55 protein-coding genes and 2 tRNA genes (1 of these 57 running past the window's edge) are annotated in these 57,113 nt (G+C 56.2%); 31 read left to right on the top strand and 26 right to left on the bottom strand.

Annotation, left to right across the window (positions count from 1 at the left end; genetic code table 11):
* Positions 1-197: 197 nt before the first annotated feature.
* Positions 198-273, bottom strand: a tRNA-Phe gene (locus tag INF77_RS00610).
* Between the two features lie 168 nt (positions 274-441).
* Between INF77_RS00610 and INF77_RS00615 the strand changes: the two genes are divergently transcribed.
* Together INF77_RS00615 and INF77_RS00620 are read left to right on the top strand one after the other, a co-directional pair.
* Positions 442-1,287: an AraC family transcriptional regulator gene (locus tag INF77_RS00615; protein ID WP_041911503.1), complete on the top strand. Its 846-nt coding sequence runs from the start codon at positions 442-444 to the stop codon at positions 1,285-1,287.
* Positions 1,288-1,324: 37 nt separating this feature from the next.
* Positions 1,325-1,915, top strand: a complete 591-nt coding sequence (locus INF77_RS00620) for a LysE family translocator (RefSeq protein WP_045631278.1) — start codon at positions 1,325-1,327, stop codon at positions 1,913-1,915.
* Here the strand turns inward: INF77_RS00620 and INF77_RS00625 are convergent.
* From INF77_RS00625 to aspA, 5 genes are all read right to left on the bottom strand, one after another.
* On the bottom strand, positions 1,912-2,487 hold the full coding sequence (locus tag INF77_RS00625) for a transcriptional regulator (RefSeq protein ID WP_028015225.1): 576 nt from the start codon (positions 2,485-2,487) through the stop codon (positions 1,912-1,914). The two genes, INF77_RS00620 and INF77_RS00625, sit on opposite strands and share 4 nt — an antisense overlap.
* 49 nt (positions 2,488-2,536) lie before the next feature.
* On the bottom strand, positions 2,537-4,246 hold the full coding sequence (locus INF77_RS00630) for a protein-disulfide reductase DsbD (RefSeq protein WP_193532122.1): 1,710 nt from the start codon (positions 4,244-4,246) through the stop codon (positions 2,537-2,539).
* Positions 4,222-4,545 carry a divalent cation tolerance protein CutA gene (gene cutA, locus INF77_RS00635; RefSeq protein ID WP_028015227.1) on the bottom strand — a complete coding sequence of 108 codons (324 nt, stop codon included), beginning with the start codon at positions 4,543-4,545 and terminating at the stop codon, positions 4,222-4,224. The genes INF77_RS00630 and cutA overlap by 25 nt, the downstream gene beginning before the upstream one ends.
* A gap of 112 nt (positions 4,546-4,657) precedes the next feature.
* Positions 4,658-5,959, bottom strand: a complete 1,302-nt coding sequence (locus INF77_RS00640; RefSeq protein WP_008502949.1) for an anaerobic C4-dicarboxylate transporter — start codon at positions 5,957-5,959, stop codon at positions 4,658-4,660.
* Positions 5,960-6,075: 116 nt separating this feature from the next.
* On the bottom strand, positions 6,076-7,512 hold the full coding sequence (gene aspA / locus INF77_RS00645; protein ID WP_003855923.1) for an aspartate ammonia-lyase: 1,437 nt from the start codon (positions 7,510-7,512) through the stop codon (positions 6,076-6,078).
* Positions 7,513-7,847: 335 nt separating this feature from the next.
* Between aspA and INF77_RS00650 the strand changes: the two genes are divergently transcribed.
* Complete coding sequence (locus INF77_RS00650; protein WP_028015228.1) at positions 7,848-8,312, top strand: FxsA family protein; 465 nt, start codon at positions 7,848-7,850, stop codon at positions 8,310-8,312.
* A 31-nt stretch (positions 8,313-8,343) separates the two neighbouring features.
* On the opposite strand, the gene yjeH is transcribed toward INF77_RS00650, so the two are convergent.
* Entirely contained in the window at positions 8,344-9,582 is a 1,239-nt protein-coding gene (gene yjeH, locus INF77_RS00655; RefSeq protein ID WP_193532123.1) for an L-methionine/branched-chain amino acid transporter, read from the bottom strand.
* A gap of 178 nt (positions 9,583-9,760) precedes the next feature.
* Here yjeH and INF77_RS00660 point away from each other — a divergent pair, with 178 nt between their 5' ends.
* Positions 9,761-10,054: a co-chaperone GroES gene (locus INF77_RS00660; protein ID WP_003855929.1), complete on the top strand. Its 294-nt coding sequence runs from the start codon at positions 9,761-9,763 to the stop codon at positions 10,052-10,054.
* Between the two features lie 31 nt (positions 10,055-10,085).
* Positions 10,086-11,729: a chaperonin GroEL gene (groL, locus tag INF77_RS00665; protein ID WP_023310114.1), complete on the top strand. Its 1,644-nt coding sequence runs from the start codon at positions 10,086-10,088 to the stop codon at positions 11,727-11,729.
* 64 nt (positions 11,730-11,793) lie between these two features.
* On the opposite strand, the gene iadA is transcribed toward groL, so the two are convergent.
* Genes iadA through INF77_RS00680 form a run of 3 tightly spaced genes read right to left on the bottom strand, consistent with a single transcriptional unit; the run spans position 11,794 to position 14,075 of the window.
* Entirely contained in the window at positions 11,794-12,957 is a 1,164-nt protein-coding gene (gene iadA, locus INF77_RS00670) for a beta-aspartyl-peptidase (protein ID WP_193532124.1), read from the bottom strand.
* Positions 12,958-12,967: 10 nt separating this feature from the next.
* On the bottom strand, positions 12,968-13,429 hold the full coding sequence (locus tag INF77_RS00675; RefSeq protein WP_028015231.1) for a YjiG family protein: 462 nt from the start codon (positions 13,427-13,429) through the stop codon (positions 12,968-12,970).
* Positions 13,410-14,075, bottom strand: a complete 666-nt coding sequence (locus tag INF77_RS00680; protein WP_088204405.1) for a nucleoside recognition domain-containing protein — start codon at positions 14,073-14,075, stop codon at positions 13,410-13,412. The genes INF77_RS00675 and INF77_RS00680 overlap by 20 nt, the downstream gene beginning before the upstream one ends.
* A 234-nt stretch (positions 14,076-14,309) precedes the next feature.
* Between INF77_RS00680 and INF77_RS00685 the strand changes: the two genes are divergently transcribed.
* The gene (locus INF77_RS00685; protein WP_014882205.1) at positions 14,310-14,663 is read left to right on the top strand and encodes a DUF4156 domain-containing protein; all 354 of its coding nucleotides are present in this window, start codon (positions 14,310-14,312) and stop codon (positions 14,661-14,663) included.
* A 64-nt stretch (positions 14,664-14,727) separates the two neighbouring features.
* Here INF77_RS00685 and epmB read toward each other — a convergent pair whose 3' ends face one another.
* Positions 14,728-15,756: an EF-P beta-lysylation protein EpmB gene (epmB, locus tag INF77_RS00690; protein ID WP_063154929.1), complete on the bottom strand. Its 1,029-nt coding sequence runs from the start codon at positions 15,754-15,756 to the stop codon at positions 14,728-14,730.
* A gap of 40 nt (positions 15,757-15,796) precedes the next feature.
* On the opposite strand from epmB, the gene efp reads away from it, so the two are divergent.
* From efp to ecnB, 3 genes are all read left to right on the top strand, one after another.
* On the top strand, positions 15,797-16,363 hold the full coding sequence (gene efp, locus INF77_RS00695) for an elongation factor P (protein ID WP_003855940.1): 567 nt from the start codon (positions 15,797-15,799) through the stop codon (positions 16,361-16,363).
* 58 nt (positions 16,364-16,421) lie between these two features.
* On the top strand, positions 16,422-16,553 hold the full coding sequence (locus INF77_RS00700; RefSeq protein WP_028015234.1) for an entericidin A/B family lipoprotein: 132 nt from the start codon (positions 16,422-16,424) through the stop codon (positions 16,551-16,553).
* Positions 16,554-16,661: 108 nt separating this feature from the next.
* Positions 16,662-16,808, top strand: a complete 147-nt coding sequence (ecnB, locus tag INF77_RS00705) for a lipoprotein toxin entericidin B (protein WP_003855942.1) — start codon at positions 16,662-16,664, stop codon at positions 16,806-16,808.
* 40 nt (positions 16,809-16,848) lie between these two features.
* On the opposite strand, the gene INF77_RS00710 is transcribed toward ecnB, so the two are convergent.
* On the bottom strand, positions 16,849-17,448 hold the full coding sequence (locus INF77_RS00710; RefSeq protein ID WP_041911497.1) for a LuxR C-terminal-related transcriptional regulator: 600 nt from the start codon (positions 17,446-17,448) through the stop codon (positions 16,849-16,851).
* A gap of 259 nt (positions 17,449-17,707) precedes the next feature.
* Here INF77_RS00710 and sugE point away from each other — a divergent pair, with 259 nt between their 5' ends.
* Positions 17,708-18,025 carry a quaternary ammonium compound efflux SMR transporter SugE gene (gene sugE, locus INF77_RS00715; protein WP_006178944.1) on the top strand — a complete coding sequence of 106 codons (318 nt, stop codon included), beginning with the start codon at positions 17,708-17,710 and terminating at the stop codon, positions 18,023-18,025.
* Here sugE and INF77_RS00720 read toward each other — a convergent pair.
* Positions 18,022-18,552, bottom strand: coding sequence for a lipocalin family protein (locus tag INF77_RS00720; protein ID WP_028015236.1), 531 nt, complete (start codon positions 18,550-18,552; stop codon positions 18,022-18,024). The genes sugE and INF77_RS00720 overlap by 4 nt on opposite strands.
* A gap of 106 nt (positions 18,553-18,658) precedes the next feature.
* Positions 18,659-19,804, bottom strand: a complete 1,146-nt coding sequence (gene blaACT, locus INF77_RS00725; protein WP_150144618.1) for an ACT family cephalosporin-hydrolyzing class C beta-lactamase — start codon at positions 19,802-19,804, stop codon at positions 18,659-18,661.
* A gap of 132 nt (positions 19,805-19,936) precedes the next feature.
* Here blaACT and ampR point away from each other — a divergent pair, with 132 nt between their 5' ends.
* Entirely contained in the window at positions 19,937-20,812 is an 876-nt protein-coding gene (gene ampR, locus INF77_RS00730) for a LysR family transcriptional regulator AmpR (RefSeq protein ID WP_048957161.1), read from the top strand.
* A gap of 29 nt (positions 20,813-20,841) precedes the next feature.
* On the opposite strand, the gene frdD is transcribed toward ampR, so the two are convergent.
* Genes frdD through frdA form a run of 4 tightly spaced genes read right to left on the bottom strand, consistent with a single transcriptional unit; the run spans position 20,842 to position 24,135 of the window.
* Positions 20,842-21,201 carry a fumarate reductase subunit FrdD gene (frdD, locus tag INF77_RS00735; RefSeq protein WP_000609653.1) on the bottom strand — a complete coding sequence of 120 codons (360 nt, stop codon included), beginning with the start codon at positions 21,199-21,201 and terminating at the stop codon, positions 20,842-20,844.
* 10 nt (positions 21,202-21,211) lie between these two features.
* Positions 21,212-21,607 (bottom strand): fumarate reductase subunit FrdC, encoded by a 396-nt coding sequence (gene frdC / locus INF77_RS00740; protein WP_028015239.1) that lies wholly within the window; start codon positions 21,605-21,607, stop codon positions 21,212-21,214.
* A gap of 10 nt (positions 21,608-21,617) precedes the next feature.
* A complete protein-coding gene (locus INF77_RS00745) occupies positions 21,618-22,352 on the bottom strand; it encodes a succinate dehydrogenase/fumarate reductase iron-sulfur subunit (protein ID WP_041911494.1) in 735 nt (244 codons plus the stop codon).
* Positions 22,345-24,135 carry a fumarate reductase (quinol) flavoprotein subunit gene (frdA, locus tag INF77_RS00750; protein ID WP_028015241.1) on the bottom strand — a complete coding sequence of 597 codons (1,791 nt, stop codon included), beginning with the start codon at positions 24,133-24,135 and terminating at the stop codon, positions 22,345-22,347. Before frdA ends, INF77_RS00745 begins: the two co-directional genes overlap by 8 nt.
* A 310-nt stretch (positions 24,136-24,445) precedes the next feature.
* Between frdA and epmA the strand changes: the two genes are divergently transcribed.
* Positions 24,446-25,423 (top strand): elongation factor P--(R)-beta-lysine ligase, encoded by a 978-nt coding sequence (epmA, locus tag INF77_RS00755; RefSeq protein WP_193532125.1) that lies wholly within the window; start codon positions 24,446-24,448, stop codon positions 25,421-25,423.
* A gap of 198 nt (positions 25,424-25,621) precedes the next feature.
* A complete protein-coding gene (gene yjeM / locus INF77_RS00760; RefSeq protein ID WP_045261278.1) occupies positions 25,622-27,121 on the top strand; it encodes a glutamate/gamma-aminobutyrate family transporter YjeM in 1,500 nt (499 codons plus the stop codon).
* Between the two features lie 37 nt (positions 27,122-27,158).
* Here yjeM and mscM read toward each other — a convergent pair whose 3' ends face one another.
* The 3 genes from mscM to rsgA form a co-directional block, all read right to left on the bottom strand.
* Positions 27,159-30,482 (bottom strand): miniconductance mechanosensitive channel MscM, encoded by a 3,324-nt coding sequence (gene mscM / locus INF77_RS00765; RefSeq protein WP_028015244.1) that lies wholly within the window; start codon positions 30,480-30,482, stop codon positions 27,159-27,161.
* A gap of 19 nt (positions 30,483-30,501) precedes the next feature.
* On the bottom strand, positions 30,502-31,470 hold the full coding sequence (gene asd, locus INF77_RS00770; RefSeq protein WP_028015245.1) for an archaetidylserine decarboxylase: 969 nt from the start codon (positions 31,468-31,470) through the stop codon (positions 30,502-30,504).
* Positions 31,471-31,567: 97 nt separating this feature from the next.
* A complete protein-coding gene (rsgA, locus tag INF77_RS00775; protein ID WP_032644955.1) occupies positions 31,568-32,620 on the bottom strand; it encodes a small ribosomal subunit biogenesis GTPase RsgA in 1,053 nt (350 codons plus the stop codon).
* A gap of 107 nt (positions 32,621-32,727) precedes the next feature.
* Between rsgA and orn the strand changes: the two genes are divergently transcribed.
* Entirely contained in the window at positions 32,728-33,273 is a 546-nt protein-coding gene (gene orn, locus INF77_RS00780; protein WP_028015247.1) for an oligoribonuclease, read from the top strand.
* 196 nt (positions 33,274-33,469) lie between these two features.
* Positions 33,470-33,545 (top strand) — tRNA-Gly (locus tag INF77_RS00785).
* A 269-nt stretch (positions 33,546-33,814) separates the two neighbouring features.
* On the opposite strand, the gene queG is transcribed toward INF77_RS00785, so the two are convergent.
* A complete protein-coding gene (gene queG, locus INF77_RS00790) occupies positions 33,815-34,954 on the bottom strand; it encodes a tRNA epoxyqueuosine(34) reductase QueG (protein WP_028015248.1) in 1,140 nt (379 codons plus the stop codon).
* Between queG and nnr the strand changes: the two genes are divergently transcribed.
* The 14 genes from nnr to rlmB all read left to right on the top strand — a co-directional run bounded on the left by nnr (position 34,953) and on the right by rlmB (position 50,722).
* Entirely contained in the window at positions 34,953-36,476 is a 1,524-nt protein-coding gene (gene nnr / locus INF77_RS00795; RefSeq protein WP_048961000.1) for a bifunctional ADP-dependent NAD(P)H-hydrate dehydratase/NAD(P)H-hydrate epimerase, read from the top strand. The genes queG and nnr overlap by 2 nt on opposite strands.
* Positions 36,469-36,930: a tRNA (adenosine(37)-N6)-threonylcarbamoyltransferase complex ATPase subunit type 1 TsaE gene (gene tsaE, locus INF77_RS00800; RefSeq protein ID WP_028015250.1), complete on the top strand. Its 462-nt coding sequence runs from the start codon at positions 36,469-36,471 to the stop codon at positions 36,928-36,930. Before nnr ends, tsaE begins: the two co-directional genes overlap by 8 nt.
* Positions 36,931-36,946: 16 nt before the next feature.
* On the top strand, positions 36,947-38,281 hold the full coding sequence (gene amiB / locus INF77_RS00805; RefSeq protein ID WP_028015251.1) for an N-acetylmuramoyl-L-alanine amidase AmiB: 1,335 nt from the start codon (positions 36,947-36,949) through the stop codon (positions 38,279-38,281).
* Between the two features lie 9 nt (positions 38,282-38,290).
* Positions 38,291-40,135, top strand: coding sequence for a DNA mismatch repair endonuclease MutL (mutL, locus tag INF77_RS00810; RefSeq protein WP_136343862.1), 1,845 nt, complete (start codon positions 38,291-38,293; stop codon positions 40,133-40,135).
* The gene (miaA, locus tag INF77_RS00815; protein ID WP_028015253.1) at positions 40,128-41,078 is read left to right on the top strand and encodes a tRNA (adenosine(37)-N6)-dimethylallyltransferase MiaA; all 951 of its coding nucleotides are present in this window, start codon (positions 40,128-40,130) and stop codon (positions 41,076-41,078) included. The genes mutL and miaA overlap by 8 nt, the downstream gene beginning before the upstream one ends.
* A gap of 85 nt (positions 41,079-41,163) precedes the next feature.
* Positions 41,164-41,475 (top strand): RNA chaperone Hfq, encoded by a 312-nt coding sequence (gene hfq, locus INF77_RS00820; protein WP_013095287.1) that lies wholly within the window; start codon positions 41,164-41,166, stop codon positions 41,473-41,475.
* A gap of 73 nt (positions 41,476-41,548) precedes the next feature.
* Positions 41,549-42,829, top strand: coding sequence for a ribosome rescue GTPase HflX (hflX, locus tag INF77_RS00825; RefSeq protein ID WP_023331851.1), 1,281 nt, complete (start codon positions 41,549-41,551; stop codon positions 42,827-42,829).
* 56 nt (positions 42,830-42,885) lie between these two features.
* Positions 42,886-44,145: an FtsH protease activity modulator HflK gene (gene hflK, locus INF77_RS00830; RefSeq protein WP_028015254.1), complete on the top strand. Its 1,260-nt coding sequence runs from the start codon at positions 42,886-42,888 to the stop codon at positions 44,143-44,145.
* A 2-nt stretch (positions 44,146-44,147) separates the two neighbouring features.
* A complete protein-coding gene (gene hflC, locus INF77_RS00835; protein WP_028015255.1) occupies positions 44,148-45,152 on the top strand; it encodes a protease modulator HflC in 1,005 nt (334 codons plus the stop codon).
* Between the two features lie 71 nt (positions 45,153-45,223).
* Positions 45,224-45,421 carry a DUF2065 domain-containing protein gene (locus tag INF77_RS00840; protein ID WP_003855996.1) on the top strand — a complete coding sequence of 66 codons (198 nt, stop codon included), beginning with the start codon at positions 45,224-45,226 and terminating at the stop codon, positions 45,419-45,421.
* A gap of 104 nt (positions 45,422-45,525) precedes the next feature.
* Positions 45,526-46,824, top strand: coding sequence for an adenylosuccinate synthase (locus INF77_RS00845; RefSeq protein WP_006178975.1), 1,299 nt, complete (start codon positions 45,526-45,528; stop codon positions 46,822-46,824).
* A gap of 192 nt (positions 46,825-47,016) precedes the next feature.
* Positions 47,017-47,442 (top strand): nitric oxide-sensing transcriptional repressor NsrR, encoded by a 426-nt coding sequence (gene nsrR / locus INF77_RS00850; protein WP_028015256.1) that lies wholly within the window; start codon positions 47,017-47,019, stop codon positions 47,440-47,442.
* Positions 47,443-47,480: 38 nt separating this feature from the next.
* Positions 47,481-49,922, top strand: a complete 2,442-nt coding sequence (rnr, locus tag INF77_RS00855; RefSeq protein WP_100170965.1) for a ribonuclease R — start codon at positions 47,481-47,483, stop codon at positions 49,920-49,922.
* A gap of 65 nt (positions 49,923-49,987) precedes the next feature.
* Positions 49,988-50,722: a 23S rRNA (guanosine(2251)-2'-O)-methyltransferase RlmB gene (gene rlmB / locus INF77_RS00860; protein ID WP_028015258.1), complete on the top strand. Its 735-nt coding sequence runs from the start codon at positions 49,988-49,990 to the stop codon at positions 50,720-50,722.
* A gap of 90 nt (positions 50,723-50,812) precedes the next feature.
* Here rlmB and INF77_RS00865 read toward each other — a convergent pair whose 3' ends face one another.
* The gene (locus INF77_RS00865) at positions 50,813-52,087 is read right to left on the bottom strand and encodes an MFS transporter (protein WP_028015259.1); all 1,275 of its coding nucleotides are present in this window, start codon (positions 52,085-52,087) and stop codon (positions 50,813-50,815) included.
* Positions 52,088-52,281: 194 nt separating this feature from the next.
* Between INF77_RS00865 and INF77_RS00870 the strand changes: the two genes are divergently transcribed.
* Complete coding sequence (locus INF77_RS00870) at positions 52,282-53,904, top strand: isovaleryl-CoA dehydrogenase (protein ID WP_048998725.1); 1,623 nt, start codon at positions 52,282-52,284, stop codon at positions 53,902-53,904.
* On the opposite strand, the gene INF77_RS00875 is transcribed toward INF77_RS00870, so the two are convergent.
* The 3 genes from INF77_RS00875 to bsmA form a co-directional block, all read right to left on the bottom strand.
* The gene (locus tag INF77_RS00875; protein ID WP_193532126.1) at positions 53,901-55,832 is read right to left on the bottom strand and encodes a methyl-accepting chemotaxis protein; all 1,932 of its coding nucleotides are present in this window, start codon (positions 55,830-55,832) and stop codon (positions 53,901-53,903) included. The genes INF77_RS00870 and INF77_RS00875 overlap by 4 nt on opposite strands.
* Positions 55,833-56,003: 171 nt before the next feature.
* On the bottom strand, positions 56,004-56,291 hold the full coding sequence (gene yjfN, locus INF77_RS00880) for a DUF1471 family protease activator YjfN (RefSeq protein ID WP_032644956.1): 288 nt from the start codon (positions 56,289-56,291) through the stop codon (positions 56,004-56,006).
* Between the two features lie 136 nt (positions 56,292-56,427).
* Complete coding sequence (gene bsmA / locus INF77_RS00885) at positions 56,428-56,757, bottom strand: biofilm peroxide resistance protein BsmA (protein WP_028015263.1); 330 nt, start codon at positions 56,755-56,757, stop codon at positions 56,428-56,430.
* A 137-nt stretch (positions 56,758-56,894) separates the two neighbouring features.
* On the opposite strand from bsmA, the gene yjfP reads away from it, so the two are divergent.
* Positions 56,895-57,113, top strand: partial view of an esterase gene (gene yjfP / locus INF77_RS00890; RefSeq protein WP_150144638.1) — the beginning only. Its footprint extends 504 nt past the window's final position; the window shows 219 of its 723 coding nt (coding positions 1-219); its start codon is at positions 56,895-56,897; its stop codon lies off the right edge, out of view.

The following is a 57,113-nucleotide window of genomic DNA, read 5'->3' on the forward strand; positions in this document are numbered from 1 at the left end:
TTTGTGCGCCGGAAAATGCCGAATGGCGGCTTCGCCTTATCCGGCCTACAAAACCTGTAGGCCCGGTAAGCGCAGCGCCACCGGGAAATGCTAACCGCACGATCTTACCGGGAAGAGATACAGGAGTATAAATAAGGTAAGGTTTTGATAAACGCAGAAAAGCAAAAACCCAGCCATAGGCTGGGTTCTTTAAATAGTGGTGCCCGGACTCGGAATCGAACCAAGGACACGGGGATTTTCAATCCCCTGCTCTACCGACTGAGCTATCCGGGCAACGGAGCGCATTAAACCGCAATCGCGCCTTATCGTCAACATTATTTCAGGAAAAGCTGTTCAACTGCTTAAGTTTGCGGCAATCTGTACGTTTTCACCGTGAAAATGCACAAATCTTCCAGACAATACCGGGCCGTGCGGCAATGCTGATGACAACAGGAGGGCAGTATGGCAAACGACTGGCTTGAGCTCCGTCAGCATGCGGATACCGGCATTGAAACGATTAAAGCGCACTTCGAAGGCCATGCCTTCGATCCCCACTGGCACGATAGTTATCTGGTCGGGATTACCCTTTCAGGCACCCAGCAGTTCCACTGTCGTCGCGAACGCCACCGCAGCCATCCTGGTGATGCGTTCTTACTGGAGCCGGGTGAAATTCACGACGGCGACGCGCCTGTGGAAGGAGGCTTTACCTATCTCACCTTCTATCTTGACGAGCAGTGGCTGACGCGTACCCTCCGTGGATTATATGAAGCCACGCCGGATCGCTACTCGCTTCACTTTGCTCAAACGCTAACGCGAGAACCTCAGCTGGTCCGTTCTATCGGCGAGACGTTTAACGCGTTGCATAGCGATGAGATGAAAATTGTTCAGCAGAGCACAATGGATAAGCTGCTCTCTCAGATCACCTCCCATTGCCACTGGCGTAAGAAACTCCCGTCGCAGCTACAGAGCGCTGCCGTGGCGCACCGCGCACGCGACTATCTTTATGCGCATATCGGCGAGAACGTGGGGTTGTCAGACCTTGCGCGCGAGACGGGCACGGATCGCTTTACGCTGACGCGCTGCTTTAAGCGCGAGTTCAACCTGGCACCGCACGCCTGGCTTATTCAGCTGCGTCTGGCAAAGGCGCGACAGCTGCTGGCGCACGGCGAACAGCCTGTTAATGTGGCTACAGCGCTCGGTTTTGCCGACCAAAGCCATCTGGGACGCTGGTTCCAGCGTGCATACCGCATTTCCCCTGCCCACTACCGCCGGTTGTGCACAAACCTTCCAGACGTTTCCAGAAAATAGCGGCACAGTAATGGCTCTAACAAAAAAGGAGCCATCTGTGAGTCTGATGCCTTATCTGCTGTTTGCCTTTGTCGCGTCGATAACGCCCGGCCCGACGAATATCCTCGTTCTCACTAACAGCCAGTACTTTGGTGTGAAAAATACCATTCCCGCCATTTTGGGGGGATGTATTACGGCGAGTCTGATTGTGCTGATATCGGGTGCCGGTGCAGGGGAGGTGCTGCGTCAGTTTCCTCTGATACGCCAGGCAATGAGCTGGGCGGGCGTGCTGTGGCTAACCTGGATGAGCTGGCAACTGTATCGGGCGCCTGCGGCGAATCTTTCTGAGAAGGCGCCTCATCGCTTTACCGCGCAAGCCGCAGCGCTGCTGCAGATGGTGAATCCGAAAACGTGGATGATGGCGCTGGCAGTAGTGAGTCTTTTTGCTCCCGCGAGCATTCATCCGTTAAGAGATATTGCGCTGATGGCGCTATGGTTCTTACTGATTTCTGTGATGTGCCTGATGTGCTGGGCGTGGCTGGGGAAGGCGGTAAACCGGGTGTTTCGCACCACCGTGGCGATGGTGCGGTTTCAGCGCCTGATGGCGCTATGTCTGCTCGTCTCCGCCTGGGCGGGCATGCTGGTCTAGGTTAACGCCCCGCCCATACGACACTGGGCAAAGCGCAGAATGTCTTCCGCCAGGCGGTGCGCCGTATCCACATCGGCCTGGCTACGGTTCACCAGCATGCGGCTCAGACAACCCTCCAGTACGAGCTCCATCTGCTTAGCGACCATTGCCGGGTCATCCACTTCAAGCGTTGTCAGCAGTTCGTGGGTGAAGTCATGCGCCGCACGTTTTTGCTGATCCGCCAGCTGGTGTATTGGATGGCCAGGATCGGGATAAAACGTACAGGCAGCAATAAACAGGCAGCCTGGATAACGATTGTTGCTGACGCACTCTGTCAGGGCGGTGTAGCGCGCTAACAGTTTTTGCTCAGCGGTCAGCTCTTCATTCAACATTAGCTGCCTGCGCCAGATATCCACCTGCTGGCTAAGATAGCGTAGGGCATCATAAAGCAGCGCCTCTTTATCCGGCCAGAAGCGCTTAAGCTCATCCAGAGGGTAATCGATACGGTCGGCTACCATCTCAAGCGTGGTGCTGGCGATCCCTTGAATCTCAAGTAGTTGCAGGGCTTGTCCCAGTACGTCTTCGCGTTGCACGGTTATCTCCTCCGCTATTCCCAACGGTATGTCCCGTCTAAAGTGTTGTTTACGGTTGGCGATTGCGCAAATGCGCGCTGAATGCCGTTGCGTCCATAAACCCGGTTACACGCTGTTCTGGCAGCTCTTCCCCCTGCTCATTGAAGAACAGAATGGTTGGCAGCCCGAGTACGGTAAGGTGTTTAAGCAGGGCCTTATCCTGCGCATTGTTGGCTGTGACGTTTGCCTGAAGGAGTACCGTCTCTTTCAGGGCATTTTGCACCTGAGGATCGCTAAAGGTGTATTTTTCAAACTCTTTGCAGGCAACACACCAGTCGGCATAGAGGTCGAGCATCACCGGTTTGCCTTTTGCCTGCGCCAGCGCGCTGTTGAGCTCATCGACGTTCTTAACGTGTATAAAGTTTAAATGTGCCTGCGTCTGGCCCACAGGCGAGCCGAACGCCCAATCCTGAAGCGGGCGCACGCTCACCAACGTGGCGGCGAGCAGGAGAATTTGCACCAGACGCATCCACGCTTTTTTTGCCCCCAGGCTGATGATAAACGCCCAGGAAAAGAACGCCACGCCGAGCATGGCCCATAGGCGCAAACCCCACGCGTCACCCATGATGCGCTCCAGCAGGAACACCGGGAGCGCCAGGATGACAAAGCCGAACGCGGTTTTCACCGTCTCCATCCACGGGCCGCTCTTCGGCAGCAGGCGGTTGCCAAACACCGTCACCAGAATCAGCGGCAGGCCCATCCCCAGCGCGTAAAGATACAGCGTACCCCCGCCGAGCCACATATTACCGCTCTGGGCGATGTACAGCAGGATAGCGCTCAGCGGTGCTGTAGTGCAGGGGGAACAAATCAACCCGGCGATGGCGCCCATTGCGAACACGCCGCCCGCAGAGCCACCCTGCTGGCGATTGCTCATCAGCGTTAAGCGGGTTTGCAGCGAAGAGGGCAGCTGAAGCGTGAACAGGCCAAACATTGACAGCGCCAGCAGAATAAATACGGCTGACAGGCCGATTAGCACGTAAGGGTGCTGAAGCGCTGCCTGGAACTGTAGTCCGGCCGCGGCGACCACGAGGCCGAGCGCGGTATAGGTAAGCGCCATGCCCTGCACATAAATAAAGGCCAGGAGCAGCGCCCGGGCGGTAGAAAGACGCTGTTTGCCGCCCAGTACAATCCCGGAGATAAGCGGGTACATCGGCAGGACACAAGGGGTAAAGGCAATGCCGATACCAATCAGTAAGGCCCAAAGTGCTGAGAACGGCAGAGCAGAAGCAGCTTCGGCTTCGCCTTTATCCCTCACCTTGCCCCTCTCGTCTGAGGGGAGAGGGGAGGCAGCCGCTTTAACTTCAGTAAGCGGAACGACCTTCGTTTCAGGGGGGTAGCAGAAGCCCGCGTCGGCACAGCCCTGATACGTAACCGTCAGCGTGGCATCTTTATCCGCCTGATTCACCGTAACGGGCACGCTTAAGCGCTGGCGATAAATTTCACTTTTACCGTAGAACTCGTCCTCATGCCATTCGCCAGCGGGCATCTGCAATGCGCCAACGTTGGCCTTTGCCGGCGTGATGCTGACCTGCTTGCGGTAGAGGTAGTAACCCTCTTTCACCTGCCAGGTCAGATTGAGATCGTGCTGGTTTTGCTGAAAGTCGAAAATGAACGCCTGGTCGGCGGGAATAAAGTTCGAACGGCCGGGCGCGTCAAACAACCCGGCAAATACTGACGTGCTGCACAGCAGCAGGATCAGCGTAAAGAAGCGTTGAGCCATGAGAGATAGTCGTTATCGCCGTGGACCACTGGCAGCACCAGCAGCTCCGGGGTTTGATAAGGATGATGAGACTTGAGGCAGTCAAGGAGCGCCTGCTGATTCGCCAGATTGGTTTTGAGCAACATCTGGACTTCATACTCCTGCTCCAGCTTGCCTTCCCAGTAATAAAGGGAGGTCGCGCCGGGGAGCAGCGTGACGCAGGCTGCCAGTTTTTCGGCCAGCGCTTTGGCGGCGAGATCCTGGGCAGAGGCTTCATCAGGGGCGGTACAAAGTACGACAACAGCATCAGGCGTGTTCACAGTCGACCTCCTCATCACGAAAGTCTTCACTATATCACGCCATGCGATTGGTCATTAATGAAACGGGCCGCAGAGCGGCCCGATTTTAACTATTTTTACAACGGCTAACCGTTTACAGCACAATGCCACCGATGATAAAGCCGAGGACGACGCAAAGCGTAATCGCCACCACGCCCGGGATCAGGAACGCGTGGTTAAACACGTACTTACCGATGCGGGTTGAGCCGGTGTCATCCATCTCAACCGCGGCCAGCAGGGTTGGGTAGGTTGGTAGCACGAACAGGGCGGAAACGGCCGCAAAAGAGGCAATCGCCGTCAGCGGCGTCACGCCCAGCATCAGTGCCGCAGGCATCAGCGCTTTGGTGGTGGCAGCCTGAGAGTAAAGCAGCGTCGCGGCAAAGAACAGTACCACCGCCAGCAGCCACGGGTAGTTGTGCAGCAGGTCGCCGGCAACGGTCTGGATGTCGCTGATGTGCGCTTTCACGAAGGTGTCTCCGAGCCACGCCACGCCCAGTACGCACACGCAGGCGCTCATACCGGATTTGAAGGTGCTGGCGTTCAGCACTTCGCTGGTGTCGATTTTACAGGTGATGCTAATCAGCGTGGCGATGGTCAGCATGAATACCACAATCGCTTCGTTACGCGGCAGCACCGGGTTCTGGATCAGCCCCACGGTGTCGCTGATGGCGGTCGCGTAGAACATCACGGCGACGATACCGATCAGGAACAGCAGCACGGAGCGTTTCGCGTGTGGCTTCAGCTCGAAGACCTGGCTACCGCGCAGGCTCACTTCACCTTTTGCCAGACGCTCCTGGTAAACCGGATCGTCTTTCAGCTCGGCACCCAGGAAGTTACACAGCACGGCGGTAATCATCACCGCAATCAGCGTGACCGGAATACAGATCGCCAGCAGCGTCAGGTAGCTCACGCCCATCGGCTCAAGGATACCCGCGAAGAAGACTACGGCGGCTGAGATTGGCGACGCGGTGATCGCAATCTGCGACGCAACCACGGCAATAGAAAGCGGACGAGACGGGCGAATCCCCTGTTCTTTTGCCACCTCGGTGATCACCGGCAGCGTGGAGAACGCCGTGTGGCCGGTTCCCGCGAGAATGGTCATAAACCAGGTCACCAGCGGGGCAAGGAAGGTGATGTATTTCGGATGGCGGCGCAGCATGCGCTCCGCCAGGCTCACCAGGTAGTCCATACCGCCTGCCACCTGCATGGCCGCAATAGCGGCAATAACCGCCATGATGATTTCGATAACGTCAAAAGGGATTGCGCCGGGTTTAATCTGAAAGATAAGGGTAAGTACGAGCACCCCGAGACCGCCGGCAAAACCAATGCCGATACCCCCGAGCCGCGCGCCCAAATAAATCGCCAACAGGACGATGACGAGTTCTGCTCCAAACATAAAGACCTGCCTTGCTTATTAACAAGTTGATATTGAATTGTTGTATTTAGGTAACGCCTAAAAAGAAAAAAGGCACGTCACAAGTGACGTGCCTTTCGGAAGCCTAGCCTGAACTGTTACTGTTCGCTTTCATCGGTATATCGTTTCGCTTTATATGCCGGATGCATCAGGTTCTGGGCCGAGAAGATATCGTCCAGCTCGGCTTCGGTCAACAGTCCACGCTCCAGCACGACTTCACGCACGCTCTTACCGGTTTCGGCGCAAATCTTACCAACGATGTCACCGTTGTGGTGGCCGATAAACGGGTTGAGGTAAGTAACGATCCCGATGGAGTTATAAACATAGCCTTCACAGACTTCTTTATTCGCGGTGATGCCGTTAATGCATTTTTCCAGCAGGTTGTAGCAGGCATTAGTCAGGATGTGAATGGATTCAAACATCGCCTGGCCAATCACCGGCTCCATCACGTTCAGCTGCAGCTGACCGGCTTCGGAAGCCATGGTCACGGTGGTGTCGTTACCAATCACCTTGAAGCAAACCTGGTTCACCACTTCTGGCACTACCGGGTTAACTTTGGCTGGCATAATGGAAGAACCCGCCTGCAACTCTGGCAGGTTGATTTCGTTCAGGCCAGCGCGTGGGCCGGAGGAGAGCAGGCGCAGGTCATTACAGATTTTGGACAGTTTCACCGCCAGACGTTTCAGGGCGCTGTGTACCATTACGTACGCGCCGCAGTCGGATGTGGCTTCAATCAGGTCTTCCGCAGGCACCACCGGCAGGTTAGACACTTCCGCCAGCTTCTGAACCGCCAGCTGCTGATAGCCATCCGGGGTGTTCAGACGCGTACCGATGGCGGTGGCGCCCAGGTTCACTTCCAGCAGCAGCTCGGAGGTGCGCAGCAGGTTTTTGGTCTCTTCGTTCAGCAGCACGTTAAACGCGTGGAATTCCTGACCGAGGGTCATTGGCACCGCGTCCTGCAGCTGGGTACGGCCCATTTTCAGAATGTCCTGGAACTCAACGGCCTTACGCTGGAAGCCATCGCCCAGCTGGTTGATCGCGTCGACCAGTTTGACCACGGAGGCATACACCGCGATACGGAAGCCGGTTGGGTAGGCGTCGTTGGTGGACTGGCATTTGTTAACGTGGTCGTTCGGGTTGAGGTACTGGTATTCACCTTTCTGGTGGCCCATCAGCTCAAGGCCGATGTTTGCCAGTACTTCGTTGGTATTCATGTTGACGGAGGTACCCGCGCCGCCCTGATAGACGTCAACCGGGAACTGGTCCATGCATTTGCCGTTGTTCAGCACTTCATCGCAGGCAGCGATAATCGCATTTGCCGCGCTTTTAGGAATGGTTTGCAGCTCTTTGTTCGCCAGCGCTGCGGCTTTCTTCACCATCACCATGCCACGGACAAACTCAGGGATATCGCTGATTTTGCTGTTGCTGATGTAGAAGTTTTCAATCGCTCTCAGAGTGTGAACACCATAGTAGGCATCCGCTGGAACTTCCCTGGTACCCAACAAGTCTTCTTCGATACGAATGTTGTTTAACATGTGAACCTTCTTTTCAAGCTGCCGATGGATTGTACTAAACACACAACATATATGTGGTTTTGAATATTTTCTGACCGACGATTATTCCCTCAATCGGCCAGATGTTCGAGATCATATGCTGATGATAGCGAATTGCCGTAAGCTGGATCACTTATTATCGACCCGATTCCATGATAATTATTAATCTGTGAAATGTGTCACCGCTTTAATATTTCCGAAAAAAATATCCGTGCAAACCGATTGAATTTTGGCTAACCGTCTCCATCTCTTACAGACGCGTGACGCGAACACATTCAGACAGGGGCCAGATGGCACCTGCCACACAGGAGATGCCAGTGCGCTGGATACCGTTTATTGCTTTCTTTCTCTATGTTTACATTGAGATTTCTATTTTCATTCAGGTAGCTCACGTGCTGGGCGTCCTGCTGACGCTGATTCTTGTGATCTTCACCTCCGTCATCGGCATGTCGCTGGTGCGTAATCAGGGTTTCAAAAATTTCCTGATAATGCAGCAGAAGATGGCCGCAGGCGAAAGCCCGGCAGAAGAGATGATCAAAAGCGTGTCGCTGATTATTGCTGGCCTGCTGCTGATCCTGCCGGGGTTCTTCACCGACTTCCTCGGCCTGCTGTTGCTGTTGCCGCCGGTGCAGAAGCACCTGACCATGAAGCTGCTGCCGCACCTGCGCTTCAGCCGCATGCCGGGCGGCGGGTTCAGCACAGGGCCAGGCGATACCTTCGAAGGGGAGTATCAGCGCAAGGATGAACAGCGCGACCGTTTAGACCATAAAGACGATCGATAATTTTTTTGCCCGGTGGCTTCGCTTACCGGGCCTACGGATTTTTCCGCTTCGGTAAAAACGCCCACAGCCCCGCCAGCATGACGATGGCGTACACACTCTTCCATCCCACCATCGCCAGCAACAGCAGGCACAGCACGCCCCCGACGACCGCCAGTGCTTTATAGCGACCTTTCAGCAGACGACAGCCCGCCAGCATGCACAGCAGGTAGATCATGATGAAAATACCGTTGGCGTAGATAATTAGAGCATCAAGGTTGATGTCGAGAAGATAAATACCCAGCGAGCTCAGGACGCAGCAGCCCAGCACGGCATTCAGCGCATTCATCGGGAGTTGACGTTTAGACAACCGCGCGAGGCGGCTCTCAGGTTTGTAGCGCGCCTGTGACCACACCAGACGGGCGAAGCTCTGGATATAAATGTTGAGGCTGGCAAAGCATGCGAGATAGCCAATCACACAGGCCACACATAGCGCCTTCACGCCGAAAAGTTTAACCACGATACCCGGTAGCGATGCGGCGGCGGCTTTATCTTCGCCGAACGCGTTGAAGTGCAGCACCAGTACGGTACAGGCCCAATATACGGTGCCCGCCAGCAGTAAACCAATCATCAGAGCGCGGGGAAAATCACGCTCGGGCTGTTTAAACTCGGATGCCAGGTGAGCGAACGCTTCAAGGCCAACAAAACACCAGAACATGACGGATAACGCAGCGAAAAGCTGTGAATGGTCGATATCGTTTATCGCAGGGAAGGGGATATCCGCTACGGTAATGTTACCCGCAAACCAGATGGCGACGATCAGCACGACGATCAACGCTGCAACCAGCGTTTGCAGATTCGCGCTTGAACTGGCCCCGCGCGAGCCCACCCACCAGACAATCGCCAGCGTACCCAGCTCAGCCAGCAGCAGTTGTTCGTCGTGCCAGCCAAACAGCGCCTGTCCAAAGCCGGTGGCGATATGCAGGGCTGCCGGAAGGCCAACGGGTATTACCGACAAAAACAGCCAGCCGGTTACGCGCTCCATGCGCGGACCAAACGCCATGCCGACAAAATGCGCTACGCCGCCCGCGCTGGGGAAGTGCCGCCCGAGTATGGCAAACACAATCGCCACCGGGAACACCAGCAGGATCAGCACCGGCCATGCCCAAAGACTGTTATTTCCGGCGACCAGCGCCGCCAGTGCCGGTACGGCAAACACGCCGGTACCTAACAAGGAGGTTGAAAGCAGGCCAACGCCCTGCGCCAGCCCCAGCTCCTGCCTGAGTCCACTCATTTACCTTGCCCTGCCACCATCAAAAGAGAGTGGATGGTAACACTTTCGCAAATTTTTTTTCGATTCCCCCTTGAAGGGGTAAAAAGCTATCCCCATCTCTCAGGGCACTAGTCGGAAAACCGCATGCGGGCCGGCGTCATCCATAACTGATAATGACTTTCTCAAAGGAGAGCTATCAATGAGTATTCGTCCGTTACATGATCGTGTGATCGTCAAACGTAAAGAAGTTGAAACCAAGTCTGCTGGCGGCATCGTTCTGACCGGTTCTGCAGCAGCCAAATCAACGCGTGGCGAAATCATCGCTGTCGGTAAGGGCCGCATCCTGGAAAACGGAACTGTGCAGCCGCTGGACGTTAAAGTTGGTGACATCGTAATTTTCAACGATGGCTACGGCGTGAAATCCGAGAAGATCGACAATGAAGAAGTGTTGATCATGTCCGAGAGCGACATTCTGGCAATTGTTGAAGCGTAATTTACGCACGAGAATTTGAGGAAATAAGAACATGGCAGCTAAAGACGTAAAATTCGGTAACGACGCTCGTGTAAAAATGCTCCGCGGCGTAAACGTACTGGCAGATGCAGTTAAAGTGACCCTGGGCCCGAAAGGCCGTAACGTAGTGCTGGATAAATCCTTCGGCGCGCCAACCATCACCAAAGATGGTGTTTCCGTTGCACGTGAAATCGAACTGGAAGACAAGTTCGAAAACATGGGCGCGCAGATGGTGAAAGAAGTTGCCTCTAAAGCGAACGACGCTGCAGGCGACGGTACCACCACCGCGACCGTACTGGCGCAGGCTATCATCACTGAAGGCCTGAAAGCCGTTGCTGCGGGCATGAACCCAATGGATCTGAAACGTGGTATCGACAAAGCTGTCGCATCCGCTGTTGAAGAACTGAAAGCGCTGTCCGTACCGTGCTCTGACTCTAAAGCCATTGCTCAGGTTGGTACTATCTCCGCTAACTCCGACGAAACCGTAGGTAAACTGATCGCTGAAGCGATGGATAAAGTCGGTAAAGAAGGCGTGATCACCGTTGAAGACGGTACCGGTCTGGAAGACGAACTGGACGTGGTTGAAGGTATGCAGTTCGACCGCGGTTACCTGTCCCCATACTTCATCAACAAGCCAGAAACTGGCGCTGTTGAGCTGGAAAGCCCGTTCATCCTGCTGGCTGACAAGAAAATCTCCAACATCCGCGAAATGCTGCCAGTGCTGGAAGCCGTTGCGAAAGCAGGCAAGCCGCTGGTTATCATCGCTGAAGATGTTGAAGGCGAAGCGCTGGCGACCCTGGTGGTTAACACCATGCGCGGCATCGTGAAAGTGGCTGCGGTTAAAGCACCTGGCTTCGGCGATCGCCGTAAAGCAATGCTGCAGGATATCGCTACCCTGACCGGTGGTACCGTGATCTCCGAAGAGATCGGTATGGAGCTGGAAAAAGCGACCCTGGAAGACCTGGGCCAGGCGAAACGCGTTGTGATCAACAAAGACACCACCACCATCATCGACGGTGTGGGTGAAGAAGCCGCTATTCAGGGCCGTGTTGGTCAGATCCGTAAGCAGATCGAAGAAGCCACTTCCGATTACGACCGTGAAAAACTGCAGGAGCGCGTAGCGAAACTGGCTGGCGGCGTTGCGGTAATCAAAGTTGGTGCGGCGACCGAAGTTGAAATGAAAGAGAAGAAAGCACGCGTTGACGATGCCCTGCACGCGACCCGTGCTGCGGTAGAAGAAGGCGTAGTTGCTGGTGGTGGTGTCGCGCTGGTACGTGTAGCCGCTAAGCTGGCTGGCCTGACCGCTCAGAACGAAGACCAGAACGTGGGTATCAAAGTTGCGCTGCGCGCAATGGAAGCTCCTCTGCGTCAGATCGTTTCCAACGCCGGTGAAGAGCCATCTGTGGTTGCGAACAACGTGAAAGCGGGTGAAGGTAACTACGGTTACAACGCGGCAACTGAAGAATACGGCAACATGATCGACTTCGGTATCCTGGACCCAACTAAAGTGACCCGTTCTGCTCTGCAGTACGCGGCATCTGTAGCTGGCCTGATGATCACGACCGAGTGCATGGTAACCGACCTGCCAAAAGGCGACGCACCTGACTTAGGTGCTGCTGGTATGGGCGGCATGGGTGGAATGGGCGGCATGATGTAATCATGTTGTTCTGAACCTCTCAGAACGAACCCCGGGCAGAAATGTCCGGGGTTTTTTATTGCCACTACTCAAATGTTCCCTTCACGCATGCTGCGCCTTCGCGCACCATCTGGCGGCCTTTCGCCCAGACCTCGCGGATCTTCAGGTCATCCGTCAGCACCAGGAAATCGGCATCGCATCCGGGCGCGAGCCGCCCCTTATGCTCCAGCCCGAGAAACTCCGCTACGTTACGCGTAAACGGCAGAAGCGCCTCCTCCAGCGGCAGGTGATACCGGCTGACCAGTTGCTGCAGCGTCTGAGGCAGAGATTCGAACCCGGCTACGCCAATGCCCACCAGATTACCGTTCGCGTCAAAATTCGGTTGGCTGCCGTTACCATCCGAGCTGAGCGTAAGCCGGTTAAACGGCACCTGCGCTTCACGGGCCGTCGCGATGGCGGTGGCGGCATCAATGGGCTCACTGATGCTGGTGGTGATGTCGATATAGCCCCCGTCGCGGGCATAATCCAGCGCGGCGAGGAACAGCGCCTGGTCGCGGTTAACGTGGGTTGGCAGCAGCTTCGTGCGGGGCACGTCGGCATTATTCAGGATGTTAAGCAGCGGCTCCAGCAGCTTCGGGCTGTTGCCGAGGTGAAACACGGATATGCCCGCTTTAGCGCCCAGCAGCCCGCCGACGCGCGACTGGGCGGCCATATTCGCGAGCTGGTCATTCGCTGGTGCGGAAGAGCGGTGGTCGGAAATCGCGCATTTCACGCCGATGATTTTATCAATCAGCGCCACATCCTTTTCGATGCTGCCGGTAATCGTCGGAGAAGGCAGCCCGTATGCGCCTGTCAGCATCCACGCGCTGATCCCTTCATGCTCAAGCGCCCGCGTTTTTGCCAGCAGAGATTCGGGATGGCGGGTCACGCCGTCGGTACCCAGCAGGCCAACAACGGAGGTGATGCCCGCCGCCACCAGCGCGGACAACCGTACCTCCGGCGTCCGGGTGTGCGGACCGGCTTCACCGCCGCCGCCGATCAGGTGTACGTGCTGATCGATAAAGCCTGGACAAACCACCGCCCCGGCGAGATCGGTTTCAGGACAGTTAAGCCGCATTGCTGCGCGATCCGTTTTTTCAATAGCGACGATTTTTCCCCCGGCGATTAGCAGATCGCAACGTCCCCGATCCTCCGGCGCGTAAAGGTGCACATTGCGGAAAAGATGGGGTTCCAGCACTGAAAAATCCATTTTTATCTCCTCAGAAGAGTAGCTGCATTACCCACATTGAGAGCAGGGCGTTAATGACGCAGACGGTAATGATGTGTGGATAATACTTCGGGTTAACGCCTGCGGTGCCCAGGCAGCGGCCGGTGTTTTGCACCGGATTGCCCATCAGATAGATGGCGGGCAGCAGAACGGTGGCATCGTGGCCGTTGAGCGTGCCGGCAGCCACCAGGCTGGCGCAAACCCCCACGCCGCCGCCCATACTCATCACCGAGGCCAGCAGGACCGTTGCCGCCGCGCCCGGAAGCCCCCACAGGGCCATAATTGGCTCGCAAATATTGCCAACAATATCCAGCAGGCCGGTCACCTTGAGCGCCTGAATGATGACAAACGCCATAACCACGTTCGGCAGCAGGCTGGTGGTGGCGATGGTAAAGCCTCGGCGGGCGCCATCGATAAACATGTCCATGATATTTTTACGCGGCTGGGCGATCATTTTTTTCCTCCTGAATACGACGATCTTCCATGCGAGCGATCCACAGACGCAGGAGGTTCGCGCCAACAAATTTAAACATCAGTATGACGGCCAGCGGCGTGATTACCGGGACGGTAATAAACGTGAAGAGTGCGGCGCCGGAAGAAAAATAGTTGGTAATGATGGCGCTACCGCTGGTCTGGAAAGTGGCGAAAATGGCGCGCTCGCGATCGGTAATAGCCCCTTCGTCGGTCAACTCTTTGGTCATCCCTGCTGCGGCATCGGTATTTTGCAGGTTGGCGATGAGGGCCAGAGAGCAGACGCCCGGTACGCCAAGCAGTGGGCGCAAAATGGGCGTCATCAGCTGTTGCGCGGCACGCAGCCCGCCCAGCCCCTCGGTGACGGCAATGATCCCGAGCGATAAAATGACCGAAGGCGCCAGTTCAAGGGCAAATAAGAAACCGTCTTTCGCCCCCGTGCCGCCCTCACCGCGAAACGTGAGCGCGCCGTTCACCGGACCGAAGCTGCCGTTTAGGACGGTAAAATCCAGCACGCGCCACCATTCGGTACTTTTGGCGAAAAAGCCTGAGAAAAATACGATGGTGAGCACAAACGCCAGATAGCCCACCCATGTTACCTTTTCCTCTCCTGAGGATGATGCACTCATGAAACCCCCTGTTTTAATCGCGTACAAAAGTTGTACGTCGCAACACTAAAAACGATCGAGGGCTAAAACACGATATCCCAAAGGGCATTATCAGAATTCATTTAAGATGTCGGAGGAGTGATGTACGGAATCCGGCTCGCAGAAATGCGCGGGGATTTTTCTTTTAGTCATCTTTTAGGTATAAGATTTACACACGGACAATTACTGTCCAGCTTATTGAAAACGAGGAATAACATGCGCGTAAAAGTCTGTGCAGGGATCGTAGGAGCAGCATTGCTGCTGGCGGGTTGTAGCTCCAGCAATGAACTGTCGGCAGCGGGCCAGGGCGTTCGCTTTGTGGAAGATAAGCCAGGCAGCGAATGCCAGCTGTTAGGCACGGCCACCGGTGAACAAAGTAACTGGATGTCGGGTCAGCACGGTGAAGAAGGTGGCTCTATGCGCGGCGCGGCGAATGCCCTGCGTAACCAGGCTGCTGCAATGGGGGGGAACGTGATTTACGGCGTGAGCAGCCCGACGCAAGGAATGCTCTCCAGCTTCGTGCCAACGGCCAGCCAGATGAGCGGCCAGGTCTATAAGTGCCCGAACTGAGTTTACTTGCTGATGGCGCTGCGCCCCACCTCGTAGGGCAGGTAAGCGTAGCGCCACCTGCCTTTTAGCGCTGCCGCAGTTGCAAATCCAGCGGTGTCTTACTCGGCTCTCCGCCAATCTCGCGTGCCAGCTTCGGCACCATATAACCTGAAACCAGCGTTAACAGCTCGCGCATAATTTGTCGGGCTTCCTCATCCGTCACCATGAAATGCGCCGCGCCCTGCACGCGATCCAGCACGTGCAGGTAATAGGGCATCACGCCTGCGTCAAACAAGGCATTGCTGAGATCGGCCAGCACCCGGGCGCTGTCGTTCACGCCGCGTAACAATACGCTCTGGTTGAGCAGCGTCACGCCCGCCTTACGCAGACGCGCCATCGCCGCGCGAAAGTCCGCGTCAATTTCATTCGCGTGGTTGATATGGTTTACCAGCAGCACCTGTAGACGTGACTGCTCCAGGCGCGTGACCAGGGCGTCGGTAATACGCGCCGGGATGACGATCGGTAAACGGCTGTGAATGCGCAGACGCTTAATGTGCGGGATGGCTTCAAGCTGCGTCAAAAGCCAGTCCAGTTCATGATCTTTTGCCATCAGCGGGTCACCGCCGGAAAAAATAATCTCATCCAGCTCTGGATGGGCGGCGATATAGTCCAGCGCAACCTGCCAGTTGCGCTTATTTCCCTGGTTTTCGGCATACGGGAAGTGCCGACGGAAGCAGTAACGACAATTTACCGCACAGCCGCCTTTTACCAGCAGCAGGGCGCGATTGAGATATTTGTGCAGTAAACCCGGCACCACGCTGTTTTGCTCTTCCAGCGGATCGGTGCTGTAGCCCGGCGCTGTAATAAACTCATCCTGCGACGTAAGGGTTTGTTTTAATAAAGGATCGTCAGGGTTGCCTTTTTCCATGCGCGCAACAAACGCGCGGGGAACGCGCAGGGCGAAAAGTCGCTTTGCCTCACGGCCAGCAAGCAACTCCGGATGCTGATCGAGGTCTAAAAGACGCAGCAATTCATCAGGACTGGTGATTACATCGGCAAGTTGCGATAACCAATCTTCTCTGGATGGGGTGTTTAGGGTTACAATATGCGCCATTTTGTGGCTTAGCTACCAGTTAACAAATTTAGAGGGCCTTATGGCAACGTACTATAGCAACGATTTTCGTGCTGGTCTTAAAATCATGATGGACGGCGAACCGTACGCGGTTGAAGCCAGCGAATTCGTTAAACCAGGTAAAGGCCAGGCATTCGCACGCGTTAAGCTGCGCCGCCTGCTGACCGGCACCCGTGTTGAGAAAACCTTCAAATCTACTGACTCCGCTGAAGGCGCTGATGTTGTCGATATGAACCTGACTTACCTGTACAACGACGGTGAGTTCTGGCACTTCATGAACAACGAAACCTTCGAGCAGCTGTCTGCTGACGCGAAAGCGATTGGCGATAACGCTAAGTGGCTGCTGGATCAGGCTGAGTGCATCGTGACCCTGTGGAACGGCCAGCCTATCGCCGTTACCCCACCAAACTTTGTTGAGCTGGAAATCGTTGAAACCGATCCAGGTCTGAAAGGTGACACCGCGGGTACTGGCGGCAAGCCAGCAACGCTCTCCACCGGCGCTGTGGTGAAAGTACCGCTGTTCGTACAGATCGGTGAAGTGATCAAAGTGGATACTCGCTCCGGCGAATACGTATCTCGCGTGAAGTAATTTACGTCATGATTCAAGGCGCAGCGCCCGCTGCGCCTGATTTTTGCAGGCAGGGATGATGAAACGTACCGTTAAAATTCTGCTTCTGTTAGCGCTCTCCAGCGTACTGCTTTCCGGCTGTAACACCGCCCGTGGCATGGGGGAAGATATCCAGGACCTCGGTCATATCATTTCTCACGCAGCCAGCTAAGTCCGTCTAATTTTCCTAAAATTGCTTCCTTTTCCGTCAATCGGCGGGATCTTGTCTATTCTTAAGTTGCTATACACAAAACAACTTTGGCTATAAAAGGAAGATATTATGGTTAAGAAAACAATTGCAGCGATCTTTTCTGTCCTCGTGCTTTCCTCCGTGTTGACTGCATGTAATACCACCCGCGGCGTAGGGGAAGATATCTCCGACGGTGGTAACGCGATTTCTGGTGCAGCAACTAAAGCTCAGAACTAATTAAGCATGGACGGTACGGCACGTGAGTTTCACCGTACCGTCAATTCTCTGCTTCCTGCAGGGATAAAAACGGTGAAAAGCGTGTATCCATATGCAGCTTCATGCGGATATTGCGTTTATAGGTATAAACCGTTTTTCCGTTAATGCTCAGGTGAGCGGCTATCTTTTGGTTGCTCGCGCCGTCCATCCATAACGTCAACACTTTCTCCTCCTGTCGTGTCAGCAAGGGGGCGGCCACCGTCGGGCGGTACGTGCTTGCGCGCGAAATTAACGCGTCATTGATAACCGTCGCGATTTCCTCAAGAGGGGCATTTTTCATTAGCGAAGACCAGACCGGGAAGTTCCCGAGCCAGGTCGCCAGGTCCTTGTCCTCTCCCGATTGCAGCATAATAAAAGGTAATTTTTCGCTGGCGTTCAGCAAGGAAGAGAGTTGCTGGAAATGGTGAATATCCTGCCTGAAACCATGCAGGTCAGCGATGACCAGCTCAGGTTTCCATTGCAGAATGTGCTCCCTGGCGAGGAATAGATTGTTCAGCCCGGTCACAACGTAGTGCCCCGGGAACAAACCGGAATGATTGAGCCATGCTTCAAACCCGGTGCGGGTGAAGTGACAACGGTCAATCAAAAGAATCTTGAACATATTTTATTCGCAGTCGGCTAGTGGTTTGGCTTCCTGCCATCAGAAAGCACATCATCATAGAGAAGTCCGATGAGCTATAAATGCCTGAACTCCGCGCCATACTGCGGCTATTTCTGGGCTTAACGCGTTCATCAGAAAATGATTGAAAAAAAAACGCACGCTAACCAAAATATGGGGTGTTATCTGCCTTGCGGGACGACCCGTAAGCGCTTCCTTCATCGGGGACGGCCCCAACTGTTTTTAAGTTAAGGAGCCCGAGATGTCCTGGATTATTCTCTTTATTGCTGGTCTGCTCGAAGTGGTATGGGCGATTGGTCTCAAGTACACCCACGGATTTACCCGCCTGACGCCCAGCGTTATTACCGTTACGGCGATGATCGTGAGCATTGTTCTGCTATCGTGGGCAATGCGTTCTCTGCCCGTGGGAACGGCCTATGCCGTCTGGACGGGGATCGGTGCCGTAGGCGCGGCGATTACCGGCATTCTGCTGCTGGGTGAGTCAGCGAGCCTGGCGCGCATTGCCAGCCTCGCTCTGATTGTTGCCGGTATCATTGGGCTGAAGCTCAGTACCCATTAACGGGGCTGTTTTACCCAGATGAGTTTCGACACATCAAACCCCTGTCGGGTCGCGACGTCCAGCATCTGCTGTTTCATTTCTGACGAAATAGTTGGCGTGCGGGAAAGTATCCACAGATAGTCGCGATCCGGCCCGCAGACCAGCGCGTGACGGTACTCTCTGTCGAGTGCTATCACGTTATAGCCGCCATAAAACGGGCCGAAGAAAGAGACTTTGAGCGCGGCCCGTCGCGGGTCGCCAGTGAAGTAGGCTTTCCCGACCGACTGCTGCCACATCTCACGATCGGGATTATAGCCCCGATTGATCACCTGAATACCGCCATCATCCATTGGGCTGTAATTAGCAGTAACCTTCTCTAAGCCCTGCTCAAACCGATGGTCGAGGCGCGCGATTTCATACCATGTTCCAAGGAAGCGTTGTGCATCAAAAGGCGTGACGACGGTAACGCCAGGAGGTGGGGTAGGGGAACTGCAGGCCACCACTAAAAACGCGGCTGTCACCGCGGCGATAACAGGCAAAATGCGCATAGGAGTTTCCTTACTGTTTTTTTGTTAAGTGTAGATGACGGCAAGGAAAATGTGGTTTTTGTGCGGTGTGTTTCGCCGGGTAAGCGCAGCGCTACCCGGCAATGTTTTACTGCAGCGCGTCGAGGATACGGTATGCCGCCTCAACTCGCGCCGGGTTCGGATAGCTTTTATTCGCCAGCATCACAATGCCGAGCTGCTTTTCAGGAATAAAGGCCACGTAGCTGCCAAACCCGCCGGTTGAGCCCGTTTTGTGCACCCATGAGGCCTTAACCGGGGGAACGGGTGGACTCACTTCTCTCGCAGGCAACGGTGCCAGCGCCACCTTGTTATCACTGCCTCCGACGACGGTTTTGGCATCGACCGGCCAGTTAAGCATCTCCCAACCTAACCCCTGATACATGGCACCCACGCGCCAGTAGCGAGACTGCGCCAGCGTAATGCCTTGCTTCAGGGACGTATCCTGCAGCGCGTCAGGGGCCATATTGGCCATCACCCAGCTCGCCATATCCTGCACGTTGGTTTTCACGCCATATGCCTCTGCGTCCAGCATGCCCGGTGAAACGTGGACCGCTTTACCGTCACGATATCCCCAGGCGTAATGCGTCTCCTCCGCTTTCGGAACGTTAATCCAGGTATGATCCAGCTTGAGCGGCTTAAAGACCCGCGTCGTCATGGCCTGCTCATAGCTCATGCCGGAAGGTTTGACCGCCAGCGCGCCAAAAAGACCGATGCTGGAGTTGGCGTAAAGACGCGTTGTGCCCGGCTTCCACTGAGGCTGCCAGTTTTGATAGAAGCGCAGCAGGGAAGCGTTATCTGTGACCTCATCGGGCACCTGTAAAGGCAGGCCACCGGCGGTGTAGGTTGCCAGATCCAGCATGCGAATCCCTTGCCACTGCTTGCCGGTCAGATCAGGCCAATATTTGGTTACCGGATCGCCCAGCGAAATTTCGCCGCGGGCAATAGCATCGCCCCCCAGCACGCCGGTGAAGGTTTTACTTATAGAGCCCAGCTCGAACAGGGTTTGCGGGGTGACGGATTTGTTCGCCGCGATATCGGCCTTTCCAAAGGTAAAGTAGTGTGGCTGGCCCTGATAAATCACGGCCACCGCCATGCCTGGAATACCCTGCGCTTTCATCAGGGGCGTAACGTTGCGTTCTACCACGTCAGCCAGCTGTTTTTCCGACATCGGCGCGGCGAGTACAGAGCAGGATGTGCTGAGCAGCAGGGCGCAGCAAAGGAATTTTTTCATCATCAATTATCTTCCATAATAGCAGGTCAAGGGAGTGTCCGGGCCCGGCAGACCGCTGTAGTCTGTTGGATTTGACTATGGCTGACAAACGGTTAAATTTAGCATGAGCTGTTAATTTTTCTAACGGATGGAGCAATGACCCGCAGCTATCTTCCGCTTAATTCGCTTCGCGCCTTCGAAGCGGCCGCCCGGCACCTCAGTTTTACGCATGCCGCGATAGAGCTGAACGTCACCCATTCCGCCATCAGCCAGCACGTTAAGGCGCTGGAGCAGCATCTGAATTGCCAGCTGTTTGTCCGCGTCTCGCGCGGCCTGATGCTGACCACCGAGGGGGAAAATCTGCTGCCGGTGCTGAATGATTCATTCGATCGTATCGCCGGAATGCTGGATCGCTTTGCCAGCCAGCGCGCTCAGGAGAAGCTAAAGATTGGCGTAGTAGGGACTTTCGCCACGGGTATCCTGTTCTCTCAGCTCGCGGACTTTCGCCGCTGTTATCCGCATATCGATCTTCACCTTTCCACCCATAACAACCGCGTCGATCCGGCTGCTGAAGGGCTTGATTATACGATCCGCTACGGCGGTGGGGCGTGGCACGGCACCGAGGCGCAATTCCTGTGCCCTGCGCCGCTGGCGCCGCTTTGCTCGCCCGAAATCGCCGCCGTGCTCCAGTCTCCGGCCGACATCCTGAAGTTTACCCTGCTGCGCTCTTACCGACGCGACGAATGGTCGGCGTGGATGCAGGCGGCAGGCGAGCATCCTCCGTCGCCAACGCACCGGGTGATGGTGTTTGATTCGTCTGTCACCATGCTGGAAGCCGCACAGGCAGGTATGGGCATTGCCATTGCGCCTGTCGATATGTTTACCCATTTGCTGAACAGCGAGCGCATCGTGCAGCCGTTTACAACGCAAATTGATCTGGGCAGTTATTGGTTAACGAGACTGCAGTCGCGGGCTGAAACGTCCGCAATGCGTGAATTTGCCCTGTGGCTGGTGGGAAAGATGCAGAAATAAAAGGCCCGCCGGATGGCGGGCCAGAAGCGTCAGATAGTGACCACGGCAATCAGCGTCACCACGGTCAGGATGGTTGCCAGCCCGTAGAACACCCATTTACCGCTCGGCACATGGATTTTCAGGTCATGCATCGCATGGTGAATGCGGTGCAGGCCGCACCACAGCGGCAGGACGATCATCAGGAAGATGAACACGCGGCCAATAAAGCTGCTCGCAAACGCCAGCACGCGCTCGTAGCTCAGCGCATCGCCCGGAAACAGCCCCAGCGGCAGCATAATGCCGACCAGCAGGATGATCACCGGGGCGATGATGGCACTCCACATGCCGCCTGCGCCAAACAGGCCCCAGAAGACCGGCTCGTCTGAACGTTTTGGATTTGGATTGATCACAGTAGTCTCCTTACCAGAACAGTGCGACAAACAGAATGACAACAGTGACCAGGATCGTCACTGCCCATAGCCCTTTAATGACTGGCTCCGGCCCCATTTTTTCGTCTTTAATGATGATGTTTGCCGCTTTTGGCGCCAGTTCAAACCAGGTTTTGGTATGAAGTAGCGCCGCCGCGAGCGCGATCAGGTTCAGAACCACGATGATTGGGTTTTGCAGGAAACCGACAAAGTTCGCCCAGGTTTCCGGCCCGTGTTTAAGGGCAAAAACGCCATACATTAACTCAAGGCTGAACCAGACCGCCGGTACCGCCGTGCCTTCACGCAGCATATAGAAGCGATAAAACGGCAGGTTTTTCCACCAGGTGGACGGCACAGGCCGCACGTAGGCTTTGCGTTTAGTCGTCATCATGCACTCCTTAGCGTGGTTTCAGGGTAGCGATAAGAAAGTCTTTCGAGCTTTCCACTTTACCCTGCTGAATTGCGGCGGCCGGGTCGACGTGCTTCGGACAGACTTCGGAGCAGTAGCCCACAAACGTACAGGTCCAGACGCCGTTCTGGCCGTTTAGCTGCGCCATACGTTCTTTTTTGCCGTGGTCGCGGCTGTCTTCGTTATAGCGGTGCGCCAGGGTAATGGCGGCCGGGCCGATGAACTCCGGGTTCAGGCCAAACTGAGGACAGGCGGCGTAACACAGGCCGCAGTTGATGCAGCCGGAGAACTGATGGTATTTCGCCATCTGCGCCGGCGTCTGGGTGTTCGGACCCTGGTCCGGCGTGCGCGGGTTGCCGATGATGTACGGCTTAATCGCTTCCAGGCTTTCGATAAAGTGGGTCATATCGACCACCAGATCGCGCTCGATTGGGAAGTTGCCCAGCGCTTCAACCTTAATGCCTTTGGTGTAGTCACGCAGGAAGGTTTTACAGGCCAGCTTCGGCACCTTGTTGACCATCATGCCGCAGGAGCCGCAGATCGCCATGCGGCAGGACCAGCGGTAGCTCAGGTCCGGCGCCAGGTTGTCTTTGATATAGCCGAGCGCATCCAGGAGGGAGGTTTGCTCGTCATAAGGCACTTCGTAGAAAGCGCTGTGGGGGGCGGTATCCACTTCCGGGTTGTAGCGCACCACTTCAACTTTCAATTTTTGCATCTCAGCCATTCGCCTTCTCCTTCTTCTCGGCGGCTTCTGCTTCTGCGCCATACACGCGTTTAGCCGGTGGCAGCGTGGTGATTTTCACGTCGCTGTAGTCCAGACGCGTGGTGCCATCCGCATCGCGCCAGGCGAGAGTGTGTTTCAGGAAATTGACGTCGTCACGTTCGGTGCAGCCTTCGTCCAGACGCTGGTGGGCGCCGCGAGACTCTTTACGCGCCAGCGCAGAGTGCGCCATACATTCCGCGACGTTCAGGCCGTGGCCAAGCTCAATGGTATAGAGCAGGTCGGTGTTGAAGACGCTGGAGGTATCAGTGATGCGCACGCGCTTGAAGCGCTCCTGAAGCTCCGCCAGCTTGTCGACGGTTTTCTGCATCAGTTCCGGCGTACGGTAGATACCGCAGCCTTCTTCCATCGACAGGCCCATCTCGTCGCGGATCTTCGACCAGTTCTCGTTGCCTTCCTGGTTCACCAGATCCTTCAGGCGTTTTTCAACGTCTGTGACCTGCGCATCCAGCGCCGCACCGTTTGCTTCGCCTGCGGTCGCCGCACGCTCCATGGCGCGCTCGCCCGCCATGCGGCCAAAGACGACCAGCTCTGCCAGCGAGTTAGAGCCCAGACGGTTGGCGCCGTGCAGGCCGACGGAGGAACACTCGCCCACGGCGAACAGCCCTTTAATGCGGGTTTCACACTGCTGGTCGGTTTCAATCCCGCCCATGGTGTAGTGCGCGGTTGGGCGTACCGGAATCGGCTCTTTCACCGGGTCGACGCCCACGTAGGCTTTTGCCAGTTCGCAGATAAACGGCAGACGCTCCAGCAGTTTCTTCTCGCCCAGGTGACGCAGGTCGAGATAGACCACGTCGCCGCGCGGCGTTGAGATGGTGTTGCCCTTGCGCCACTCGTGCCAGAAGGCCTGAGAAACTTTGTCGCGCGGGCCGAGCTCCATGTATTTGTTCTTCGGCTCGCCGAGCGGGGTTTCCGGGCCCATGCCGTAATCCTGCAGATAGCGGTAGCCGTTTTTGTTAACCAGAATGCCGCCTTCACCGCGGCAGCCTTCCGTCATCAAAATGCCGGAGCCCGGCAGGCCGGTTGGGTGATACTGCACAAACTCCATATCGCGCAGCGGCACGCCGTGGCTCAGCGCCATGCCCATCCCGTCGCCGGTGACGATGCCGCCGTTGGTGTTGTAGCGATAGACGCGACCCGCACCGCCCGTTGCCATCACCACCGCATTGGCGCGGATCTGGACGAGCGTGCCTTCCATCATATTCATCGCCACCAGGCCACGTGCATGACCGTCGTCGACCAGAATGTCGAGGACAAAATGTTCATCGAAGCGCTGAATTTGTGGGAACTGAAGGGAGGTCTGGAAGAGGGTGTGCAGCATGTGGAAGCCGGTCTTATCGGCGGCGAACCAGGTGCGTTCGATCTTCATGCCACCGAAGCGGCGGACGTTGACGCTGCCGTCCGGACGGCGGCTCCACGGGCATCCCCATTGTTCCAGTTGGGTCATTTCCGTTGGGCAATGGTGAACGAAATAATCAACGACATCCTGTTCGCAAAGCCAGTCGCCCCCTGCAACCGTGTCGTGGAAATGGTATTCGAAGCTGTCATGATCCTGCGCGACGGCGGCGGATCCTCCTTCTGCTGCCACCGTGTGGCTGCGCATCGGATAGACTTTTGAAATCAATGCGATTTTAGCGTTCGGGTTGGCTTGTGCCGCAGCAATTGCAGCGCGTAATCCAGCCCCGCCAGCGCCTATTACGGCAAGATCGGCTTGAAAAGTTTGCACGACATTCCTCCAGATTTTTGTTTTCCCGCAATGCGATGCACTAAAGGAAGTTCACCTGCCCGAACGGGCGATTGCGGAAGCGATTCCACTGCTCCTTTATGGGTATAACAGTATAACCGCGTAGATGTGAGGGAAATTTGACGTGTTCGATTTTTTTGCTGTTCTGTGCGGTGATTTATCATCGTGATTGATGAAATGCATCACAAAATAATCCACATAAATGAAATACGCGTTTTTACTGCGCAAAATTTGTCTCTGCCACTGCTAACGAGTAGACTTCGTGCCCTTGTCTGAAATCGGAGAAAAACTCATGAGCGAAACGGCCACCTGGCAGCCGAGCGCATCCATCCCAAATCTGTTAAAACGCGCCGCAATTATGACGGAGATCCGCCGTTTCTTTGCCGACCGCGGCGTCCTGGAGGTGGAAACCCCGTGCATGAGTCAGGCAACGGTAACGGATATTCATCTGGTCCCGTTTGAAACCCGTTTTGTTGGCCCAGGCCACTCCCAGGGCATGAATCTGTATCTGATGACCAGCCCGGAATATCACATGAAGCGCCTGCTGGCGGCGGGGTGTGGTCCGGTGTATCAGCTGTGCCGCAGCTTCCGTAATGAAGAGATGGGGCGTCACCACAACCCGGAATTCACCATGCTGGAGTGGTACCGCCCGCACTATGATATGTACCGCCTGATGAATGAGGTGGACGATCTGCTGCAGCAGGTACTGGACTGCTCAGAAGCCGAAACGCTCTCCTATCAGCAGGCCTTCCAGCGCCATCTGGAAATCGATCCGCTGTCGGCGGACAAAGCCCAGCTGCGTGAAGTGGCGGCAAAACTGGATCTGAGCAACGTGGCGGATACCGAAGAGGATCGTGACACGCTGCTGCAGCTGCTGTTCACCTTCGGCGTGGAACCGCAGATTGGCAAAGATCGCCCGACGTTTGTCTATCACTTCCCGGCAAGCCAGGCGTCTCTGGCGCAGATCAGCACCGAAGATCACCGCGTAGCAGAGCGTTTTGAGGTTTACTACAAAGGCATCGAGCTGGCGAACGGCTTCCACGAGCTGACCGACGCGCGCGAACAGCAGCAGCGTTTCGAGCAGGACAACCGTAAGCGCGCCGCACGCGGCCTGCCACAGCAGCCGATCGATACCAACCTGCTGGAAGCTTTAAAGGCGGGTCTGCCAGATTGCTCCGGCGTGGCGCTGGGCGTAGACCGTCTGGTGATGCTGGCGCTGGGCGCCGAGCAGCTGGGCGATGTGATTGCCTTTACGGTCGATCGCGCCTAAAGCATGGCCGGGTGGCGCTGTCGCTTACCCGGCATATAGTATCTGTGGCAATATTCCTTTCCATTTCTTCTCCGCAACATTAAAAACTGCCATTTTCTCTGTACACGGGTCTTTTTCTTAAATTGCCTCGTATAGCCACAATATTAGTCTGGTCATCTGCTACCATCCGCGCAGTTTAATTCCTCTTCGGATGGTTATATGTCCCAGTCACTCAAAAAGATGACCCTCACCGGGCTCATTCTGATGATTTTTACGTCAGTTTTTGGCTTTGCCAACAGCCCGTCGGCTTTCTATCTGATGGGCTACAGCGCGACGCCGTTTTATATCGTTTCTGCTCTGTTCTTCTTTATCCCGTTTGCGTTGATGATGGCGGAGATGGGCTCGGCTTACCGGAAAGAAGAGGGCGGTATCTATTCATGGATGAACAACAGCATCGGCCCGCGCTACGCGTTTATCGGCACGTTTATGTGGTTCTCCTCCTACGTCGTCTGGATGGTCAGCACGGCGGCCAAAGTCTGGGTGCCGTTCTCCACGTTTCTTTTCGGTGCGGATAAAACGCAGGTCTGGTCTTTAGCCGGGCTGAGCTCCACGCAGGTGGTCGGGATTCTGGCGGTGTGCTGGATGGTGGTGGTGACGCTGGTGGCGTCAAAAGGCATCAACAAAATTGCCCGTATCACTGCCGTTGGCGGTATTTCCGTGATGTGCCTGAACCTGGTGCTGCTGCTGGTGAGTATCGCCATTCTGTGCCTGAACGGGGGACACTTCGCGCAGGAGGTGAACTTCGTTTCATCGCCTAATCCGGGCTATCAGTCCGGGCTGGCCATGCTCTCCTTCGTGGTATTTGCCATTTTTGCCTACGGCGGTATTGAAGCGGTAGGTGGGCTGGTCGATAAGACCGAGAACCCCGAAAAAAACTTTGCCAAAGGGATTATTTTTGCCGCCATCGTGATTTCCATCGGCTATTCGCTGGCGATTTTCCTCTGGGGCGTTAGCACTAACTGGCAGCAAGTGTTGAGTAACAATACCACTAACCTCGGGAACATCACCTACGTGCTGATGAAAAGCCTGGGAATGACGCTGGGTAACGCCATGCACCTGACGCCGGAAGCATCGGCCACCCTGGGGATCTGGTTTGCGCGCATTACCGGCCTGTCGATGTTCCTTGCCTATACCGGCGCGTTCTTCACGCTAATCTACTCGCCGCTGAAAGCAATCATCCAGGGTACGCCAAAAGCGCTGTGGCCGGCACGCATGACGCAGCTCAATACCGCAGGCATGCCTGCCAACGCCATGTGGATGCAGTGTCTGCTGGTGTGCGTGTTCATTCTGCTGGTGTCATTTGGCGGTGATACCGCGTCTGCGTTCTATAACAAACTGACCCTGATGGCGAACGTGTCGATGACGCTGCCGTACCTGTTCCTGACGCTGGCGTTCCCGTTCTTTAAGGCGAAGCGGGATCTTGAGCGTCCGTTTGTGATCTTCAAAACCCGCGCGGCAACGCTGCTGGCGACCACGGTGGTGGTGCTGGTCGTGGCGTTTGCCAACATCTTTACCGTTATTCAGCCCGTGGTTGAGGCGAACGACTGGAACAGCGCGCTGTGGATGGTCGGTGGGCCAGTCTTCTTCTCGCTGCTGGCGATGGGAATTTATGAGAATTACCGCCGGCGCTCAATGGCGTACGTCACGGAAGTGGCGTAGCGATAAAATGCCCCTCCCGAAAGGGAGGGGAGAACGATTACAGACTTCCCGCCGGGCGCGATCTTGCCGCCGACGTGAGCGTTTTACCCATCTTGCGTCCGTCCATGCTTTCCAGACGCATCTGGAACGGTGGGAACGGCATATCAATACCATGCTCGCGGAAGCCCGCCAGAATCAGCTGGTGGATCTCATGGCGCAGCGGCATGCGGTGTCCCATTTCGGCGGCGTAGATACGCAACTCGAAAATCTGGATCCCCTGCTGTAGATCAACCAGGAATACTTCCGGCGCAGGGTTATCGAGCACCAGCGTACAGCGTTCAGCGGCGGTGTAGAGGATCTGCGTGACCTCTTCACTGTTGGCATCCGACGGTGCCGGTACCGTCAGCACCACGCGCGTAACGGAGTCCGACAGGGACCAGTTGATAAACTGCTCGGTAATAAATGCCTTGTTCGGCACGATGATCTCTTTACGGTCCCAGTCGCTGATCGTGGTGGCGCGGGTGTTGATCTTCGTTACGCTCCCGGTCAGATCGCGGATCGTCACCGTATCGCCAATGCGAATCGGCTTTTCAAACAGGATGATCAGGCCGGATACAAAGTTAGCGAAAATCTCCTGCATGCCAAAGCCAAGGCCAAACGTCAGCGCGGCCACCAGCCACTGCAGTTTAGACCACTCAATACCAATCATTGAGAACCCGACCATTCCACCAAACAGCAGTATCAGGTATTTCGTAATGGTCGTAATGGCGTATCCCGTGCCGGGGGTTAAATCCAGATGCTGCAGCAGCGCCAGCTCCAGCAGTGCCGGGAAGTTACGCACCAGCTGGGTGGTGATGATCAGCACCAGAATCGCAATCAGCACCGCGCCTAAGGTGATCGGCTCCAGGCTTTCAACGCCCTGCACCGTGGACGTCACGTCCCACAGAGAGATGTTCTCCAGGAAGCCAAACGCGGAATGAATTTCCGACCACAGGAAGATCACCGACAGAAGGGCAATCAGCATCAGGAGGGAGCGCACCAGGCGCAGAGACTGGGTACTGATGGCATCCAGATCCAGTTCGACCTCGTCCGCATCCATCGTGCCTTCCGTGCTGTTGACATGGGTTGGCTCTTCCTCGCCACGGGCACGCTGAGCGAGGATCTCTGCCCGGCGATGCTTGGCGCGGTCAAAGGCCAGACGGCGGCGCTGGATCAGCATCCCGCGCCGGATCACGTGATACACCACCAGCAGCAGGAACCAGATCGCCACCGACGTTTCTAGTCGCGCCAGCAGCGCCTGCGAGGTTGCCAGGTAACCTACCGCCGCTGCCAGCATCGCAATCAGAGGAGCGCTCAGCAGCAAATTCCAGAGCAGCCGGTTGAACATGTTGTCGCCGCTGCCGGATTTATCCAGATAGAGCGGTATCCCCGCGCGTTTCAGGCTGAGCGTGACGATGGCCAGCGCGCCGCAGATCAGCATAAAGCAGAGGCGCCCCAGCGAGCCTGAGAATTCCCGGTCGTTGAGATTATCAAACATGATCAGCGCCATTATCAGCGGCACAATCAGCCCGATGCTCATCAGGTAATAGCGCATGGCGCGCGCCACGCGGTTACGAGGCCAGCCAAAGTGGGCGATGAACAGGCCGTTAGGCCGCGCGAACGTCGCGCAAATCATCACCACCCACAGCAACGGTACCGTGGCGGTGACACCATCGCCAATGGCGACCGCGAGCGGATAGGGCCAGGCTTCCCGCAGGCCATAGCCAAGCGTCATCCACAGCACCGGTAGCGGAGACGCGACGAGAATCGACCAGAACACGGTGCGCAGCGTCAGCCAGAAGTGATCCTGAGTGACTTTCCCCACCCGCGCGCTGGAACGCTCCAGGAAGCGGGTGAAATGTCTGCGCGAATAAATGCTGAAGCCCACCAGAACCAACGCGCCCAGCAGCGGGAAAATCGTCTCTTTACTGGTCAGCATCATCACGCTGGCCTGTCCGAGCTGGCTAAAGGTGTCGAGGGAAATCAGGCGGCGCAGATCCTGAACGATCTCAATTGGCCACGAGAAGGTCATTGGACGTACGTCGGATGTCCAGAAGAGATAACGGTGCGTAGCCTCGTTCACCTCTTTCAGCGCGTCTTCCAGCTGGCTGTTAGAGACCTTGAGTTTAGTCAGTTCCAGAATCAGCGTATCCCCGCCCTGCAGCAGGGAGTTCAGCAGTTCGCGCTGGGTGCGCAGCTGGGCTTCCAGAATACGGTTTTGCTCGCTGGTCAGAGGTTGTCCGTCAGCCTGACGGATCTGGCGTATTTGCGGCTGCTTATTGAGAAGATCTTCAAAGTGCAGTCGCTGCACGCGCAGCTGGGCCATCTCGGTATCCAGCTGCTGCGGTTTCGGCATTTCCGGCAGGCGCGCGACCTGGGCGCGTAACGCTTCGCCCAGCAGGTTTGATGACCCGAGCCACTGGGACTGCTCGCGCAGGGTGTTGAGCGCCTGGCGCACCTGCAGGGTTTGATTCGTCGCCTGACGCTGCTGGGAGGCAACCAGATCCATACGCTGCGCCTGCTGATTCAGGGCGGCAGAAAGCTCGCGGTTGACCTTAAACTGATCGACGATACCTTCCGGCAGATTGGCGCTGTTTTCCGCCAGCAGCTCGGTGCTTTCAAGCGCTCGCTCGGCTTCGCGCTGGCGCTGGCTGTTAAGCAAATTACGCAGGGCCTGAAGGTACGCATCCAGCTGCTCGCTCTGCTTCTGAGCGAGTTCAGAGCGCATCCGCGCCAGCTCCTGGCGGTTGTTGGCGGAAAGCTGCGCCAGCTCCAGCTCATCCACAAGGGCCTTCAGACGGGCAGATTCCGCCTGCAGACCCAGATTTTGCGCCTGAGCCTGCGGCGTGTTGCCGCTTTGCGTACCCACGCGGCGCTCAACGTCGTTAAGCTGGCGGCGGGCGTCGGTTTGCTGCTGCGGAAGCTGGCTGAGGGAGTCGGCAATTTCACGCGCTCGCTCCTGCTCCTGCTGAGCCTGGCGGCTCTTTTCCAGGAGCTGGCTGCTGACCTGCAGGATTTCCTGGTTCAGGGCGTCGGTGGTCATGCCTTCCGGCACTTCGCGCGGCTCATCGCGCAGATTAGCGAGTTGCGCGCGCAGCGTTTGCGAGAGTTTAGGGAAGTTGTCGATAACCTGCTGATACTGCTGAGCGCGCTCAAGCGAGCCTTTCCGCTCTTCAAGCGCGTTCAGTGCGGACTGGAGTGACTCAACGGTCTCTGGCTGAGCGGGTTTAGCCGCTTTCGCCTGCTCCAGCTCCTGGGTTATCTGTTTGGCGTCGGGGGCTGTCGCTGCGTACGCCCCCATGCTGAGGCACCAGGCCATCAGTAGAACGATAATCGGGCGCACGTCAGCGATCCTTCTGTTGTTAGCCTTCGTCTTTTTTGTCGTCAACCAGCGGGCTGGCGTCGTGCTCGGCGTCGATCTCTTCTTGCGGCAGCGGAGCAGGTTCTGCATCCGGCGTCACGAAGGTTTCGGTAGAGACCGCCAGCGGCTGACCCAGTTTGGTGACCGACAGGCTTTCGAGCTGCTCAGCCAGCTTCACTTTGCCCGGCGCAAACAGGTTGATGACGGTAGAGCCCAGCTTGAAGCGACCCATTTCCTGGCCTTTCAGCAGGGCGACAGAGCCTTCTTCTTCACCGGCAGGCCACGTCCAGCGCTTGATCACGCCTTCACGCGGCGGGGTAATGGTGCCAGCCCAGACGGTTTCGATGCTGCCGACAATGGTCGCGCCCACCAGAATCTGCGCCATAGGGCCGAATTCAGTATCGAACAGGCAGATGACGCGTTCGTTACGGGCGAATAGGTTCGGTACGTTTTGCGCGGTCAGGTGGTTCACGGAGAACAGATCGCCCGGCACGTAAATCATCTCACGCAGGATACCGTTACACGGCATGTGTACGCGGTGGTAGTCGCGCGGTGACAGATAGGTGGTGGCAAAGGTACCGTTGCGGAACAGGTCCGCCATCAGGTAATTGCCCGCCAGCAGCGCTTCCAGGCTGTAGTTATGGCCCTTCGCCTGCAGGATTTTGTCGTCTTCGATGTTACCCAACTGGCTGATCACGCCGTCTGCTGGCATCACCAGGACGTTAGGGTCGGTGTTTAGCGGGCGCACTTCGTCGCGCAGCGGGCGCACGAAAAACTCGTTGAACGTGCGGTAGCTGGCGGTGTCCGGCTTCTGCGCTTCTTTCATGTCGACCTTGTAATACTTAACGAAAAGGTCGATGACCAGTTTGGTCAGCCAGCCCGCGCGTTTGCTTGCGCCCCAGCCCGCCAGGCGAGTGAGCCACAGTTTTGGCAGAATGTATTGAAGCGAAAGTTTAAATGCGTTTAACAAGGTAGCCTCCAGGCCATTGTTTTGTCGTTCCTGATCCGGCAGTAAGCCGCCGGAACCTGAAAAAAGGGGACGATTTTAGCGATGCTTAGCTTAGTTGTCAGTTATCAGAATCAGAAAAGTTTTTACGCGTTTTTACCTGATCCATGCTCTCAAGAATGCGGTGGTAATTCTCGAAGCGGGTCTCCGCGATTTCACCTTTCTCAACCGCTTCGCGGATAGCGCAGCCTGGATCGTTATCGTGTTTGCAGTCGCGGTATTTGCAAGCGCCTAAATAATCATGGAATTCGACAAATCCATTAAAGATTTGTTCCGGCTCAAGATGCCATAAACCGAATTCACGCACGCCCGGTGAGTCGATCACATCGCCGCCGTGAGGGAAATGATAGAGACGTGAGGCGGTGGTGGTGTGCTGGCCCAGACCCGAGACGTCAGACACATCGTTAGTGAGGATCTCCTGCTGGAGGCCGAGAAGGTTGTTTAGCAGGCTCGATTTCCCCACGCCGGACTGACCCGCAAAGATGCTGATGCGATCGGTAAGCGCCTCTTCCAGCGGTTTCAGTCCGTCTTTGGTGTAGCTGGACACCATCAGAACGCGGTAGCCAATCTTGCGGTAGATATCCATCTGCTCATTAACGAAAGCCATGCCTTCGTCATCCAGCAGATCGATTTTGTTCAGCACGATAATCGGTTCAACCTGCAGCGTTTCACAGGCGACAAGGTATCGGTCGATAATATTGAGCGACAGTTCGGGCAAAATCGCCGATACGATGACAATCTGGTTAATGTTGGCGGCAATCGGCTTCACCCCGTCGTAAAAATCGGGACGGGTTAACACGGACGTACGCTCATGGACCGCTTCAACGATACCTTTTACCGTAACGCCCTCTGCCGCCTCTTTACCCGGTCGCCAGACGACGCGGTCGCCGGTCACCAGAGAACGAATGGTCCGGCGAATGTTACAGCGGTGGATTTCGCCATCGGCGGATTCCACGTCGGCGTGCATACCGAAACGGCTGATAACAACGCCTTCCGTTGGTTCGCCAAACAGGTTGTCGTCGTAATCGACCTTCTCCGAAGTGGTTTTAAGACGGCGCTGATGATTGGCATTCACGCGGCGCTGCTGCCCTTTGGAGAGTTTATTTTTACTCAATCGCACTGGCTCCTGGTCGCCCGTAAGGGGCAAAACCTCTATGATACACTCTAATTAATACTAGTTAACCTGCTACTGCCGGTTATGCGAGAAGGGTGGAAAATAACATGAGCGCGGATGAAAACAACCTGATTTGGATCGATCTCGAAATGACCGGGCTGGATCCCGAGCGCGATCGCATTATTGAGATTGCAACTCTGGTGACCGATGCCAACCTGAATATCCTTGCCGAAGGACCAACGATTGCGGTGCATCAGTCCGACGATCAGCTTGCGCTGATGGATGAGTGGAACGTGCGTACCCACACCGGCAGCGGTCTTGTCGAGCGCGTGAAGGCGAGCACGCTGGGCGATCGCGAGGCGGAACTGGCGACGCTCGAATTTCTGAAGCAGTGGGTACCAGCGGGTAAATCGCCGATCTGCGGGAACAGCATCGGTCAGGATCGCCGTTTCCTCTTCAAGTACATGCCGGAGCTGGAGTCTTACTTCCATTACCGCTATCTGGACGTGAGCACCCTGAAAGAGCTGGCGCGCCGCTGGAAACCTGAAATTCTGGACGGCTTTAAAAAACAGGGTACGCACCAGGCGATGGACGATATCCGCGAGTCCGTGGCGGAACTCGCGTACTACCGCGAAAACTTTATTAAGCTGTGATTTTGAGATCCGGCACCTTGCGTGGCCGGGTTTTTGTCGTTAAATTGTTCAGCTTGCCGATTAAATAAGCACTTGAACTGAATTTCGAAAAAATCACTTTAAGGGGGGTTGCAGCTAAAAGGATTTCTCGTATAATGCGCCTCCCGTAACGACAGAGAATTACACGTTACGACAGCAACAAAAGCAGTACAGATTTGCGGGAATAGCTCAGTTGGTAGAGCACGACCTTGCCAAGGTCGGGGTCGCGAGTTCGAGTCTCGTTTCCCGCTCCAAATTCTTCTCATCTCTAAAATATCCACAGCGAAAAGACGCGCTGGGGACGTTTTCTATTGCATCTGAAATACTCTTGTAAACAGAGTTATCCACAGAATTCTCGCTTTACCCAAACCGTACGGAAAGTTAGCAGGGTGAATAATATCTTCCCAAGTCATTGTATTAAGTGGATAAAATTTCATTTCAAAATGTTATTGAGATCACTTGACCTCTTCTCAAGTCCAGATGGCGCTTGAGTTTTTATTTTTATACACAGGCTGTGAATATATCACGCATCCCGCGTAAGCCCTTTTTCAATCACCCTAACCAGCCGCTGTTTCTTAGGAAGCTGCACCTCGACCACGCAGGCATTTCGCTTCTCGATTTGCTGCGCAATCGCCCATTCTATGTGTTCATCAAGAAGTGGGTGCTCACCTCTACGGCTTTCGAGCGCCTGAATATTCGCTTCATCCCACGGGGCATTGCCCAGCGCGACGGCCACGTTTCGCAGCCAGCGCAGGTGGCCGATACGGCGAATAGCGGAACCTTCCGTCACCTTCAGGAACCAGGCTTCGGTCCAGGCGAACAGCTCAATAAGCTGTGGCGCATGCAGCGCTTTACGCGGGCTGAAGTCCTCTTCGTCCGTCAGCTGTGAATAGCGGTTCCACGGGCAAATCAGTTGGCAGTCGTCGCAGCCGTAGATGCGGTTGCCGATAAGCGGTCGGAACTCTTCCGGGATCGCCCCTTCAAGCTCTATCGTGAGATAGGAGATGCAGCGGCGGGCATCAACGGTGTAAGGCTCAACGATGGCGCCCGTCGGGCAGATGGTCATGCAGGCCACGCAGCGGCCACAGCCTTCCTCCACCGGGCCATCTACCGGCAGGGGTAAATCTATCAGCAGCTCACCGAGGAAGAAGAACGATCCGGCGTCGCGGCTCAGGATAAGTGAGTGCTTACCTGTCCAGCCAAGTCCGGCTTTTTCGGCGATCGGGCGCTCAAGAACAGGCGCGGAATCGACAAAGGGTCTAAAATTCAGCGAATCACAGTGCTGCTGAATGGTTTCCCCGAGTTTTTTTAAGCGGTTACGCAGAAGCTTATGGTAATCACGCCCCAGAGCGTACCGGCTGACGTAACCCAGGGAGGGATTTTTTAGCGTGCGCGCAAAGGCCGCGTTGGCAGGCAGGTAGTTCATGCGCACGCTGATGACGCGTAGTGTACCCGGTAAAAGTTCATGTGGACGGGCGCGCATCATGCCGTGACGCGCCATCCACTCCATTTCGCCGTGGTATTGTTTGTCCAGCCAGGCCTGCAGTTTTGGCTCGCTGGCAGAGAGGTCGGTATCGGTAATGCCTACCTTCTGGAAGCCAAGCTCAGCACCCCACTGTTTTATTTTTTGCGCTAATTCATTGAGATCGAGGGGCTGTGACATGACGGACCATACGGTGAAGAAAAACCCCGCAAGTATACCACATTCCATCTGGCATGCGGATGACCTCCGGCGCGCCGAAAAAGAGGCCGCAGACAGTCTCGGCATTACCCTTTATGAACTGATGCAGCGCGCGGGAGAGGCGGCGTTTAACGTTGCCCGCAGCGCGTACCCGCAGTCCACTCACTGGCTGATTTTGTGCGGGCACGGCAATAACGGCGGCGACGGTTACGTCGTTGCGCGTCTTGCCGTTGCAGCCGGTCTCCGCGTTACCCTGCTGGCGCTGGAGAGTGATAAGCCCCTGCCGGAAGAGGCCTGCGCGGCGCGGGAGGCATGGCTGAACGCAGGTGGCGTGATTCATGCTCCTGATATCGTCTGGCCGGAAGATGTTGATCTGATTGTTGATGGTCTGCTGGGGACCGGGCTACGCAGCGCGCCTCGCGAAAACATTGCCGCGCTTATTGAACACGCTAACGGGTACTCTGCGCCGGTAGTCGCGTTGGATATTCCGTCGGGCCTGATCGCGCAGACCGGCGCGACGCCTGGCGCCGTTATTCAGGCTGCGCACACCGTGACCTTTATCGCTCTGAAGCCGGGCCTGTTAACCGGAAAAGCGCGGGATGTGGTCGGCGTATTGCACCATAACGCGCTGGGGCTGGAGAGCTGGCTCGTTGGACAGGAAACGCTCCTGTCGCGCTTTGATTCCTCGCAGCTAAAAGAGTGGCTTCCGCCGCGCCGCCCAACGTCTCACAAGGGCGACAACGGCAGGCTGGTGATTATTGGTGGCGATCGCGGTACGGCAGGAGCGGTTCGCATGACCGGTGAGGCGGCACTTCGCAGCGGTGCCGGGTTAGTGCGAGTACTCACTCGCATTGAAAATATTGCGCCAATCATCACAGCCCGACCGGAACTGATGGTCCATGAACTTACACCCCAGACGCTGGAAGAAAGCCTCGAGTGGGCGGATGTGGTGGTTATTGGTCCCGGGCTTGGACAACAGACATGGGGTAAACAGGCCCTGCAAAAGGTCGAGAATTTTCGTAAACCGATGCTGTGGGATGCCGACGCGCTTAACCTTCTGGCAATAAATCCGGATAAGCGTCACAATCGCATTCTGACGCCACACCCCGGCGAAGCCGCGCGCCTGCTTAACTGCAGCGTGGCAGAAATTGAAAGCGATCGCTTACTTTCTGCTCAGCGTCTGGTAAAACGTTACGGAGGTGTTGCCGTTTTGAAAGGGGCAGGCACCGTTGTCGCCAGTGACGAGACGCAGGGCATTATTGATGCCGGAAATGCGGGCATGGCGAGCGGCGGTATGGGCGATGTGCTTTCAGGCATCATCGGCGCATTGCTTGGACAGAAACTTCCCCTTTATGATGCAGCCTGTGCGGGCTGCGTGGCCCATGGCGCGGCAGCTGACAGGCTTGCTGCGCGGGAGGGGACACGCGGTATGCTGGCCACCGATCTCTTTTGCACGCTGCGGCGTGTTGTTAACCCGGATGTGATTGACGTAGAAAATGACTAATCGAGCGATTCCTTTACCTGATGAACAAGCCACTTTAGATCTCGGCAAGCGCGTGGCGCAGGCCTGTCAGGGGGCAACCGTCATTTATCTGTATGGCGATTTAGGTGCGGGTAAAACCACCTTCAGCCGGGGTTTTTTGCAGGCGTTAGGGCATAACGGGAACGTGAAAAGCCCTACCTACACGCTGGTCGAGCCGTACACCCTCGACAATCTTATGGTGTACCACTTTGATTTATACCGCCTTGCGGATCCTGAGGAGCTGGAATTTATGGGGATCCGTGATTATTTTGCCAACGACGCCATCTGCCTGGTGGAGTGGCCGCAACAAGGTGCGGGTGTGCTGCCTGACCCGGATGTCGAAATTCACTTAGATTACCAGGCTCAAGGGCGTGAGGCTCGCATCAGTGCGGTTTCCTCATCAGGGTGTTCCTTACTGGCGCGTCTCGCCGGTTAAGAGTAGGGATGACGGGATGATTAGTCGCGTTAAAGGTTGGGTGTTGGCTGCGACGGTGCTGCTGTGCGCGCAGGCCGGGGCGGCAAGCCTTTCGGATATTCAGGTGTCAAACGGCGAAAGCCAGGCCCGGATTACGTTCAGCTTTATGGGCGACCCTGAATACGCGTTTTCACAGCCAGACAGCCACAGCGTGGCGCTGGATATCAAACAGACAGGCGTGATCCAGGGGTTACCGCTGCGGTTCAGCGGTAACAACCTGGTGAAAAGTATCCGCTCGGGTACCCCTCAGGACAGCCAGTCGCTGCGCCTGGTGGTCGATCTGACCGAAAAGGGCAAAACGAAGGCGGTGAAGCAGCAAAACGGGGCGAACTATACGGTGGTCTTCACCATCAATGCCGATGTTCCGCCGCCTCCGCCGCCACCGGTTGTCGCGAAACGCGTGGAAGAACCGGTGTATACGCCTCGCCCATCGGAACCTGCGCGTAATCCGTTTAAATCGCAGAACGATCGCATCACCGCGGCAACCAGCAGTAACACGGTAACGCGTCCGGCGGTCAGCGCACGGCGTACGGTCAGCGGTGACAAAGTGATTATCGCCATTGATGCCGGGCACGGTGGACAGGATCCTGGAGCGATTGGCCCGGGCGGCACGCGAGAGAAAAATGTCACTATTGCGGTGGCCCGCAAGCTGCGGACGCTGTTAAACGATGATCCGATGTTTAAAGGCGTACTAACCCGCGACGGCGACTATTTTATCTCTGTGATGGGCCGCTCAGACGTGGCGCGCAAACAAAACGCCAATTTCCTGGTCTCCATTCACGCGGATGCCGCGCCGAACCGTAACGCGACGGGCGCCTCGGTATGGGTCCTGTCGAACCGCCGGGCAAACAGCGAAATGGCCAACTGGCTGGAAGAGCATGAGAAACAGTCTGAACTGTTAGGCGGCGCGGGTGATGTGCTGGCAAACAGCCAGTCTGACCCATACCTCAGCCAGGCGGTGCTGGATTTACAGTTCGGTCATTCTCAGCGCGTCGGGTATGATGTCGCCACTAACGTATTGAACCAGTTGCAGGGCATCGGGGCATTGCATAAGCGCCGCCCTGAACATGCGAGCCTGGGCGTTCTGCGCTCGCCGGATATTCCGTCAATTCTGGTAGAGACGGGCTTTATCAGCAATAACAGTGAAGAGCGCCTGCTGGGCAGCGACAGCTATCAGCAGCAAATTGCCGAAGCGATTTATAACGGTTTACGTAAATATTTTGAGGCGCATCCTCTGCAGTCCGCGCCGCAGGGCGGAGCAGCCCAGACGGCCAGCGCCGCGCAGCCGGGTGGGTTGACCGCCACAAATTAAGGAGATTTCATGCCGATTCAGGTTCTGCCGCCGCAGCTCGCGAACCAAATCGCCGCCGGTGAGGTGGTGGAACGCCCTGCGTCGGTGGTGAAGGAGCTGGTTGAAAATAGCCTCGATGCGGGCGCCACCCGCATTGATATTGATATCGAACGCGGCGGCGCAAAGCTTATCCGCATTCGCGACAACGGCTGCGGCATCAAAAAAGAGGAGCTGGCGCTGGCGCTGGCGCGTCATGCCACCAGTAAAATTGCCTCTCTGGATGACCTGGAAGCGATTATCAGCCTCGGTTTTCGCGGCGAAGCGCTGGCCAGTATCAGCTCGGTTTCTCGTTTAACGCTGACCTCCCGCACCGCTGAACAGCAGGAAGCCTGGCAGGCCTACGCTGAAGGGCGGGATATGGACGTCACGGTCAAACCCGCGGCGCACCCTGTCGGTACTACGCTGGAAGTTCTGGACCTGTTCTACAATACTCCCGCCCGCCGCAAGTTTATGCGTACCGAAAAAACCGAGTTCGGCCATATCGACGAGATCATCCGCCGAATTGCGCTCGCCCGTTTCGACGTCACCATCAACCTCAGCCATAACGGCAAGGTGATGCGCCAGTACCGCGCGGTGGCTGAAGGTGGTCAGAAAGAGCGACGGTTAGGCGCTATCTGCGGGACGCCGTTCCTGGAGCAGGCGTTGGCTATCGAGTGGCAGCACGGCGATCTGGCTTTACGCGGCTGGGTGGCCGATCCGAACGCCAGTAGCGCGGCGTATTCTGAAATTCAGTATTGCTACGTGAATGGCCGCATGATGCGCGACCGCCTCATTAACCACGCCATTCGCCAGGCCTGCGAAGACAAGCTCGGGGCCGATCAGCAACCGGCCTTTGTGCTTTATCTGGAGATCGACCCGCATCAGGTGGATGTCAACGTCCATCCTGCCAAGCATGAAGTGCGTTTCCATCAGTCGCGTCTGGTGCATGATTTTATCTACCAGGGCGTGCTGAGCGTGCTGCAACAGCAGCTTGAACCCACGCTGCCGCTGGAAAAAGAAGACTCCGCACCGCGCCCCATTCCGGAAAACCGTGTCGCGGCAGGCCGCAACCATTTTGCGGAGCCTGCCGTCGCGCGTGAACCAGACGCCCCGCGTTTCTCCTCTGCAGGAGCCGCGCCGCGTCCGACGGGCGTGAACTATCCGAACGCTCAGCCCGGCTATCAGAAGCAGCAGGGGACGCTGTACCGTAAACTGCTGGAAACGCCCGCAGTCGAGCGCAAAGAGCACGTTTCGGTGGCGACACCTTCCCTTGAAGGCCATAGCCAGAGTTTTGGCCGGGTGCTGACGATTATCGCACCGGATATGGCCCTGCTTGAGCGCGACGGCAAACTGCTGCTTCTGGCGCTTCCGGTTGCCGAACGCTGGCTCAAGCAGGCGCAACTGACGCCGGGGGAACATGCGGCCTGTGCGCAGCCGTTATTGATCCCGGTTCGCCTGAAAATATCCGCTGAAGAAACAAGGGTATTGCAGCGTGCAGAGGCCCAGCTGGCGCAAATGGGCATTGAAATTGTGCTCGAACCACAACATGTGACAATTCGCGCAGTGCCTTTACCCTTACGCCAACAAAATTTACAAAACTTGATTCCTGAACTGATAGGCTACCTGGCGCAGCAAACATCGTTGGAGGCTGCCAACACCGCGCAGTGGATCGCCCGCCATCTGGCCAGCGAACATTCACCGTGGAGTATGGCGCAGGCGATTACCGTGCTGGCGGAGGTGGAACGCCTCTGCCCACAGCTGGTGAAAGCGCCGCCGGGTGGGTTATTACAACCTGTTGATTTAAAAACGGCGATGACCGCCCTGAAACATGACTGACGTAAGCAAGGCGAGCCTGCCAAAGGCAATTTTTTTAATGGGCCCAACGGCCTCTGGCAAAACAGCGTTAGCCATTGAGTTACGTAAAGTTTTGCCTGTAGAGTTGATTAGCGTTGATTCCGCCCTCATCTATCGAGGGATGGACATCGGCACGGCGAAGCCCGGCGCAGACGAACTGCGTGCGGCACCGCACCGTTTGCTGGATATTCTCGACCCGGCAGAGGCTTACTCCGCAGCGGATTTCCGCCGGGATGCCTTAGCTGAGATGGCCGAGATAACGGCGGCGGGGCGTATACCGCTGTTGGTTGGCGGAACCATGCTCTACTTCAAGGCGCTGCTCGAAGGTTTGTCACCCTTACCTTCTGCAGATCCTGAAATCAGAGCAAAGATTGAGCAGCAGGCGGCAGAGCAGGGGTGGGACGCATTGCATAAGCAACTGGCAGAGATTGACCCGGTTGCGGCGGCGCGAATCCATCCAAACGATCCGCAAAGGCTTTCCCGGGCACTGGAAGTTTTTTTCATTTCGGGTAAAACTTTAACGGAACTGACGCAAACGTCAGGAGACGCTCTGCCGTATCAGGTGCATCAGTTCGCCATCGCCCCGGCGAGCCGTGAACTGCTCCATCAACGAATTGAGCAGCGTTTTCATCAGATGTTGGCTTCAGATTTTGAAGCAGAAGTGCGGGCGCTATTTGCCCGTGGAGATTTGCATACGGATATGCCTTCCGTTCGTTGTGTGGGATACCGCCAGATGTGGTCGTATCTTGAAGGTGAGATTTCATACGATGAAATGGTTTATCGAGGTGTTTGCGCCACGAGACAGTTAGCGAAGCGCCAGATCACCTGGTTGCGCGGTTGGGAGGGGGTTCACTGGTTAGACAGTGAAAAACCGCAACAGGCGTTAAACGATGTGATTGAGGTTGTTGGTGATATCGCCCACTGAATGTGTACAATTGAGACGTATCGTGCGCAATTTTTCAGAATCGCAAGGTTCTAAGTACAAAACAAGCATATAAGGAAAAGATAGAATGGCTAAGGGGCAATCTTTACAAGATCCGTTCCTGAACGCATTGCGTCGGGAACGTGTTCCAGTTTCTATTTATTTGGTGAATGGTATTAAGCTGCAAGGTCAGATTGAGTCTTTCGATCAGTTCGTGATCCTGTTGAAAAACACGGTCAGCCAGATGGTCTACAAGCACGCTATCTCTACTGTTGTTCCGTCCCGTCCGGTCTCTCATCACAGCAATAACGCTGGCGGCGGCACAGGCAGTAACTACCATCATGGCAGCAACGCGCAGGGTTCTTCTGCTCCTGCGCAGGACAGCGACGAGACCGAATAAGGTTTTAGCTGTTATCCACACGGGGAGCCAGGGATCCTGCGTTCCCCGCTGATCTTTTTAGAGAGGTTTACGCTTGTTTGACCGTTATGATGCCGGTGAGCAGGCGGTGCTGGTACACATCTATTTTTCGCAAGACAAAGATATGGAAGACCTCCAGGAGTTTGAATCTCTGGTCTCTTCCGCCGGTGTCGAAGCAATGCAGGTGATTACCGGTAGCCGTAAAGCGCCGCACCCAAAGTATTTTGTTGGTGAAGGTAAAGCAGTAGAAATTGCGGATGCCGTAAAAGCAACCGGCGCGTCAGTCGTGTTGTTTGATCATGCGCTGTCTCCAGCCCAGGAGCGCAACCTGGAAGCTCTCTGCGAATGCCGTGTTATCGATCGCACGGGATTGATTTTAGACATTTTTGCTCAGCGTGCCCGTACCCACGAGGGGAAACTGCAGGTTGAGCTGGCGCAGTTGCGCCATCTGGCGACGCGTCTGGTGCGTGGCTGGACCCACCTTGAAAGACAAAAAGGCGGGATTGGTTTGCGCGGTCCGGGTGAAACCCAGCTCGAAACCGACCGCCGTTTGCTGCGTGGCCGTATTACCCAGATCCTCTCACGTCTTGAACGTGTCGAGAAACAGCGTGAACAGGGGCGTCGGGCGCGAACCAAAGCCGACATCCCCACGGTGTCGCTGGTGGGCTATACCAACGCCGGTAAATCCACCCTGTTTAACCAGATAACTGAGGCCCAGGTGTATGCTGCAGACCAGCTGTTTGCGACCCTGGACCCGACGCTGCGCCGCATTGACGTTGCAGACGTGGGTGAAACAGTGCTGGCGGATACCGTAGGGTTTATCCGCCATCTGCCGCACGATCTGGTGGCGGCGTTTAAGGCGACGTTGCAGGAGACGCGTCAGGCGACTCTGCTGCTGCACGTGATTGATGCGGCTGACGTACGCGTGCAGGAGAACATCGACGCGGTGAACGTGGTGCTGGAAGAAATTGACGCCCACGAAATTCCCACCCTGTTGGTGATGAATAAGATCGATATGCTGGAGGATTTCGAACCGCGTATCGACCGTGATGAAGAGAACAAACCGATTCGGGTCTGGCTTTCTGCCCAGGCCGGAATCGGTGTGCCACTGCTTTTCCAGGCTTTGACAGAACGTCTTTCCGGTGAGGTAGCTCAGCACACGCTGCGACTGCCGCCACAGGAAGGCAGGCTGCGCAGCCGGTTTTATCAGCTTCAGGCGATAGAAAAAGAGTGGATGGAGGATGACGGCAGCGTGGGGATGCAGGTGCGTATGCCGATTGTTGACTGGCGTCGCCTCTGTAAACAAGAACCTGCGCTGGCGGACTATATCGTCTGATCAGAAAGGGGAAGCCTGAAAAATTCGCCCTTGCATAACAAATATGGAGCATATACATGGCGTGGAATCAGCCCGGTAATAACGGACAAGACCGCGACCCGTGGGGAAGCAGCAATAATCAAGGCGGCAACTCTGGGGGAAATGGCAACAAAGGTGGTCGCGAGCAGGGGCCGCCGGATCTGGATGATATCTTCCGCAAGCTGAGCAAAAAGCTTGGTGGCCTTGGCGGAGGAAAAGGTTCTGGCTCGGGTGGCAGTTCCAGCCAGGGACCGCGCCCGCAATTAGGTGGCCGCCTGGTGGGCATCGTTGCTGCCGGGCTGGTGATCGTCTGGGCAGCCAGCGGGTTCTACACCATTAAAGAAGCAGAACGCGGCGTGGTTACCCGTTTCGGTAAGTTCAGCCACCTGGTTGAGCCGGGCCTGAACTGGAAACCGACCTTCATTGACGACGTGACTGCGGTAAACGTGGAATCCGTCCGTGAACTGGCCGCTTCTGGCGTGATGCTGACCTCGGACGAAAACGTGGTGCGCGTTGAGATGAACGTGCAGTACCGCGTGACCGATCCTGAGCGTTATCTGTTTAGCGTGACCAGCGCCGATGACAGCCTGCGTCAGGCGACCGACAGCGCCCTGCGAGGTGTGATCGGCAAATACACCATGGACCGCATCCTGACCGAAGGTCGTACCGTTATTCGTAGCGATACCCAGCGCGAGCTGGAAGAGACGATTCGTCCGTACAACATGGGTATCACCCTGCTGGACGTCAACTTCCAGGCTGCACGTCCGCCGGAAGAGGTGAAGGCCGCGTTTGACGATGCGATTGCTGCCCGTGAAAACGAACAGCAGTACATCCGCGAAGCAGAAGCGTACACCAACGAAGTTCAGCCGCGTGCTAACGGTCAGGCGCAGCGTATTCTGGAAGAGGCGCGTGCGTATAAGACCCAGACCATCCTGGAAGCTCAGGGTGAAGTGGCTCGCTTTGCGCGCATCCTGCCGGAATACAAAGCCGCCCCGGAAATTACCCGTGAGCGTCTGTATATCGAGACTATGGAAAAAGTGCTGAGCCACACCCGCAAAGTGCTGGTTAACGACAGCAAAGGCGGAAACCTGATGGTTCTGCCGCTGGATCAGATGCTGAAAGGCGGTTCTGCACCGGCAGCGAAAGACACCAGCGGAGCGAACAACCTGCTGCGTCTGCCGCCAGCCTCATCAGGCAGCTCCAGCGCGAACACAACGCCTTCTTCGAACGATGGTGACATTATGGACCAACGCCGTGCTAACGCGCAGCGTAACGACTACCAGCGTCAGGGGGAATAAGGATGCGTAAGTCAGTTATTGCGATCATCGTCATCGTACTGGTCGTGCTGTATACCTCGATCTTTGTGGTGAAAGAGGGCGAGCGTGGGATCAAGTTCCAGTTCAGCAGCGTCGTGCGTGATGGCGACAAACGTCCGGTGATTTACGAGCCGGGCCTGCACTTCAAGGTGCCGTTTATTCAGTCTGTGAAAACGCTTGATGCGCGTATCCAGACCATGGATAACCAGGCCGACCGTTTCGTGACTAAAGAGAAGAAAGACCTGATCGTTGATTCTTACATCAAATGGCGTATCAGCGATTTCAGCCGTTACTTCCTGGCAACGGGCGGCGGTGACGTTTCTCAGGCAGAAGTGCTGCTGAAACGTAAGTTCTCTGACCGTCTGCGTTCTGAAATTGGTCGTCTTGATGTGAAAGACATCGTGACCGACTCCCGCGGTCGTCTGACCCTGGAAGTGCGCGATGCGCTGAACTCCGGTACAGCGGGCACCGAAGACGAAGTGGCAACGCCAGCAGCGGATGACGCGATTGCTAAAGCGGCCGAACGCGTTCAGGCTGAAACCAACGGTAAAGTGCCGGTGATCAACCCGAACAGTATGGCGGCGCTGGGTATCGAAGTGGTTGACGTGCGTATCAAGCAGATCAACCTGCCAGCGGAAGTGTCCGAGGCGATCTACAACCGTATGCGCGCCGAGCGTGAAGCGGTAGCCCGTCGTCACCGTTCACAGGGTCAGGAAGAGGCTGAAAAACTGCGTGCGGCAGCGGACTATGAAGTGACCAAGACGCTGGCGGAATCTGAACGTCAGGGCCGTATCCTGCGCGGTGAAGGCGATGCGGAAGCGGCGAAGCTGTTTGCCGATGCATTCAGCCAGGATCCAGACTTCTACGCCTTTATCCGTAGCCTGCGCGCTTACGAGAATAGCTTTAAGAGCAACCAGGACGTGATGGTGCTCAGCCCGGACAGCGATTTCTTCCGTTATATGAAGACGCCGACCAACGCAACGCGATAAACTCAGGCTCGTTTGAGTATTCAAACCACCGCTCCCAACGGAGCGGTGGTTTTCTTTTATAAGGATGAAAAATGAATTCAACGATCTGGCTCGCGCTGGCCCTGGTTCTGGTGCTGGAAGGTCTCGGCCCGATGCTCTATCCGCGCGCGTGGCGTCGTATGATCGCGACCATGAGTCAGCTACCGGATAATATTTTGCGTCGTTTCGGCGGTGGTCTTGTGGTTGCCGGTATCGTTATCTACTACATGTTGAGGAAAACGATTGGCTGATCAAAAACTAGCCGCAATTGGCATATTTTAGGGTCAAAAAGTGCTGTATATCTGAAAAAGCGATGGTAGAATCCATTTTTAAGCAAACGGTGATTTTGAAAAAAATGGGTAACAACGTCGTCGTACTGGGCACCCAATGGGGTGACGAAGGTAAAGGGAAGATTGTCGATCTTCTGACTGAACGGGCTAAATATGTTGTACGCTACCAGGGCGGTCACAACGCAGGCCATACTCTCGTAATCAACGGTGAAAAAACCGTCCTCCATCTTATTCCATCAGGCATTCTTCGCGAAAACGTCACCAGCATCATCGGTAACGGCGTTGTGCTGTCTCCTGCTGCGCTGATGAAAGAGATGAAAGGTCTGGAAGACCGTGGTATCCCTGTTCGTGAGCGTCTGCTGCTCTCCGAAGCCTGCCCGCTGATCCTGGACTATCACGTGGCGCTGGACGTGGCGCGTGAAAAAGCGCGTGGCGCGAAAGCGATCGGCACCACCGGTCGTGGTATCGGCCCGGCTTACGAAGATAAAGTTGCACGTCGCGGTCTGCGCGTCGGTGACCTCTTCGACAAAGCGACCTTCGCTGAAAAACTGAAAGAAGTGATGGAATATCACAACTTCCAGCTGGTGAACTTCTACAAAGCTGACGCTGTTGACTACCAGAAAGTGCTGGATGACGTCATGGCGATTGCAGACATTCTGACCGGTATGGTTGTTGATGTATCCGATCTGCTGGACCAGGCGCGCAAGCGTGGCGATTTCGTCATGTTCGAAGGTGCGCAGGGTACGCTGCTGGACATCGACCACGGTACCTATCCGTACGTTACTTCTTCTAACACCACCGCGGGTGGCGTGGCGACAGGCTCCGGCCTGGGTCCACGTTATGTGGATTACGTTCTGGGCATCATCAAAGCGTACTCTACTCGCGTAGGTGCGGGTCCATTCCCGACCGAACTGTTTGATGAAACCGGCGAGTTCCTGTGCAAGCAGGGTAACGAGTTTGGCGCGACCACCGGTCGTCGTCGTCGTACCGGCTGGCTGGATGCGGTTGCCGTGCGTCGCGCAGTACAGATCAACTCCCTGTCTGGCTTCTGCCTGACCAAGCTGGACGTACTGGACGGCCTGAAAGAAGTGAAAATCTGCGTAGGCTACCGTATGCCAGATGGCCGCGAAGTGACCACCACTCCGCTGGCTGCTGACGACTGGGAAGGTATTGAGCCAATCTACGAAACCATGCCGGGCTGGTCTGAGACCACCTTTGGTGTGAAAGAGCGTAGCGGCCTGCCGCAGGCGGCGCTGGATTACATCAAGCGCATTGAAGAACTGACCGAAGTGCCGATCGATATTATTTCTACCGGCCCGGATCGTACTGAAACGATGATCCTGCGCGACCCGTTCGACGCATAATCTTCGTGACTGCTGGCCTGCGGGGAGACCCGTAGGCCGGATAAGCGTAGCGCCAACCGGCGACCGCTCCTGGATCTCCGCTTTTTCGCCCCGTCTGTCAAATAAATTAGCCGCTAACTATCTGGCTGGTTTATCATCATTAATGAATATCTCTGCGGTTTAACCGCGTTTTCCCTTTTTCCTGAGGTTGATGTGCAGTTAACAAGTTTCACCGATTACGGCTTACGCGCGCTGATTTACATGGCGTCGTTACCCGAAGGGAAGATGACCAGTATCTCTGAAGTCACAGAGGTATACGGTGTATCCCGTAATCATATGGTCAAAATAATCAATCAACTTAGCCGTGCCGGATACGTTGCTGCCGTCCGCGGGAAGAATGGAGGGATCCGTCTTGGTAAACCGGCACAGAGTATTCGTATCGGGGATGTGGTACGCGAGCTGGAGCCCTTGTCTCTGGTGAACTGCAGCAGCGCGTTCTGCCACATTACGCCCGCTTGCCGCCTGAAACAGGCGCTTTCTAAGGCCGTGCAAAGTTTTCTCAAGGAACTGGATAACTACACGCTGGCCGATTTGGTTGAAGAGAATCAACCGCTTTATAAATTATTGCTGGTGGAATGAAGAAAATTTCCACCGGAGCTGACAACGGAGGAACCGACATGTCACAAGATCCTTTCCAGGAACGCGAAGCCGAAAAATACGCGAATCCTATCCCCAGCCGCGAGTTCATCATTGAACACTTAACAAAACGCGAAAAACCCGCCAATCGTGAAGAACTTGCCGTTGAATTAAATATTGAAGGTGAAGAGCAAATTGAAGCCCTTCGCCGCCGCCTGCGCGCGATGGAGCGTGACGGGCAACTGGTCTTTACCCGCCGCCAGTGCTACGCGCTGCCGGAACGCCTCGATCTGCTGAAAGGGACCGTCATTGGTCACCGCGATGGCTTTGGCTTCCTGCGCGTGGAAGGCCGTAAGGACGACCTTTACCTCTCATCCGAACAGATGAAAATGTGCATCCACGGCGACCAGATCCTGGCGCAGCCGCTGGGTGCAGACCGTAAAGGCCGCCGCGAAGCACGCGTGGTTCGCGTGCTGGTGCCAAAAACCAGCCAGATTGTGGGCCGCTATTTTACCGATGCGGGCGTAGGCTTCGTGGTGCCGGACGACAGCCGTCTGAGCTTCGATATTCTGATCCCACCTGAAGAGGTGATGGGCGCGCGTATGGGCTTTGTGGTGGTGGTTGAACTCACCCAGCGTCCGACCCGTCGCACCAAAGCGGTGGGTAAAATCGTCGAAGTGCTGGGCGATAACATGGGCACCGGCATGGCCGTCGATATGGCGCTGCGTACCCATGAAATTCCGTACGTCTGGCCGAAAGCGGTCGAAGAGCAGATCGAAAACCTGCGCGAAGAAGTACCGGAAGAGTCCAAAGCGGGCCGTGTGGATCTCCGCAGTCTGCCGCTGGTCACCATTGATGGTGAAGACGCCCGCGACTTCGATGATGCCGTGTACTGCGAGAAAAAACGCGGCGGCGGCTGGCGTCTGTGGGTGGCTATCGCTGACGTAAGCTATTACGTTCGTCCGCACACGCCGCTGGATAACGAAGCGCGCAGCCGTGGTACGTCGGTCTACTTCCCGTCGCAGGTGGTACCGATGCTGCCGGAAGTGCTCTCCAACGGCCTGTGCTCCCTGAACCCGCAGGTTGACCGTCTCTGTATGGTATGTGAGATGACCATCTCCACCAAAGGGCGCTTAACGGGCTACAAATTCTACGAAGCGGTAATGAGCTCGCACGCGCGTCTGACCTATACCAAGGTCTGGCATATGCTGCAGGGCGACCAGGACCTTCGCGAGCAGTACGCGCCGCTGGTTAAACACATTGAAGAGCTGCATAACCTCTACAAAACGCTGGAGCAGGCGCGCGAAGAGCGCGGCGGGATCTCCTTTGAGAGCGAAGAAGCGAAGTTTATCTTCAACGCCGAGCGCCGCATTGAGCGTATCGAACAGACCCAGCGTAACGATGCGCACAAGCTGATCGAAGAGTGTATGATTCTGGCGAATATCTCGGCGGCACGCTTCGTTGAGAAAGCCAAAGAGCCTGCGCTGTTCCGTATTCACGATAAGCCGACCACGGAAGCCATTACGTCGTTCCGCTCCGTGCTGGCTGAGCTCGGCCTGGAGCTGCCGGGCGGTAACAAGCCTGAGCCGCGCGATTACGCCGAACTGCTGGAATCCATTAGCGACCGTCCTGACGCGGAAATGCTGCAGACGATGCTGCTGCGCTCCATGAAGCAGGCGATTTACGATCCGGAAAACCGGGGGCACTTCGGCCTGGCGCTGCAGTCTTACGCGCACTTTACCTCGCCGATCCGTCGTTATCCTGACCTCTCTCTGCACCGCGCGATCAAGTATCTGCTGGCGCAGGAGCAGGGCCACAAAGGCAACGCGACCGAAACCGGCGGCTATCACTACTCCATGGACGAAGTGCTGCAACTGGGTCAGCACTGTTCCATGACCGAGCGCCGTGCGGATGAAGCGACGCGCGACGTGGCGGACTGGCTGAAGTGTGACTTTATGCTGGATCAGGTGGGCAACGTCTTTAAGGGCGTGATTGCCAGCGTGACCGGCTTTGGTTTCTTCGTTCGTCTGGATGAGCTGTTTATCGACGGTCTGGTGCACGTCTCCAGCCTGGATAACGACTACTACCGCTTCGACCAGGTCGGGCAGCGTCTGATTGGCGAATCAGGCGGCCAGACCTACCGTCTGGGCGATCGCGTGGAAGTGAAGGTCGAAGCCGTGAATATGGATGACCGTAAAATCGACTTCAGCCTGATCTCCAGCGAGCGCGCGCCGCGTAACGTCGGTAAAACCGAGCGTGAAAGGGCGAAAAAAGGCGGAAACGGCAAAGCGAGCGGTAAACGTCGCCAGGCGGGCAAAAAGGTGAACTTCGAGCCGGACAGCGCGTTCCGCGGCGAGAAGAAACAGAAGCCAAAGGCGGCGAAGAAAGAGGCTCGCTCAGCGAAAAAGCCTTCCGCGAAGACGCAGAAAATCGCTGCCGCGACAAAAGCGAAGCGCGCAGCCAAGAAAAAGCAGGCGGAATAATTCTCCCCTTACCCTGACCCTCTCCCCAACCGGGAGAGGGGAAATATTTATTACGAGAACCATCAATGAGTGAAATGATTTACGGCATCCACGCGGTGCAGGCCCTTCTCGAGCGCGCACCGGAGCGTTTTCAGGAAGTGTTTATTCTGAAAGGTCGTGAAGACAAACGTCTGATGCCGCTGATCCACGCGCTGGAAGCGCAGGGCGTGGTGATCCAGCTGGCGAACCGCCAGTTCCTGGATGAGAAAAGCGAAGGCGCGGTGCACCAGGGGATCATTGCCCGCGTGAAGCCGGGCCGTCAGTATCAGGAAAACGATCTGCCGGATCTGATTGCTGAGCTGGAGAATCCGTTCTTCCTGATCCTCGATGGCGTAACCGATCCGCACAACCTCGGCGCGTGTCTGCGTAGCGCGGATGCGGCGGGCGTGCATGCGGTGATCGTGCCGAAAGATCGCTCTGCCCAACTGAACGCGACGGCCAAGAAAGTGGCCTGCGGCGCGGCGGAAAACGTTCCGCTAATCCGCGTGACTAACCTGGCGCGCACCATGCGTCTGCTGCAGGAAGAGAATATCTGGATCGTCGGTACCGCGGGCGAAGCGGATCATACTCTGTATCAGAGCAAAATGACCGGCCGTCTGGCGCTGGTGATGGGGGCGGAAGGTGAAGGCATGCGTCGTCTGACGCGCGAGCACTGTGACGAGCTGATCAGCATCCCGATGGCGGGCAGCGTGTCGTCTCTGAACGTTTCCGTTGCAACGGGTATCTGCCTGTTTGAAGCGGTGCGCCAGCGCGGAGAATAAACAGCAAGGCCGTCCAAAGGACGGCCTTTAGTGTTTTCTCCCTCTCCCCGTGGGAGAGGGCCGGGGTGAGGGCACCAGACGGTGACAATCTCACTCCTCTAACGACCGTAAATGGTCATCCTTCCTGAGCGTCATCAGCGCGAAAATACTCACCACCGCCGTTGCCATCACGTAATAGGCCGGAATGTCCAGGTTGCCCGTCTGCTTAATCAGCCCGGTAATGATTAACCCCGCACAGCCCGAAAAAATCGCGTTCGATAACGAATAGGCCAGCCCCAGTCCCGTATAGCGCACGCGCGTCGGGAACATCTCAGACAGCATCGCCGGCCCCGGCCCTGCCAGCATGCCCACCAGACCGCCCGCAATCAGCACCACAATCGCTTTGACCGCCATCGTACTGGATTCCGCCTGCAAAATTTTCAGCAGCGGCAGGGCGAGGATCAGCAGGAGCACGGTGGCGATAATCATCACCGTTCGCCGCCCGATCCTGTCGCTCAGCATTCCCGACGGAATGATGGTGAGCGCAAACCCAATGTTAGAAATCACCGCTATCAGCAGCGCCTGATTAAACCCGGTGTGCAGCGCAGACTGCAGATAGGTCGGCATGATCACGAGGTAGGTATACCCCGCCGCGGACCAGACCATCACGCGGCCAATGCCCATCAGGATGGTTTTGAGCGTGGCGGAAGTACTGGCCTGAGCAATGACCGCTTTTTCCTTCTGCTGCACAAAGCTCGGCGTCTCTTCCATGCTCACCCGCAGCCACAGCGCGACCGCGCCCATCGGCAGGGCAAGGAAGAATGGAATGCGCCAGCCCCAGTCGTGCAGGGCTTCAGGCGTGAGGAGGGCAGAGAGCAGCGCGACAATACCTGCGCCTGCTAGCAGCCCAAGCGCCACGGTAAAGGACTGCCACGCGCCGTACAGACCGCGCTTGCCGCGCGGGGCGAATTCCGTCATCAGTGAGACCGCACCGCCGTACTCGCCGCCCGCGAACAGGCCCTGTAGGATGCGCAGCAGCGTAACGATCAGCGGCGCAGCAATGCCGATGCTGGCGTAGACGGGCACGATGCCGATGGCCGTGGTGGCGAGCGTCATTAGCACCAGCACAATAATCAGCGTCGGTTTTCGGCCTATCCTGTCACCAATGCGGCCAAATACCACCGCACCCAGCGGACGGAAGAAGAAGGCAATGGCAAACGAGGCCCAGGTGAGGATCAGACTGGTCAGTCCCGCCTCTCCCTCAAGCTGGAAGAAGTTCTTCGCAATCACGGTCGCCAGAAAACCGTAGACCGCAAACTCATACCACTCGATAAAGTTACCAATGGAGCCTGCAATTAATGCTCGCTTGTGCGCATCCTGTTGCATAACGATCCTCACAAAGACGGGTTAAGAATAAATTATTCAACATAAGCGGAGTAATGAAATAGTTTATTCTTATGTTCTGTGAGCTATTTCACGAATGATATCAGCGGGATCGCCATCGTGTGACCTCACTCCCATGCAGCGTTCATACGGTCTGTCCATACTTACCTTCATTGCCACTGAAGGAGGGAGACAGCATGCACTGGCAGACCCATACCGTTTTTAATCAACCAGCCCCACTCTCTAACAGCAACCTTTTCCTCTCTGACTGCGCCCTGCGCGACGCGGTTGCGCGCGAGGGTGCCGAGTGGGATATGGATCTTCTTGCCAGCATCGGACAGCAGTTAGGCACGGCGGAGTCGCTTGAGCTGGGCAGGCTGGCGAACGTGAATCCGCCGGAGCTATTACGCTACGACCCCACGGGAGAGCGGCTGGATGATGTCCGCTTTCATCCGGCATGGCACCTGCTGATGCAGGGGCTCTGCGCTAACCGGGTACATAATCTGGCATGGGAGGAAGAGGCACGAAAAGGGTCTTTCGTCGCCAGGGCCGCGCGCTTCGTGCTCCATGCTCAGGTAGAAGCGGGGACGTTATGCCCGGTGACCATGACCTTCGCCGCCACGCCGCTGTTGCAGCAGTCGCTGCCCAAACCGTTTCATGAATGGTTAACGCCGCTGATGAGCGACCGTTACGATCCCCATCTCGCGCCGGGTGGGCAAAAGCGCGGCCTGCTGATCGGCATGGGAATGACGGAAAAGCAGGGCGGCTCGGACGTGCTCAGCAACACCACCAGAGCGGAAAAATGCAGCGACGGCAGCTACCGTCTGGTGGGCCACAAGTGGTTTTTCTCCGTGCCGCAGAGCGATGCGCATCTGGTGCTGGCGCAGGCGAAAGGCGGTTTGTCCTGCTTCTTTGTCCCGCGTTTCTTACCCGACGGACAGCGCAACGCCGTCCGGCTGGAACGTCTGAAAGACAAGCTCGGCAACCGCTCGAACGCCAGCAGCGAGGCGGAGTTCCTCGATGCCTCCGGCTGGCTGCTGGGTGAAGAGGGAGAAGGCGTGCGGCAAATCCTGAAGATGGGCGGGCTGACGCGCTTCGACTGCGCGCTGGGCAGCCACGGGCTAATGCGCCGGGCGCTTTCCGTGGCGCTGTACCACGCCCATCAGCGTCAGACCTTCGGCAAAAATCTTATCGATCAGCCGCTAATGCGTGAAGTGCTAAGCCGTATGGCGCTGGTGCTGGAGGGGCATACGGCGCTGTTGTTCCGTCTGGCCCGGGCGTGGGATAACCGCACCGACCCGCAGGAGGCCGCCTGGGCGCGGCTTTTTACCCCGGCCGCAAAATTCAGCGTGTGCAAAGCGGGCATTCCGTTCGTGGCGGAGGCGATGGAGGCACTCGGCGGGGTCGGGTACTGCGAGGAGAATGAACTTCCACGCCTGTATCGCGAGATGCCGGTGAACAGCATCTGGGAAGGATCGGGCAATATCATGTGCTTGGACGTGCTGCGCGTGCTGGCGAAGCAGCCAGGTATCCACGACCTGCTTGCCGACGAGTTTGCCCAGGTCAAAGGGCAGGACAGACACTTTGACCGCAGCTGGCGGCAGCTTCAGCAAAAGCTGCGTAAACCGCAGGAGGCGCAGGGGAGGGAGATCGCTCAGCAGCTCTTTTTGCTGGGGGCCGGCAGCCAGATGCTGCGGCACGCATCGCCGCCCGTGGCGCAGGCGTGGTGCCGCATGATGCTGGATACCCGTGGCGGTACGCTCATGAATGAGCAGGTGCAAAGCGATCTGCTGCTGCGCGCCACGGGCAGGGTTGGCTAGCGTTTAAGCTGGAACAGGCTGACCAGTTGGGTAAGGTGTGACCCTTTCTCGCGCAGCGTGCGTGCGGTTTGCTCGCTGCGTGAGATGCGATCGGCATTGATATGCGACGCTTCGCCAATGTGGGTCATGGCAAGATTGACCTGGCCGATTCCCGCGGACTGCTCGCGTGACGCGTGGTTAATCTCCGTGACCAGCTGGCTGATGTTGTCGATATGAACGATGATGGAATCCATCGCCAGACGCGTCTGTTCAGACAGCGCGTGGCCTTCGCCCACTTTTCGCAGGGTATCGCCAATCAGATGTTCAATCTCCTTCACCGCGTTGGCGCTTCGACCTGCCAGGGCGCGAACTTCCTGCGCGACCACGGCAAAACCTTTTCCATGCTCGCCTGCGCGTGCCGCTTCTACCGCCGCATTCAGCGCCAGAATATTAGTCTGGAACGCGATGGACTCGATCACGCGGGTGATGTCTTCGATACGTTTTGACGCTTCGCGAATGTCGTCCATGGTGGCAACCGCATGGGTCACCGTTTCACCACCCTGATGAACCGCGCGCGAGGTTTCACCTACCAGCTGCTGCGTTTGCTCCATGTTGGCGGCATTTTGCTGCACGGTCGCGGCCAGTTGCTCCATGCTGGCAGAGGTCTCTTCAACGCTGCTGGCCTGCTTGTTGATCTGCTCGGAGATGTCTCCGGTATCGGAGGCCAGCGCATTGGTGCCCAGATGGATCTCGCCCGCGGCCTCGCGGACCTGCAGGACAATTTTTTGTAGCCCATCACCGATACCGTTAATGGCTTCAACCAGCTGGCCAACCTCATCCTGTCGGGTCACGGGCAGGCTGGAGCGTAGATCGCCCGCGGCATACTGGCGGGCAAGGTCAATCACGTTACGCAGCGGACGGGTCAGCATCCGGCGAATAAGCACCACAAACAGGCCCGCGAAGAGGACAGACAACGCTACGCCGGCCAGCAGGAAACGGTCGCGCATAGCGTTAACGCTTGAGAGCAGGACTGATTTATCCACTTCACCGACGATGGTCCAGTTCCAGCCGGGCAGCGGCGTATAGGCCATTTTCAGCGTGCGACCGTCGTCGCTTACGCGTTCCAGCGAGCCTGAGGAATCGCTCAACAGCTGCTGTTGGGTGGCGCTATCCCACTTCGGCTGTTTTCCCTCTTCGCTGGCGTGGAACAGATACTGACCGCGCGTTTTGCCGTTGCTGCGGTCCAGCACGAAGAAGTGCCCGCTCTCGCCCAGGCGGCGGTTGAGGATTTTCTCGCGCATGACATTCCAGGAGTGAGTGATATCCACCCCAACGAAGATGATCCCGATAACCTGACCTTCACTGTTCTTCACGGGCTGGTACTGGGTTATGTAGCGCTTGCCAAACAGGAGCGCCAGGCCGCGGTACACCTCGCCTTTCGTGACGGAGGCAAACGCCGGGCTGCTCGTGTCCAGAACCGTCCCCATAGCGCGATCGCCATTCTCTTTGCGCAGGGAGGTGGCAACGCGAATGAAGTCGTTACCACTGCGAACAAACAGCGTTGAGATCGCTCCCGTACGGCTCAGAAAATCATCAGAAAACGTTGTATTTTCATGGAGTTCAGCGTCGCCCCCTTTCAGCAGGGGAACGGCGAGCCCGTTTATGGTCCGGGTCTGCTGAGTATCGACGCTAAACGGCTGAGGCAGAAATGTCGTAAACAGTCTGGTGTAGCTTTCGACTTCTTCGCTCAGGCTGGTATTAAACATCTGCACCATGTCGACCATACCGGTGGACTGATTATGCAGATCTTCTACCGCGAGGGCTTCAAGCTGCTGGCTGGCTTTTTGGCTGAGCAGGAAAGTGAAAAGCAGAAACAGCGTGGCGACACTGACGCCCGTCAGCAGCGACAGCTTTGTTCCAAGGCCCGCACGGCGGAAAACATTGATCATAAATTGCTCATCATTGAAAAGGTATGGTTCTTCAACGGCAGAGCGGAGATTACGTTTACTGAATTAATGTAACAAAATGTTATATTATTGTTTTGGAGTGGTTTTAAATTAGATAAAAAATTTGCAAAAACGAAAAGCCACTAAAAATAAGTGGCTTTTATCAGGAAGGATTTATACGTAGAGAATGGCCTGTACCCGCCACTGGTCGATATGGTTATCTTCCTGCATCTGGATGATGCGATACCATGACGCGCCCTGTTCATCGGCCTTTAATGCCACGATACGTTCAACGTCTTGCGGGCTCCCCGGAATGTTATTGACGGAGATCTGGCCTATTTCATTCAGACCTGTTACGCAATCCGCACTGGCGAATTCTGCTGACTGCGCGGTGGTGCTCACCAGGCCTGCAGAGAGCAACAGAGAGGTCAAAGCAAGAGTTCGTTTCATCGTCAGCTCCATTTCACATTTTTCCGGTATCCGCCGGGCAATCCTTCGCGAATAAACTCCCATTCCTTGTCGCTGGCATGGAGTTTATTGTGGACAGGAAAATGTCTATGGACGCAAAGCAGTGTAAAAGTCGTTCAAAGGTAAACCATTATTTCCGGTACAAAATGGCTTGTGAATACCACTGTCCCGTTATGATGGTTTCGTCGATCATAATAATGACGTAATAATCTGCTTTGGCAGCGACGGCTTGTGCCTTTATTGCGTCTTCTGCATCATCCGGCGAACCGCGAACGAGCGCGGAGACGGTGCCCATTCGCTGTAATCCTTCCGTCTGATTACGACGAATCTCCTGCGGATGATCGGCAACCGGGGGAGCGGGTTGCGGTGTACCCTGCAGTGCGCTACAGCCGCTGAGCAGAAACACCAGCAATAAAGCAGCAAACCTGTGCATAACCATATCTCGTTTCCTGTTAGCCATAGTGTAGTTGTCTGCGAATTTAGTTTTGGGGGAATGTTCCCGAAGTGTTATCTGGGACGTAATTTTCGAATGAAAATAGCGTCAAACCGTAATCCAGTTCTCAACATTATGAATCATTCATTCGTACAGGGTCGACAATGATTGAAATTGAAATACGCCATCTCGGCGACCATGAAATTTTACACGCTGTGCCGGCAGGGAAACGTGATAAATCGCTGCCTGTTGTGGTTTTTTATCATGGGTTTACCTCATCGAAACTGGTTTACAGTTATTTTGCAGTGGCGCTGGCTCAGGCGGGTTTTCGCGTGGTAATGCCGGATGCGCCTGACCACGGCGCGCGCTTTACGGGCAATGAG

It is taken from the genome of Enterobacter cloacae complex sp. P1B (assembly GCF_014982345.1).
GTDB lineage: Bacteria > Pseudomonadota > Gammaproteobacteria > Enterobacterales > Enterobacteriaceae > Enterobacter > Enterobacter bugandensis.

Excerpts from the sequence above, each read along its gene's own strand:
- hflK (WP_028015254.1), top strand. The coding sequence starts at position 42,886 with ATGGCGTGGAATCAGCCCGGTAATAACGGACAAGACCGCGACCCGTGG.
- mutL (WP_136343862.1), top strand. The coding sequence starts at position 38,291 with ATGCCGATTCAGGTTCTGCCGCCGCAGCTCGCGAACCAAATCGCCGCC.
- INF77_RS00870 (WP_048998725.1), top strand. The coding sequence starts at position 52,282 with ATGCACTGGCAGACCCATACCGTTTTTAATCAACCAGCCCCACTCTCT.
- INF77_RS00660 (WP_003855929.1), top strand. The coding sequence starts at position 9,761 with ATGAGTATTCGTCCGTTACATGATCGTGTGATCGTCAAACGTAAAGAA.
- INF77_RS00710 (WP_041911497.1), bottom strand. The coding sequence starts at position 17,448 with ATGTTCAAGATTCTTTTGATTGACCGTTGTCACTTCACCCGCACCGGG.
- INF77_RS00700 (WP_028015234.1), top strand. The coding sequence starts at position 16,422 with ATGAAACGTACCGTTAAAATTCTGCTTCTGTTAGCGCTCTCCAGCGTA.
- INF77_RS00680 (WP_088204405.1), bottom strand. The coding sequence starts at position 14,075 with ATGAGTGCATCATCCTCAGGAGAGGAAAAGGTAACATGGGTGGGCTAT.
- INF77_RS00875 (WP_193532126.1), bottom strand. The coding sequence starts at position 55,832 with ATGATCAATGTTTTCCGCCGTGCGGGCCTTGGAACAAAGCTGTCGCTG.
- efp (WP_003855940.1), top strand. The coding sequence starts at position 15,797 with ATGGCAACGTACTATAGCAACGATTTTCGTGCTGGTCTTAAAATCATG.
- hflC (WP_028015255.1), top strand. The coding sequence starts at position 44,148 with ATGCGTAAGTCAGTTATTGCGATCATCGTCATCGTACTGGTCGTGCTG.
- epmB (WP_063154929.1), bottom strand. The coding sequence starts at position 15,756 with ATGGCGCATATTGTAACCCTAAACACCCCATCCAGAGAAGATTGGTTA.
- queG (WP_028015248.1), bottom strand. The coding sequence starts at position 34,954 with ATGTCACAGCCCCTCGATCTCAATGAATTAGCGCAAAAAATAAAACAG.
- INF77_RS00615 (WP_041911503.1), top strand. The coding sequence starts at position 442 with ATGGCAAACGACTGGCTTGAGCTCCGTCAGCATGCGGATACCGGCATT.
- miaA (WP_028015253.1), top strand. The coding sequence starts at position 40,128 with ATGACTGACGTAAGCAAGGCGAGCCTGCCAAAGGCAATTTTTTTAATG.
- blaACT (WP_150144618.1), bottom strand. The coding sequence starts at position 19,804 with ATGATGAAAAAATTCCTTTGCTGCGCCCTGCTGCTCAGCACATCCTGC.
- bsmA (WP_028015263.1), bottom strand. The coding sequence starts at position 56,757 with ATGGCTAACAGGAAACGAGATATGGTTATGCACAGGTTTGCTGCTTTA.
- ecnB (WP_003855942.1), top strand. The coding sequence starts at position 16,662 with ATGGTTAAGAAAACAATTGCAGCGATCTTTTCTGTCCTCGTGCTTTCC.
- rnr (WP_100170965.1), top strand. The coding sequence starts at position 47,481 with ATGTCACAAGATCCTTTCCAGGAACGCGAAGCCGAAAAATACGCGAAT.
- yjeH (WP_193532123.1), bottom strand. The coding sequence starts at position 9,582 with ATGAGTGGACTCAGGCAGGAGCTGGGGCTGGCGCAGGGCGTTGGCCTG.
- orn (WP_028015247.1), top strand. The coding sequence starts at position 32,728 with ATGAGCGCGGATGAAAACAACCTGATTTGGATCGATCTCGAAATGACC.
- nnr (WP_048961000.1), top strand. The coding sequence starts at position 34,953 with ATGACGGACCATACGGTGAAGAAAAACCCCGCAAGTATACCACATTCC.
- rlmB (WP_028015258.1), top strand. The coding sequence starts at position 49,988 with ATGAGTGAAATGATTTACGGCATCCACGCGGTGCAGGCCCTTCTCGAG.
- INF77_RS00675 (WP_028015231.1), bottom strand. The coding sequence starts at position 13,429 with ATGATCGCCCAGCCGCGTAAAAATATCATGGACATGTTTATCGATGGC.
- yjfN (WP_032644956.1), bottom strand. The coding sequence starts at position 56,291 with ATGGAGCTGACGATGAAACGAACTCTTGCTTTGACCTCTCTGTTGCTC.
- amiB (WP_028015251.1), top strand. The coding sequence starts at position 36,947 with ATGATTAGTCGCGTTAAAGGTTGGGTGTTGGCTGCGACGGTGCTGCTG.
- aspA (WP_003855923.1), bottom strand. The coding sequence starts at position 7,512 with ATGTTAAACAACATTCGTATCGAAGAAGACTTGTTGGGTACCAGGGAA.
- sugE (WP_006178944.1), top strand. The coding sequence starts at position 17,708 with ATGTCCTGGATTATTCTCTTTATTGCTGGTCTGCTCGAAGTGGTATGG.
- INF77_RS00685 (WP_014882205.1), top strand. The coding sequence starts at position 14,310 with ATGCGCGTAAAAGTCTGTGCAGGGATCGTAGGAGCAGCATTGCTGCTG.
- INF77_RS00640 (WP_008502949.1), bottom strand. The coding sequence starts at position 5,959 with ATGTTTGGAGCAGAACTCGTCATCGTCCTGTTGGCGATTTATTTGGGC.
- epmA (WP_193532125.1), top strand. The coding sequence starts at position 24,446 with ATGAGCGAAACGGCCACCTGGCAGCCGAGCGCATCCATCCCAAATCTG.
- INF77_RS00720 (WP_028015236.1), bottom strand. The coding sequence starts at position 18,552 with ATGCGCATTTTGCCTGTTATCGCCGCGGTGACAGCCGCGTTTTTAGTG.
- INF77_RS00745 (WP_041911494.1), bottom strand. The coding sequence starts at position 22,352 with ATGGCTGAGATGCAAAAATTGAAAGTTGAAGTGGTGCGCTACAACCCG.
- ampR (WP_048957161.1), top strand. The coding sequence starts at position 19,937 with ATGACCCGCAGCTATCTTCCGCTTAATTCGCTTCGCGCCTTCGAAGCG.
- groL (WP_023310114.1), top strand. The coding sequence starts at position 10,086 with ATGGCAGCTAAAGACGTAAAATTCGGTAACGACGCTCGTGTAAAAATG.
- iadA (WP_193532124.1), bottom strand. The coding sequence starts at position 12,957 with ATGGATTTTTCAGTGCTGGAACCCCATCTTTTCCGCAATGTGCACCTT.
- INF77_RS00840 (WP_003855996.1), top strand. The coding sequence starts at position 45,224 with ATGAATTCAACGATCTGGCTCGCGCTGGCCCTGGTTCTGGTGCTGGAA.
- INF77_RS00865 (WP_028015259.1), bottom strand. The coding sequence starts at position 52,087 with ATGCAACAGGATGCGCACAAGCGAGCATTAATTGCAGGCTCCATTGGT.
- frdC (WP_028015239.1), bottom strand. The coding sequence starts at position 21,607 with ATGACGACTAAACGCAAAGCCTACGTGCGGCCTGTGCCGTCCACCTGG.
- INF77_RS00845 (WP_006178975.1), top strand. The coding sequence starts at position 45,526 with ATGGGTAACAACGTCGTCGTACTGGGCACCCAATGGGGTGACGAAGGT.
- INF77_RS00630 (WP_193532122.1), bottom strand. The coding sequence starts at position 4,246 with ATGGCTCAACGCTTCTTTACGCTGATCCTGCTGCTGTGCAGCACGTCA.
- yjeM (WP_045261278.1), top strand. The coding sequence starts at position 25,622 with ATGTCCCAGTCACTCAAAAAGATGACCCTCACCGGGCTCATTCTGATG.
- hfq (WP_013095287.1), top strand. The coding sequence starts at position 41,164 with ATGGCTAAGGGGCAATCTTTACAAGATCCGTTCCTGAACGCATTGCGT.
- tsaE (WP_028015250.1), top strand. The coding sequence starts at position 36,469 with ATGACTAATCGAGCGATTCCTTTACCTGATGAACAAGCCACTTTAGAT.